Below are 43,804 nucleotides of genomic sequence, written 5' to 3'. Positions count from 1 at the left end.
CGGCTCACTTGAGCTCGGCCGAGGTCTTGCCGAGGACCCGGCGCGCCACGATGAGCTGCTGGATCTGCTGGGTGCCCTCGAAGATGTCGAGGATCTTCGAGTCGCGGCCCCACTTCTCGAGCAGCAGGCGCTGGGAGTAGCCGAGGGAACCGGCCAGCTCGACGGCCTTGAGCGTCACGTCGGTGCCGGTCCGGCCCGCCTTGGCCTTGGACATCGACGCCTCGAGCGAGTTCGGCTTCTTGTTGTCGGCCATCCACGCGGCCCGCAGCGCCAGCAGGTAGGCCGACTCGTAATCGGCCTCCATGCGCAGGAACTCGGCGGCCGCGGCGTGCTGGTTCATCGCCGGGGTGTCGTAGGAGATCTCCACGCCCGCGTCGGTCAGGATGGCGCGCAGCTCCTCGAGGGCGGCGCGGGTGACGCCGATCGCCATGGCGGCGACGAGGGGACGGGTGTTGTCGAAGGTCTGCATGACCCCCGCGAAACCCTTCTCCACGTTGACTTCCGGCGAGCCGAGGATGTTGTCGGCCGGGATGCGGCAGTCCTGCAGCAGCAGGACGGCGGTGTCGGAGGCCTTGATGCCGAGCTTGTGCTCGAGGCGGGCCACCGACAGGCCGGGGGCGTCACGGGGCACGACGAAGGACTTGATCGCCGCGCGGCCGAGGCTCTTGTCGACGGTCGCCCACACCACGATGTGGGTGGAGCGCTCGCCCGCGGTGACGAAGATCTTCTCGCCGTTGAGGACCCACTCGTCGCCGTCGAGGACGGCCGTGGTGGTGACGGCGGCGGAGTCGGAGCCGAACGACGGCTCGGTGATGGCCATCGAGGCCCACACCTTGCCGAAGCGGGCCAGCTGCTCGTCGGTCGCGACGGCGGCGATGGCGGCGTTGCCGAGGCCCTGGTAGGGGATGGTCAGCATCAGGCCGACGTCGCCCCACGAGGTCTCCAGCGCGTTGAGCAGCGCGGACATGTTGCCGCCGTTGGCGTTCGAGACGAACTCGACGTCGCCCGCCTCGTCGTTGCGGCCGCCCGCGGCGCCGCCGATCTTCTGGGTGCCGGAGTCGGCGAGGCCCTCGACCATGGCGGCCATGGTGTCGAGCTCGACCGGGTACTCGTGTTCGGCGAGGTCGTACTTGCGCGAGATGGGACGGAAGATCTGCGCGGCGACCTGGTGGGCCTGGTTGGCGCTGGCCCGCAGCTTCTTGGGGAGTTCGAGATTGATCATGAGAGGAGGTCTCCTGGGAGGAAGTGGGGCCGAAACCTAGATCAGCACAACGCCTTCGGCGACGCCGATGGCGCGGAGGTCGCGGTACCAGCGCTCGACCGGGTGTTCCTTGGTGAAGCCGTGGCCGCCGAGCAGCTGCACGCCGTCCAGGCCGATCTGCATGCCCTTGTCGGTGGCCAGCTTGCGCGCGAGCGCGGCCTCGCGGCCGAAGGACAGGCCCTGCTCCGCGCGCGAGGCGCCGCGCAGGGTGACCAGGCGCAGGCCGTCGAGCTCGATGGCGATGTTGGCGACCATGAACGCCACCGCCTGGCGGTGGGAGATGGGCTCGCCGAAGGCCTCGCGCTCGTTCACGTAGGGGATCACGTAGTCGAGCACGGCCTGGCCGGTGCCGATGGCCAGCGAGGACCAGCCGAGGCGGGCCAGCTGCACGGCGTCGGTGTACTCCTGCACGCGGGTGGCGGTGTCACCGTCGCCCAGCAGCGCGTCGGCGCCGACGGCGACGTTGTCCAGCAGCAGGCGACCGAGGCCGGCGGCGCGCAGGCCCATGCTGGGGTCGGCCTCGACCACGAGGCCCGCGGTGTCGGACTCGACGATGAACAGCGCGGGGCGCCCGTCCAGCTCGGCCGCGACGATGAACAGCTCGGCGTCGGCGGCGGCGGGGACCAGCGACTTCACGCCGTTGAGGCGGTACCCCGAGGGGGAGCGGGTGGCCTTGGTCTGCAGCGCGAACGGGTCGAACAGGGCGCGCGGCTCGGCGATGACCACCGAGGCCTGCGGCACGTTCTCGCCGGTGAAGGCGGGCAGGTAGGTCTTCTGCTGGGCGTCGGTGCCCCACTGGGACAGCGCGACGGCCACGCCGGAGGGCGCCAGGATCGGCAGCGCCAGGCCCATGTCGCCGTGGGCGAGGGCCTCGGCGACCAGCGCGTTGGTGACCGCGCCGCGCTCGGAGGCGGCGCCCTCGAGCTCCTCGGGGACGTTGATCAGGGTGATGCCGAGTTCGGCGGCGCGCTCGAGCAGGTCCTTGGGCGCGGCGGCGTCGTGGTCGGCGTCGTAGGCGGCCGGGCGCAGGATCTCGGCGGCGAATTCCTTGACGGTCTCGACGATCATCTGCTGCTCGTCGGACGGGGTCAGGTCGAAGTAGTCCTTGGTCTTGGACTCGTTGTCGGCCAGGCGCTTGGGCTTGTCGCCGCCGGTGACCTTGGCGAAGGTGCGGGTGGCGGCGCCGAGGGTGCGGAAGCCGGTCTTGGTGCCCTCGTAGGTGACGCGCTCGATCGGCTTGCGGATGTTGTACTTCTCGGCCAGCTCCGACCCGGTAATCGTGGTCAGTGCGCGCATCGCGGCGCCCATCCAGTCCCGTTTGGGCTGGCTGAAGCCGACGGCGGACGTTTCCGGACGACGCGTCGGTGCGCTGTCTCGAGTGCTCATCATCACCTGGTTTCCTCGGATGGTGGGGCAGGGTGTGCCCCAGCTATCTTACTCGGGAGTAAGTCTATCTTACTTCAGAGTAAGAAGTGTGTCGATCGGCAGCATGATCGGACATTCCGTGTCACGCTGAGCGGGTGCCCGTGGTCGCGCTCGTCTTCGCCGCGGTGCTGGTCGCGACCGCGTCGCGCTACGGCCCGCACCGCGACGAGCTGTACTTCCTCGCCGCGGGCCGCCGCCTCGACCTCGGCTACCCCGACCAACCTCCGCTGGTGCCGTTCCTCGCGCGAGCCGCGGCGGCGATCGACGCCGATTCGTTACTCCTGCTGCGGGCCGCGGCGATCCTGGCCGCGACGGCGGTCGTCGTGTGCGCCGGGCTGCTCGCGCGGGAGTTCGGCGGCGGGCGGGTGGCCGAGGCGCTGGCCGCCGCCGCGTGCGCGGGGGCGGCGCTGCTGCTCGCGGCCGGGCACCTGCTCGGCACGACCGTCTTCGACCTCGCGGCGTGGACGCTGATCTGCCTGCTGGTGGTGCGCCTGGTCCGGGGCGCGGACCCGCGCTGGTGGCTCGCGGTGGGCGTGGTGACCGGACTGGGATTGCAGAACAAGCTGCTGCTCGCGGTGCCGGTCGCGGTGCTGGTGGTGACGCTGCTGCTGTGCGGGCCGCGGCGGGTGCTGCGCACCCGGTGGTTCGGCGCGGGCGTCGGTGTGGCGGTACTGATCTGGACACCGTACCTGTGGTGGCAGGCGCGGCACGGGTTTCCGCAATGGGAGGTCGGCTCGGCGATCGCGGGCGGGTCCTCCGGCACCTCCGACGACCGCGCCGGATTCGTCGTCCTCCAAGCCGGTCTGGTGGGACCGCTGCTGCTGCCGGTGTGGCTGCTCGGGCTGTGGTGGCTGTGGCGGCGGCCGGAGTTCCGGGCGTTCGCGCTCGCGTATCCGCTGTTGTTCGCCTTGTTCCTCGTCGCGGGCGGCAAGGCGTACTACCTGGGTGGGATGTATCCGGTGCTGCTGGCCGCCGCGGCCGTGCCGATCGCGCGGTGGCTCGGGGAGAGCCGGACACGCTGGGCGGCAGCGGTTTCGGTACTGGTGGTCAACGCGGCGGGCGCCGCGGTGCTGTTCCTGCCGATCCTGCCTGCCGCCGCCCTGCGCGACTCCCCGGTGCTCGCGGTGAACTACGACACGGGCGAGACCATCGGCTGGCCCCGCCTCGTCGCGCAGGTGGCGGCGGCCCGCCCGCCCGGCGCGCCCGTGCTCACCGCCAACTACGGCGAGGCCGGGGCCATCGAACGGTACGGCGCCGAACACGGCCTGCCGGTGCCGTATTCGGGCCACAACGCCTACTGGTGGTGGGGGCCGCCGCCCGACAGCGCGACCACCGTGCTGACCGTCGGCATCGGCCGCGACCGGCTGACCGGGCTGTGCGGCGTCCTCGAACCGGCAGGCACGCTCGACAACGGGCTCGGCATCGACAACGACGAGCAGGGCGCGCCGCTGTTCGTCTGCCGCGATCCGGTCCGGCCGTGGTCACAGGTGTGGCCGCGGCTGCGCACCCTCGGCTGAATCAGAGCCGGTGCCGGGCGAGGAAATCCAGAAGCGCCTCGCGCCAGGCGTCGGGCCGTTCGGCCATGACCACGTGGCCCGCGTCGATCTCGGTGTACTCCGCGCCCGGGATCCCCGCGGCGAGCGCCCGGGAACCGGCAGGCGCGACGAGCAGGTCCGCGGTGGTGGCGACGACCAGCGTGGGCACCGCGATCCCCGCCAGATCGGCGCTGGTGTCGATCGTCGCGACCAGCGCGGCCTGCTGCCGCGTCCCGCCGGGGACCGCCGCCGCGGTCCGCGCGACCAGTTCCTCGACGGCGGCGGCGGGCAGCGCGTCGACGAACTCGGCGGCGAAGCCGGTCAGCAGGGTGAGCCGGGCGAAACTCTCCAGCGCCGCCCGATCCAGGAGATCCCGCCAGGCCCGCACGGCGAGCCTGGCCCGGTTGTCGGCGACGGCGAACCCGGCGGTGAGCACCAGGCCGGTGACCCGCTCCGGATGCCGGGCGGCTGCCCGGACGGCGACCGCGGTGCCCAGGGAGAACCCGACGATCGTGAACGTCGGTACGCCGACAGCGACCGCGGCCGCCACCAGCGCGTCGGCGAGCGCGTCGAGGTCGAGCGGGGTGTCGTCGCCGGGATAGTCGGGCGCGACGACGGTGTGGGCTGCCGCGAGGTCGGCCAGGACGACACCGAAGTTGGTCTCGATGGTGCCGCCCGCGCCGTGCGCGAGGACGATGCCGGGGCCGGAGCCGTGGACGGTGGTCCGCAGAGGAATCGTTGTCATGGCCCGGAGGTTAGGGATTCACATGGGTGTGAAGGTCAAGGCCGGCGTGCGGGCGGTCACATGCTGATCGGCGAACTCGCGCACCGCAGCGGTGTCAGCACGCGGCTGCTGCGCTACTACGAGGAACAGGGGCTGCTGCGCCCGGGCCGGGACGTCAACGGCTACCGCGCCTATCCGGAGACCGCCCCCGCGACGGTGGCGAAGATCCGCGAACTGCTCGCCGCGGGCCTGACCACCGACGACATCGCCGCGCTGCTGCCCTGCACCGAACCCGACGGTCCGGTGCAGGCCTGCGAGATGTCGGTGCGGATCATGGCCGAGCGGCGGGCCGAACTGGATCGCCGGATCGCCGACCTGGCGGACCGGCGGACCCGGCTCGCCGCCCAGCTGCGCGCGAGTCTCGGAGCGACCGCGCGCGCCTGATCCGCGCGGGCAGGTCACCCGTGACGCCCCGGGGAGTCACTCCCGCACGTAGTACCGCAGCGTCAGATAGGCGGTGACCCCGGCGAACACGACGCCGATCGGCGCGATGGTCAGGGCGACCACGGCGATGTCGTCGCCTGTGATCCGCGGGAACACATTGCTGTCGAACAGCGGGCCGAGCGCCCGGTCGATCACCAGCGGGCGGGCGATGATCAGGCCGAGGACCGCCAGCAGCGAGCCGACCGCCGCCGCGACCACGGCCTCGAGGAGGAACGGCAGCTGGGTGTACCAGCGGGTCGCGCCGACCAGGCGCATGATGCCGACCTCCGTGCGGCGGGTGAACGCCGCGATCTGCACCATGTTCAGGATCAGCAGCATGGCCGCGACCGCCATCACCACCGCCAGGCCGAAGGCGGCGTTGCGCAGGCCGTCGAACAGGCTGACCAGCCGGTCGACGAACTCCTTGTCGTTGGCCACGATCCGCACGCCCTGCCTCGTGGCGAAGGTGTCGTAGATGTGCTGGTACTGGTTCGCGTCGGCCATCTTCACCCGCAGCGAGGCGGGCAGCGGGCTGTCGTTGATGTACTGGGCCATCTCGGGCTGATCGGCGAAGAGCTTCTTCGCCTCCGCCAGCGCGTCGGCCCGGTTGAGGAACTGCACGCTCTCCACGCCCGGCGTCTTCTTCATGTCCGCCAGCAGCCCGGCGCACGGCTCGGCCGCGCAGTCCGGATCGGAGTCGGAGACCGCGTCGTCGAGGTAGAAGCGCACCTCGAGGCGGTCGATGAAGAAGTTCTCGGTCTTGTCGGCCATGCGCACCGACAGCAGGCCGCCGCCGAGCATCATCAGCGACACGGCGGTGGTCAGGATCATCGCGATGGTCATCGTGACATTGCGGCGCAGGCCGTCGACGACCTCGGTGAACAGGAAGCTGAGTCGCATTACCGGCCCACCCCGTACACGCCGGTGGCCTCGTCGCGCACGAGTCTGCCCTGGTCGAGTTCCACCACCCGCCGCCGCATCGCGTCGACGATGTGGTTGTCGTGGGTGGCCATCAGCACCGTGGTGCCGGTGCGGTTGATCCGCTCCAGCAGCGCCATGATGTCGGCGCTGGTGTCGGGGTCGAGGTTGCCGGTCGGCTCGTCGGCCAGCAGCACCAGCGGCCGGTTGACGAACGCCCGCGCGATCGCCACCCGCTGCTGCTCACCACCGGAGAGCTCGGTCGGTAGCCGATTGCCCTTGCCCTCCAGACCGACCATCTCCAGGACCTCGGGCACCGTGCGCTCGATGAACTGGCGGCGCTTGCCGATCACCTCGAGCGCGAACGCGACGTTCTGTTCCACGGTCTTCTGCTGCAACAGCCGGAAGTCCTGGAACACGCAACCGATGCGCTGGCGCAGCTTGGGCACCCGCCGTCCCGGCAGCCGGTCGACCCGGAAGTCCGAGACCCGGATCTCGCCCGCCGTCGGGGTCTCCTCCTTCAGCAACAGCCGCATGAAGGTCGACTTGCCCGACCCCGACGGGCCGATGATGAAGACGAATTCACCCTTGCCGACCTCGACGGAGACGTTGTCCAGCGCCGGTCTCGTCGACGTCTTGTACGACTTGGTGACGTTGCGCATGCTGATCACGGGGAGCCAGTGTAGTCACCCGGCACCCCGATCCCGTTCGGCGCGCACCCGCCGGTCAGGGCGTCGAATCCGGGTTGTTCCAGGTCGGGACGGCATTGAGGATCGCCGTCGGGACGTCGGGGGAGTCGGCGGGTTTGACGAAGACGTAGACCACGAAGGTGCCGACCCAGGCCGCCATCAGCACCGCGGTGGACTTGCGGAGCCGGGTCGCCGTGGTGCGTCGCGTCGTGGTGGACTTACGAAGTTTCACTGATACCTTCCCTGCGCAGGGCGGCCGCGACACGCACGCGCAGCTCCCGCCCCACCTCGAACTGCTTGCCCGGCAACGTGCGGGCAACCAGGCGGATGTTCATCTTGTCGAGGTCGAGGTCCTCGATGCCCATCACCGACGGCTCGTCGAGCAGCAGCGGCTCGAGCTTGGGGTCGCGGTAGGCCCGGGTGCAGACTTCGTGCAGGACCTCGTTGATCCGGTTGATGTCGGCGGTGGCCGCGACCGGCACGTCGATCGCGGCGCGCGCCCAGTCCTTGGACAGGTTGGTCACCTTGACGATCTGCCCGTTGGGCACCGTGATGACCTCGCCGTCGGAGTTGCGCAGCGTGGTGATGCGCAGCGTCACGTCCTCCACGGTGCCCTCGGCCAGCTCGGCGGAGCCGGTCACCGAGATCCGCACCACGTCACCGAAGCCGTACTGGCGTTCGGTGATGAGGAAGAAGCCGGCCAGGATGTCCTGGACGATGCGCTGGGCACCGAAACCGAGCGCTGCGCCGAGCACCGCGGCCGGGGCGACCAGGCCGGTCACCTGGAATCCGAAGCGCTGCAACACCTCCATGCCGACGAGCACGTAGACGATGGTCAGCACGACCCAGGTGATCACCTGGGCCAGCGCGTGCCGGTGCTTGGCCGCCTCCGTGCGGACCAGCGCGTCACTGGACTGGAAGCCGGAGTCGATCTTGCTGGTGACCCGGTCGCGCAGGTAGGCGGCGAACCGACCGAACAGCATCGCCCCCATGACGAGCAGAGCGATCTCGAGGCCACTGGAGCGCAGCCACGTGGTGATCTGTCCGCCGGACTGGAGCGCGAGAACGTCGGTCACACGGAAAATATTACAGTCGGGTCACGGTGGCCGGTCAAACGCGCACGTCGCTACGCATCCGCCTGTTCCCGCATGCGCCAACGGATTCCGGATTCGATGAAGCCGTCGATGTCACCGTCGAGCACCGCTGTGGGGTTGTTCACCTCGTAGGCGGTGCGCAGGTCCTTGACCATCTGGTACGGGTGCAGCACATAAGAGCGCATCTGGTTGCCCCAGGACGCGCCCTCGTTGGTCTTGAGCGCGTCCATCTGGGCGCGCTCCTCCTGACGCTTGCGCTCGAGCAGCTTGGCCTGCAGCACGCGCATGGCCGAGATCTTGTTCTGCAGCTGGGACTTCTCGTTCTGGCAGGTCACCACGATGCCGGTGGGGATGTGGGTCAGGCGCACCGCCGAGTCGGTGGTGTTGACCGACTGGCCGCCCGGGCCCGAGGAACGGTAGACGTCGACGCGGACGTCGCCCTCGGGGATGTCGATGTGGTCGGTGGTCTCGACCACGGGCAGCACCTCGACCTCGGCGAAGGAGGTCTGGCGGCGGCCCTGGTTGTCGAACGGGCTGATCCGCACCAGGCGGTGCGTGCCCATCTCCACCGAGAGGGTGCCGTAGGCGTAGGGGTGCTTGACGGCGAAGGTGGCGCTCTTGATGCCCGCCTCCTCGGCGTAGGAGGTGTCGTAGATCTCCACCGGGTACTTGTGCCGCTCGGCCCAGCGCACGTACATGCGCATCAGCATCTGCGCCCAGTCGGCGGCGTCGACGCCACCGGCGCCGGAGCGGATGTTGACCAGCGCCTCGCGCTTGTCGTATTCACCCGAGAGCAGGGTGCGCACCTCGACGGCCTCGATGTCGGCGCGCAGGGCGGCGCGCTCGTTGTCGGCGTCGGTCTTCGCCTCCTCGGCCGCCGCGCCCTCCTCGGCCTCGGCGAGCTCGTAGAGCACGGGCAGGTCTTCGAGGCGCTGGCGCAGCTCCTCCACGCGGCGCAGCTCGCTCTGGGCGTGCGACAGCTCGCTGGTCACCTGCTGGGCGTGTTCCTGGTTGTTCCACAGCTCCGGGTCGGCGGCCTGGTGCTCCAGCTCGTCGATGCGGCGGCGCAACTCCTCGATGTCGAGGACCGACTCGACCGTCTTCAGCGTGGTGTCGAGTTCGGCGAGGTCTGCGGAAACGTCAGGATGCACGATTCCTCAGGTTACCGGTCGCCGCCGACAAGGCGAAACACGCTCAGCTCGCGACGGCGCGCAGGCCGCCGGGGCGGCGCCCGACGAGGCGGTCCAGCGACCCCGCGCTGGCCTCGTCGGCGGGCAGCAGGACGGACAGCGACTGGTCGTCGTCGATGGACAGGTCGAGGGTCTCGTACGCCAGCCGCAGGTCACCGGCCTCGGGATGGGTGAGCCGGGTGATCCCGCCCGAGGGCGGCAGCCCCGGCAGGCGGGCGAGCCGCTCGGTGAAGGGCGGCCCCGCCGTGACGGTGAGCTCGTCGACCAGCGCCGCCACCGCCGGGTCGTCCCGGAACGGGCCCTGCTTGAGCGAGGCGACCAGCGTGTCCGCGGCGGCGTCCCAGTCGGGATAGACCTCGCGCGCGCCGGGATGGGTGAAGACGAACCGCGCGAGATTGGCGGGCTCCCCCTGGTCGAACAGGCCGCTCGGCTCGTAGAGCCGCCGGTAGCCCTCGGTGCAGGCCAGCACCTCGGTGAACCGGTTGGTCACCGCCGCGGGCGCCGGTTCGAGCTGGGCGAGCAGCGCGTGCACGGTCGCGCGGACGTGCCGGTTGGGTCCCTGCTCGGCCATCCCGCAGCTGTAGCCCGCGGTGCCCTTGGTCAGCCGGTGCAGGTGCACCCGCTCGCGCGGGCTCAGCCGCAGGGTGTCGGCCAGCGCGGACAGCACCGGCGCCGACGGATGCTTGTCCCGGCCCTGCTCCAGCCGGACCAGGTATTCGACGCTGACCCCGGCCAGCATCGCGACCTCGGACCGGCGCAGGCCCGGGGTGCGGCGCCGTGGTCCCGTGGGCAGACCGACCTCGGCGGGGGAGACCGACTCCCGCCGGGTGCGCAGGAACAGACCGAGTTCGTTGTCGCTCACCCCCTCGACGCTACTGCCCGGCCGGGCGCGGAGAGTGGCCCTGCCACTACCACTCTCCGCCTGGTCTCCCTCGCCGCCGCCGGGCGCGGCAGATTCGGAGCACCGGCCGATCGGGCCGGGTGCCACACGGACAGAGGAGAACAAGGTGTCCACACCGCTGAAGCTCGCGATCATCGTCGGCAGCGTGCGCGAGGGCCGGTTCGGGCCCGTCGTCGCGCGGTGGTTCGCGGAGCAGGTCGACGACCGCTTCACCGTCGACGTCGTCGACCTGGCCGACTACGACGTGCCCACCGCGCTGCCCGCGGTGCCGCCCGCCCTCGATCCGGATCCCGAACGGCCCGCCGGGATGGCCGGTCTGAGCGAGCGGCTGGCCGCAGCCGACGCGTTCGTGGTGGTCACCCCCGACTACAACCGCAGCGTCCCGGCCTCGCTGAAATCGGTCATCGACTGGCACTACACCCAGTGGGACGCCAAGGCGATCGGCTTCGTCGGCTACAGCGGCGCCACCGGCGGCGTGCTGGCCATCGAGCACCTGCGGCAGGTGTTCGGCGAACTCAACGCCCACACCGTGCGCAACTACGTCTCCTTCCCGCGCTACTACCTGCTCTTCGACGAGCAGGGCGGGCTGCGGGAACCGGAGACCTTCGCCGAGGCGGCGGCCGCGCTGCTCGACCAGTTGCACTGGTGGGCGACGGCGCTGGTCGCGGCGCGGGCGAAGGCGTTCGCGGCCTGACCCGCCCCCGCAAGGCACGCGAACCCGCGACCGCGAACGCCGCGCCCCGCGGGTATACAGTGCCCGGCGTGGCTGCCTACTCCGCTGATCTCGAACTCGCCCTGAGCCTGGCCGACGCGGCCGACGCGATCACCAGGGATCGTTTCGGCGCGCTCGACCTGAAGGTCGACGCGAAGCCGGACCTGACCCCGGTCTCGGACGCCGACCTGGCGGTGGAGCGGGAAGTGCGCAGGCTGCTCGAGCGGGAGCGACCGGGCGACGCGGTGCTCGGCGAGGAGTTCGGCGGCGACGCCGAGTTCGCCGGTCGGCAGTGGGTGATCGACCCGATCGACGGCACCAAGAACTTCGTGCGCGGGGTGCCGGTGTGGGCCTCGCTGATCGCGCTGCTGGTCGACGGGGTTCCGGTGGTCGGCGTGGTGAGCGCGCCCGCGCTGGGCAGGCGCTGGTGGGCGGCGGCGGGCTCCGGCGCCTGGGCGCAGGCCCACCCGGGTGCGCCGAAGCCCCTCGGTGTCTCCGCGGTGGGCGACCTCGCCTCGGCCAGCCTCGCCTTCTCCAGCCTGTCGGGCTGGCGGGACCGCGGGCTGCGCGAGGCGTTCATCGACCTCACCGACGCCGTGTGGCGGGTGCGCGGCTACGGCGACTTCTTCAGCTACTGCCTGGTGGCCGAGGGCGCGGTCGACATCGCGGCCGAGCCGGAGGTGTCGCTGTGGGACCTGGCCGCGCTCGACATCCTGGTCCGCGAGGCGGGCGGGACGTTCACCTCCCTGGACGGGCGGCCCGGCCCGCACGGCGGTGACGCGGTCGCCACCAACGGCGCGCTGCACGCGCCGGTCCTGTCCCGTCTCGGCTGAGCGCCGCCGCCGCGCACGCCGCCGACCTGCGCCGGGATGGTCGGCCGACCGGGCGGACGCGGCGCCGGGCCCGGTTGTCCACAGGTGGACAACACCGGCAGGCGCCCCGGTCGGCGGCTCGCTCCGCCCGCTGCCCGACCGGCGCCGCTCGTAGGATGGCCCGGTGACCAACGCAGGCCCCGCGTTCGACGACTACCCGGACTCCCCGGACTTTCCGGCCTATCCGGACTTTCCGGACGAGCCCTACCCCGACGAGGCGTATCCGGACGACGCCTACCCGGCCGAGGCGGACCACGCCGGCTACGAGGACGTGCACTTCGACGACCTCCCGCCGGCCCGCCCGGCCGCGCCCGCGCGCCCCGAGACGCCGCAGGAGGTGCTGCACCGGGTCTTCGGCTACGACAGCTTCCGCGGGGACCAGGCCGCCATCGTCGACCAGGTCGTCGGCGGCGGTGACGCGCTGGTCCTCATGCCGACCGGCGGCGGCAAGTCCCTGTGCTACCAGGTGCCCGCGCTGGTCCGCCCTGGCGTCGGCGTGGTCGTGTCGCCGCTGATCGCGCTCATGCAGGACCAGGTCGACGCGCTGAGCGCGCTGGGCGTGCGCGCCGGCTTCCTCAACTCCACGCAGTCGCCCGACGAGCGGCGCACGGTGGAGGCGCAGTTCGTGGCGGGCGACCTCGACCTGCTCTACCTCGCGCCCGAACGGCTGCGCCTCGACGCCACCCGTCAGCTGCTCGACCGGGGCACCGTCGCGCTGTTCGCCATCGACGAGGCGCACTGTGTGTCGCAGTGGGGCCACGACTTCCGGCCCGACTACCTCGGCCTGTCGCTGCTGCACGAACGCTGGCCCGGCGTCCCGCGCATCGCCCTCACCGCGACCGCCACCGAGAAGACCCGCGACGAGATCGTGCAGCGGCTCGACCTCGGGGAGGCGAAGCGATTCGTCTCCAGCTTCGACCGCCCCAACATCCAGTACCGGATCGAGCCGAAGAACCGGCCCGACCGCCAGCTGCTCGACTTCATCCGCGCCGAGCACGCGGGCGACACGGGCATCGTCTACTGCCTGTCCCGCAACTCGGTGGAGAAGACCGCCGCCTTCCTGAACGAGAACGGCGTGCGCGCGGTGCCCTATCACGCCGGCCTGGACAACCGCACCCGCGCCGAGAACCAGTCCCGGTTCCTGCGGGAGGACGGCCTGATCGTGGTGGCCACCATCGCCTTCGGCATGGGCATCGACAAGCCCGACGTGCGTTTCGTCGCCCACCTCGACCTGCCCAAGTCGGTGGAGGGCTACTACCAGGAGACCGGCCGCGCGGGCCGCGACGGTCAGCCCTCGACCGCGTGGATGGTCTACGGCCTTGCCGATGTGGTGCAGCAGCGCAAGATGATCGAGGCGGGCGAGGGCGACGCGGCCCACCGTCGTCAGCTGCAACTGCATCTGGACGCCATGCTCGCCCTGTGCGAGACGGTCACCTGCCGTCGGGCCCAGCTGCTCAACTACTTCGGCGAGCAGGCCCCGCCGTGCGGCAACTGCGACGTCTGCCTGAACCCGCCCGAGACGTGGGACGGCACGGTGCCCGCGCAGAAGCTGCTGTCGACCGTGCTGCGGCTCAAGCGCGAGCGCGGCCAGTCCTTCGGCGCCGGGCACCTGATCGACATCCTGCTCGGCAAGCAGAATCCCAAGATCGCCCAGCACCGCCACGACGAGCTCACCGTGTTCGGCATCGGCACCGACCTGCGCGACACCGAGTGGCGCGGCGTGATCCGCCAGCTGCTGGCGGGCGGCATGCTCGCCGTCCAGGGCGAGTACGGCGTGCTCGGGCTCACCGACGCGGGCAACGAGGTGCTGTTCGAGGGACGCACCGTCGCCCTGCGCCGCGAACCCGAACGCGCGGCGCGGCCCGCCCGTTCCGCCCGCTCGGCCAAGCCCGCCGCCGACCTGCCCGCCGCCGATCAGCCGCTGTTCGAGCGCTTGCGGGCCTGGCGCGCGGCCACCGCCAAGGAACAGGGCGTGCCCGCCTACGTGGTGTTCCACGACGCCACCCTGCGCGAGATCGCCGCCCGCAAGCCGGCCACCCTCGCCGAGCTGGGCACGGTGGCGGGCGTCGGGGAGAACAAGCTCGCCCGCTACGGCGACGGGGTGCTGGCCGCGCTGGCCGGGTGACCCGGGCCGGGCTGCCTTGTGCGCCAACACATCGCGACCGAATTGGTGCTGCGGCCGTGACCCCGGCGGGCTACCGTCGGGGTCATGGCCGACGGTGACGACTCCGTGGAGATCAGCGGGCAGGCGGAGGGCGGCGGCGCCGACGGCCCACCGCCCCTGCATCACCGGGTCGATCCCACGGTCGACTCGGCGTGGTTCGGCGTGCGCGACCCCGCGATCGGCCACGGCGTCCGCCTGTCCACGGTGATCCTGATCCTGCTGTTCGCCGCGGCCCTGACCGGCTACCTGCTGCTGAACCCCGGCTGAGCGCGGACCGCCGGGAATAATCCGCTGGCGGGCTCGCTTAGAGTGGGTCGTTATGAGGGAAAAGGGGCGCAAGGTCATCGCGACCAACCGCCGGGCGCGGCACAACTACACGATCCTCGACGTCTACGAGGCGGGGATCGCGCTGGTCGGTACCGAGGTCAAGAGCCTGCGCGAGGGCAAGGCCTCGCTGGTGGACGCCTTCGCGACCGTGGACAACGGCGAGGTGTGGCTGCGCGGCCTGCACATCCCCGAGTTCAGCCACGGCACCTGGACCAACCACTCGCCGCGCCGGGTACGCAAGCTGCTGCTGCACAAGCGCGAGATCGAGCGGCTGGTCGGCAAGTCCCGCGAGGGCAACCAGACGCTGGTCCCGCTGTCGATGTACTTCTCCGACGGCAAGGTCAAGGTCGAGCTGGCCCTGGCGCGCGGTAAGCAGGACTACGACAAGCGCCAGGATCTGGCGCGTCGCACCGCCGAGCGTGAGGTCACGCGCGAGCTGGGACGGCGGGTCAAAGGCATGCGGTGATCCCGGTTCTGCTCGCCCTCGTGGCGGCAGCGGGCTACGGGGTCAGCGACTTCTTCGGTGGTATCGCCGCGCGGCGGGTGACCGCGCTGCGCGTCGTCGTGGTGTCCTATCCGTTCTCCACCGCGCTGGTGGCGCTGGCGGTGCCGCTGGTCGGCGGCCGCCCGGACCCCGCGTCGATCCTGTGGGGCCTGGCGGCCGGTATCGGTGGCGGGCTTGCCGTGTGGTGGTTCTACGCCGCGTTGGCCGACGGCCCGATGTCGGTGGTGTCCCCGGTCACCGCGATCCTGGTGGCCGGGATCCCGGTGCTCGCCGGGCTGCTGCTCGGCGAGCGGCCGGGCCCGCTCGCGCTCGCCGGGATCGCGGTCGCGCTGGTGGCGGTGGTCCTGGTCAGCCGGGAGGCGCCCGACGAGACCACCGAGGAGATCATCGGCGGCCGCGAGCTGCGGTTCACCCGCCGGGTCGCGCTGCTGACCGTGGGGTCCGGGGCCGCGTTCGGGTTCGCCTTCCTGTTTCTGCACCGCACCGCGCCCGACTCCGGGCTGTGGCCGGTGCTGGCCCAGCGGTTCGCCTCGGCGGCGCTGGTGTGGGCGGTCGCCCTCGGCGCCCGGCAGTTCGGCGGCCTGCGCGGGGAGCCGTTGCGGCTGGCGCTGGCCGTCGGCGTGCTCGACACGGTGGCGAACGTGGCCATGCTCTACGCCTTCCACCACGGCATGCTGTCGGTGGTCAGCGTGATCGGGTCGCTCTACCCGGCCGCGACCGTGCTGCTGGCCATGGTGCTGCTGGGTGAGCGGGTCAGCCGCACCCAGCAGCTCGGCATGGCGCTGGCGCTGGTCGCCGTCGCCTCGATCGCGCTCGGCTGAGCGCGGCTCGGCGCCTGACGCGGATCAGATCGGCTTGCAGGGCTCGGTCAGCGTCGTCTTCCCCAGGGTCGGGCCGCGGTAGGTCGAGCGGACGACCCGCGCGCCCACCGGCGCCTGCTCGTCGGGGGTGTAGACCACCGACCAGTCGATCGACGGGTCCGGCGCCGACGCCCCGATGCGCTGGACCGGTGCGATGCCCTCGCTGTCGGGCAGCAGGTTCTCCATGGTGCGGCGAAGGCCGGTGCGGGTGAGTTCGCCGGTGGCCGCCGCCTTGGTCAGCAGCGCCCGCATCGGGTAGCTGATCGCCCAGCCGAGGTTGTAGCCGAGATTGTTCGGTTCGTGGCCGAGGGCTCGGCGGGCGCGCTGCGCGCCGATACTGTTGCCGTCCCAGCTGTCGATCGGGCTGGTGAAGTTGTACAGCGCGGTCAGCGCGGGCGCCGCGGGGGACTTCAGCAGGGCCGGGTTCCAGGTGATCAGCGATCCGAGGAACCGGCCGGTGTAGCCGGACTTCACCAGTTTGCCCACGATCTCGGCGGTTTCGGCCGGGCCGGTCGCGAGGGTGACGAGGTCGGGCTGGGCCGCCAGCACCTGGGCGACCGTGCTGTCCTGGTTGCCGACCTCGTTGTTGGGCCCGGTCTCGATGGTGTCGGCGATGGCCGCCTCGTTCGCCACGGCCCAGCGCATGGCGCCCGCGGCGAAGTCCTCGCCGAAGGTGCCTCGGTAGCCGACCACCGCGATGCGCTGCGGGTGGTAGTGGTCCTGGGTGAACCAGTCGAGCGCGTTGATGGCCTCGACGCAGTAGGAGTAGCCGCCGCTGAGCACCAGATTCCGGTCGGCGCTGCGGAATCCCCAGCCCGACCACTGCGTCGCCGCGGTGGCCACCATGTCGTCGGCGTCCATGTCGTTGAGCATCGCCAGCGTCTGCGCCGTCCCGAAGCTCATGGCCAGCGCCAGCACGTGCGGGGAGATCTCCTGGTACGCCGTGCGGTGGGTGCGCGGGTCGTAGGCGGTGTTGCGGGTGTAGGTGGCCAGGTCGATGTCGTAGCCGCCGATGCCGCCCGCCTTGTTGACCTCGTCCCAGAACGCGCGCTGTCCCTCGTTCATCGAGACGCCGAGCGCGGTGAACGGCCCGCCCTCGAGATCGGAGAGCACCCCCAGGTAGAGGCACCCCCGATCGGTGTGCGGGGACTGCGGACAGGGCGCGCTGGTGATGCCCGGCGCGGGCGCCGCGGTGTCCGCCGAACAGCTCGCGCCGGCCAGAACCAGGCAGGCCACAGCGGGTAACGCCGCCAGTCGCCGCAGGACGCGGCGATCGGATGATGCCATGAAAGTTTGCTCCTTGCCACGCCGCCCGGTGAGATGACGAGTCCGGTGCGGCCGAACGGGAAGCGTACCCGGCGTGTGACCTGGGTTGCCCTCCGTTCGCGGGTAAAGGGGAAGAAACCGGCCCCCTCGTGGTGTTAACATGAACAGCCCGCACGGTGCGGGTACGTACGGGGCTGAACGGTTTCGACTGCGTACGTTGATCCAGGGGAAGCGTGTCGGTGCAGGCAAGAGACCACCGTAAGCGTCGCTGCAACCAATTAAGCGCCGATTCTCATCAGCGCGAGTACGCCCTCGCTGCCTAAGTAGCAGGCGTCTCTGTCAGTCCGGGCTCGTCCCTCGGCCCGGGTACTGGCATCAGCTAGAGGGAATCACCGTCCGATCCGGTCGCGGGTTCGGGCGGGACATCCAACAGCGACTGGGATCGTCATCCGGGCTTGTTCGTGAGACCCGGAGGTCCGAGTAGAGGCACAGCGAACTGCACACGGAGAAGCCCTGGAGACACGGCGGAGGACCCGGGTTCGATTCCCGGCAGCTCCACTTCGAGACCCCCCACCTGACACGCAGGTGGGGGGCCTTTCTCGTTCCCGGCGACGCGCCCCGCGCCCGGCGTCACAGCGTCGGCGGCGGGCGGTTCGGGTCGAGCGCGGTGCCGAGGGCGGCGCCGACGGGCAGCGCGCTGTTCTGATTCGCGTCGGTGGCCGGCCCGGAGATCGCGTAGGCGACGATCGTGGTCCGGGTCCTCGTGTCGTAGTAGGCGACCCCGTCGTAGCCGCCGTAGGACGGGTTCATGTACAGCCAGTCGCCGAGGTGGACGACGCCGAACGCGAAGTACTTCTCGGGGGTGAACGGCCCGAGCCCGGCGGTGGAGGGGCCCATCATCTGCCGGTGCTGTTCGGGGGAGAGCAGTTCGCCGGTGCCCAGCGCCCCGACCCAGCGGCCCACGTCGGCGACGGTGGAGTTCATGTTGCCGCTGTGCAGGAACGCGGTGGGGTTCCAGAAGGTCGAGTTCTCGAAGACGCCGCGTTCGGTGGTGTAGGCGTGCAGGATCGGCGGCAGCAGCTGGGCGTCGAGCACCACGGCGGTGCGGTCCATGCCCAGCGGACGCAGGACGTGTTCGGCGATCAGTTCGCCCAGGCTGCGCCCGCTGGCCTGCTGCAGCACCTCGCCGAGGACGACGAGATCGCTGTGCGCGTAGGCGAAATCGGTGCCGGGCTCGAACAGCGGCGGACGCGCGGTGGCGCGGTCGAGGAGTTCGGCGGCGGTCCACGTGTGGAACGGGTCCGCGCCGAAGCGGCGCAGGAATTCGGGTTCGGTGACGTAGTCGGCGATGCCGGAGGTGCTGTCGGCCAGCATGCGCGGGGTGATGCGGTCGGCGCGCGGGAAGGTGGGCAGCCAGCGCGCGATCGGCGCGTCCAGGTCGAGGGTGCCCGCGGCGTCGAGTTTCCAGAGCACGGTCGAGAGCATCGGTTCCATCGGCTGCCCGACACGCAACCGCATGTCGGCCGCGGCGGGCAGGCCGATCGGCGATTCCCCGACCGCGCCGAGCGCGATCCGCTCGTCGCCGCGCCACACGCCGTACACGACCGAGGTGAGGCCGTCGGCGGTCAGCCGCTGCCGCACGACGTCGGCGAGCCGGTCCGCCTCCGCGGTGTCCGCGCGCGAGACCGACGGCGCGGCGGGCGGACCGTCCTGGTCGGTGCCGCAGGCGCCGAGCGTCAGCGCGAGGACGGCGGCCAAGGCGGCGGCGCGACGATGCCGGGGCGAGACGCTCATGACGGCGATCCCTTCGGGGAGGAGGACAGCCCGCGCAAGCCCCTGTGAATCTACGCCCCCGCGACCGCCCGGGACAGCGTCCGCGCTAGTCCGCGGCCCAGACGTACTCGTATTCGGGCACCTCGAAGCCCTGCGGGAACACCGCGACGCCCTCCCGGGTGCGCAGGCCGCCGAGCCGCTCGTAGAACGCGATCGCCCCGGTGTTGCCGGTCAGCACCTCGAGATACAGGTCGCGGCCCGGCGCGGTGGCCCGCGACCAGTCGAGGGCGTGGGCGAACAGGGCGCTGCCCAGACCCCGGCGCTTCCCGTCCGGCCGGACGTGCAGGTTGTCGAGCAGGATCCGGTCGCCGCTGGGTCGCAGGTAGACGAACCCGCCGAGCCCGTCCCCGCCCTCGGCCACGAACAGCGCCGCGCCCGCCGGGGGATCGCTCAGTCGCTCCCGCCACATCGCGCGATGGTCCTCGGCGACCGGCCCGGCCAGGAAGTCCGCGGGCAGCAGCCCGGCGTAGGCGAGTCGCCAGCTGGCGGTGTGCAGGGCGGCCACCGATTCCGCGTCGTCGCGGGTGCCGGGTCTGATCGTCATGGCCCCCACGGTAATTGCCGCGTCAGTCCTCCCGCCATTTGATCGAGCACCCCATGCTCGGCCGGTGCGGCTCCGGTACCGGGCGGCCCCGCAGGACCAGGTCGACGGCCGAGCGCAGGAGATCGCCGGTCACGGGAACGCCGTTGCGCGGGGTGGATTCGTCGAAGGCGCCGCGGTAGGCCAGACGCAGATCGGCGTCGTAGAGGAAGAAGTCCGGGGTGCAGACGGCGCCGAAGTCGCGGCCGGTCCGCTGGGTGGTGTCGAGCAGGTAGGGGAAGCGCCAGCCCGCGCGTTCGGCCTGGGCGCGCAGCCGGTCGGGCGCGTCGTCGGGGTAGCCCTCGGCGTCGTTGGTGCAGATCGCGACCGCGGGGATCGGGAGCTCGGAAAGCACGGAGCCGAGCGCGGATTCGAGGTGGCGGACGTAGGGGCAGTGGTTGCACGAGAAGAAGACCAGCAGGCCGGGGCCGTCGCGGAAGCCGGCGCGCGTGTGCACGACGCCGTCGAGGTCGGGGAGCGCGAAGTCGGGGGCGGCGGTGCCGAGGGGGACCATGAGGGATTCCAGGGCCATGGTGCGTCGCTTTCTGCCGGGGACCGGAATCCCATTCTGGGAGCGGGCCCGCCGTCGCGGGGCGCGATCGCGGCTTCCTCCGGCGCGTCCCGGCCCGCCGGGGGTGTCGGTGGGCGGGGCTACCCTGGCCCGATGGGGAGCTACCGGGAGCGCCCGGCACGGCTGGCGGGCGCGGTCGTGTGGACACGCACGGCGGCGGCGGGCGAGACCGCCCCGCCGGTGCTGCCCGACGGCTGCATGGACCTGATCTGGGTCGACGGCACCCTGCTGGTCGCCGGGCCCGACACCGCCGCGTTCCGCCCCTCGACCGGGGCCGGGGAGTTCGTCGGCCTCCGGTTCGCGCCCGGCACCGCGCCCGCGCTCCTCGGGGTCCCCGCGACGGAGCTGCGCGACCGCCGCGTCCGGCTCGACGACCTCTTCCCGGCCGCCGGTGTCCGCGCCGTGACCGGGCTGGTCGACGACGCGACCGACCGCGCCCGCGCCCTCGAGGGCATCGCGCTGCGCCGGGCCGCCGAGACGGGCCTCGGAGATCCGGCGCTCGGCGCGGTGGTCGCCGCGCTGCGGGCGGGCGGGTCGGTGGAGGCGATCGCGGGCCGGGCCGGGTTGTCGGCGCGCGCCCTGCACCGGCGGTCGCTGGCCGCCTTCGGTTACGGTCCGAAGATGTTGGCGCGTATTCTTCGCCTACAGCGGGCCCTGGCACTGGCCAGGGCGGGAGTCCCGGCGGCCGAGACCGCGACCCGGTGCGGGTACGCGGACCAGGCGCACCTCTCCCGCGACGTCCGTGACCTGGCCGGATGCACGCTGCGGTCGCTGGTGCGGCCGCTCCGCGGCGATGTGTCCGCAAAGTCTGGTTCGGTTTCGACCGGAGGGTTGGTTATGCTCGCATGATCAAGCTCCCTCGTTGTGCCCGGAAGTCCGAATCTCCGACGAGAGGATGTGATCTACCGTGATCGACGAATCCGTGTTCTCGAACCTGCGTATCGATGCCGAGCGTGACGAGGTGCGTCGCCTCGTGGTCGGTGCTGTCGTGGAGCGCGAAGGCCGGATCCTGATCCTGCGCCGTCGACGATCGGAGTTCCTCGGCGGGCAGTGGGAACTACCCAGCGGTGAGGTCGAGCGCGGCGAACGCCTCGACGAGGCGCTGATCCGCGAGGTGGCCGAGGAGACCGGCCTCGAGGTGACCGGGATCACCGACTATCTGGGCGAATTCGACTACCTGTCGGGCAGCGGCACCCGCACCCGGCAGTTCACCTTCGCGGTGTCGGTCGGCCCCGGCGCCCACCGCGTCTCGGCCGAGCACGACGCCGCGACCTGGGTGCCGCGCTCGGCGGAGCCGCCCGTGAGCGACGCGGTCCGCGAGATCCTCGCCGTGCACGAACGCAGGCGGAGCCTGGCGGACTGGTCGCACTACTCGCTCGGCAGCGGCGCGTAGAGGTCGACGCCGAACCCGTCGGGGTCGGCGATCACGGCGTAGCGCTGTCCCCAGAAGGCGTCCCAGGGGTCGAGCTCGCTGTGGTAGCCGGCGGCGACGAGTTCGGCGTGCAGGCGGTCGACCGCGGCGGGATCGGCGCAGCGGAAGGCGAGCCCGCCGCGGCCCTGGCCGGTCGGCGGCCGGAAGCCGGGGTGGAACGAGGCGATGGTGGCCTCGGTGTCCAGGGCGAAGCGCAGGCCGCCGGGCAGCGGCGCCTCCGCGTGCGGGCTGTCCTCGGCGCCCTCCGGGAAGGCGAGGCCCAGCCTGCGGTAGAAGGCGACCGAGGCGGCCATGTCGCTGACGATCACGGCGAAGACATCGAGCTGTGGGGTCATGTCCGGCAGCCTAGGGCGGCCTCCGCCGCGCGGTCTTGAACGAATCGGACGCTCAGCGCGCGGGCACCGGGATCAGCTCGGCGATCAGGTTGCCGACCAGGATCTGCAGGTGGTCGCGGATGCTGCGCACCACCTCGAGCGGTTGTCCGGCGGGATCGGCCAGCACCCAGTCGCGGTAGCTGATCCCGGGGAAGTAGGGGCAGATCTCGCCGCAGCCCATGGTGACCACGACATCGGCCAGCCCGACGGCGTCGTCGGTGAGTGCCTGGGGGCGCGCGCCCGCGATGTCGACGCCGATCTCGGCCATCACCGCGACGGCGGCCGGGTTCAGGGCATCGGCGGGCTCGCTGCCCGCGGTGCTCACCTGGATCCGGTCGCCCGCCATGGCGCGCAGGAACCCGGCGGCCATCTGCGAGCGTCCGGCGTTGTGCACGCACACGAAGAGGACACGGGGTGTGTGGGTCATGGGACGCCCCTCCGGAGCCGATAGAACCGAACGGTCTCGAAGTGCTTGTGGCACATCGATTTCTCGTTCGTCATCTTCGCATCACCTGCAGGCCCGCGGGTCACGAGTGGCCGATTCCCACCGGAGATCTTCCGGCGCGCGCCTCAGGCGACCGGGCCGAGCACCCGCTCGACGTAGTCGTTGGTGAAGACCCCGGTCGGGTCGAGGCGCGCCCGCACGGCGGCGAAGCGGTCGAAGTACGGGTAACGCTCGCGCAGCGTCGCCGCGGTCTGGAAGTGCCGCTTGCCCCAGTGCGGGCGGCCCTGGTAGCGATCGAACACCGCCTCGCAGGCGCGGAAGAACGGCTCCCACTCCATGCCCCGGTACTGGTGCACGGCGATGTAGCAGGTCTCGCGCCCGCCCGCGGGGGAGAGGAACGCGTCGTCGGGGGCGACCCAGCGCACCTCGATCGGCATCGGGCTGTCGAAAGTCTTGGCCAGCGCGACGATCTCGCGGATCGCGGTGCGGGCGTGCGCGCGCGGGACGGCGTATTCCATCTCGGTGAACTTCACCAGCCGCGGCGAGGCGAACACGCGGTAGGAGCGATCGGTGAGCCGGTTGTGGGACCCGGCCAGCGCCGCGATCCGGTGCACGAAGGGGATCGCGGGGCGGAAACGCTTGCCCACCCGGCACATTCCGTCGAAGGCGTAGTTCGACAGCGCGATGTCGTTGAGCCACGCGCTCGCGGCGCCGCGTGGCTGCTCGGGAGCGGTGGTGCGATTGTTGGCCTTGGTCATGGCCAGCGGGCTGTGGGCGAAGGCGAAGAACTCGAAATGGTCGTTGCCGTCGACGAATTCGTCGAGCCGGTCGAGGACCTCGTCGAGCCGGATCGGGCGTTCGACGGCCTCGAGCACGAACGAGGGCTCGAGCTGCAGTGTCACCGCGGTGACCACGCCGAGCGCGCCGATGCTGACCCGCGCGGCCCGCCACCCGTCGGGGTCGGTCCGCTCGTCGAGTTCGACCAGGGTGCCGTCGGCGCGCAGGATCTCCACCGAGTGCAGGGCGGCGGAGATGTTGCGCAGGCGCGCGCCGGTGCCGTGGGTGGCGGTGGCGGTGGCGCCGGCGATGGACTGGGTGTCGATGTCGCCCAGGTTGGGGAAGGCCAGGCCGTGCGCGTGCAGCAGCGGGTTGGCGTCGTGGAGCGTCAGACCGGCCTCCACGCGGACGCGGTTGGTCGCGCGGTCGACGTCGAGGACGCGATTCAGCGCGCGCAGGTCGATGAGGGTTCCGTCGGTGAGCACCGCGTCGGTGAACGAGTGGCCCGATCCGGCGACCCGGACGGTACGGCCCGCGGCGGCGGCGGCCGTGACGATCTCGGCCAGCTCGTCGGTGTGTCGCGGAGTGGCGACGACGGCGGGTGTGCAGCGCTGCTCGCCCGCCCAGTTCACCCAGGTGCTCTTGGTCATGTGTCCAAAATAGGCGACGGGTGTGATCTGCGCTACTGGTCGGTAGATTTTTTTCTAGCGGCGACGACCCAGGCAGGCGGCCGACTTGGCCTGTTCGACCTCGTGGTCCTCGAGCGGCGGCACGACGAGCTCCTGGCGCGGGGCGGCGTCGGTGCGGATGCCGTTGAGTGCGATGGCCATGTAGCGGTGCCAGACCCGATCGTTGACCGGGTTCGCGAACTCCGCGAAGGCGTTGACCATGTGGATCAGCGCGAAGAAGTCGGTGGTCGCGATGTCGGGCTGGATGACCCCGGCGTCGTGGGCGCGCCCGACGATGGCGGCCACCGACGGCCGGATCCGGTCGCGCAGCTCGGCGAAACGGACCGGGTCCTCCTCGAGCTCGAGCATGACCTCGCCGAAGCCGCGGTTGGCCGCCAGGTGCCTGCAGGCGTTCTCGAAGAACTCGACGAGGGCCTGCCACGGGTCCGGATGGGCCAGCGCCTCCTCGGCGGCCTCGGCGAAGTCGACCAGGTGCTGGTCGAAGACCTCGGTGATGAGTTCCTTCTTGTTGGCGAAGCGGCGGTAGACCGTGCCGACGCCGACGCCCGCGCGCTCGGCGACGTCGTCGAGGGTGATCTCCAGGCCGTGTTCGGCGAACAGTTCCCGGGCGGCCGCGACGATGCGCGCCTGATTGCGCGCGGCGTCGGCACGCAGGCGGCGGGGTGGTGCGGCGGTCGTCGTGGCGTGATTCACAGTCCGATTCTACCAATCTGCGGGATTAAGTGGAGGGGTTTCCTCCGTTACTGTGGTAGCTTCTGTTCCTAACCGGAGATATTACCTCCGATTCGTCCTGTCGACCGCAAGGGGAGAAATGACCACCACAATCGAGCGCGGGGCCGGCCGTCCCGCTGACACGGGTGAGGACCGTCGCGGTTCCCACGCGATGCGCTGGTGGGTGCTGGCCGTCCTCGGCATCGCCCAGCTGATGGTCGTGCTGGACGCGACCATCGTGAACATCGCCCTGCCCGCCGCCCAGCACGATCTGGGCTTCGGCGACGCCGACCGCCAGTGGGTGATCACCGGCTACGCCCTGGCCTTCGGCAGCCTGCTGCTGCTCGGCGGCCGCCTGTCCGACCTGTTCGGCCGCCGCAACACCTTCATCGTCGGCCTGGTCGGCTTCGCCCTCGCCTCGGCGGTCGGCGGCGCCGCGACCAGCTTCGAGATGCTCGTCGCCGCGCGCGTCGGCCAGGGCGTGTTCGGCGCGCTGCTGGCCCCGGCCGCGCTGTCGCTGCTCACCGTCACCTTCACCGAGCCCTCGGAGCGGGCCAAGGCGTTCGGCATCTTCGGTGCCGTCGCCGGTACCGGCGGCGCGATCGGCCTGCTGCTCGGCGGCGCGCTCACCGAGTGGGCCTCCTGGCGCTGGGCGATGTACGTCAACCTGATCTTCGCCGCGGTCGCCCTCGTCGGCGCCGTGCTGCTGCTGGCCAAGCACACCGTCACCCAGCGGCCCAAGCTGGACATCCCCGGCACCCTGACGGTCACCGCGGCCCTGTTCGGCATCGTCTACGGCTTCTCCTCCGCCGAGACCCGCGGCTGGGGCGACCCGATCACCCTGGCGTTCCTGATCGGCGGCGCCGTGCTGCTCGCCGCGTTCGTCGTCGTGGAGACGCGGGTGGCGCACCCGCTGCTGCCGCTGCGCATCGTCACCGACCGCACCCGCGGCGCGTCCTACATCACGGTGTTCGTCATGGGCGTCGGGATGTTCGCGATCTTCCTGTTCCTGACCTACTACATGCAGCTCACCCTGGGCTACTCGCCGATCATGACCGGCGTGGCGTTCCTGCCGATGGTGGCGGGCATGGTGGCCTCCTCCACCACCGCGCCCTCGCTGCTGCTGCCGCGCGTCGGCCCGAAGGCGGTCATCAGCGTCGGCTTCCTGATCGCCGCCGCGGGCATGGTCTGGCTGACCCGCATCGGCCTCGACACCGGCTACGCCACCCACATCCTGCCCGCGCTGATCCTGCTCGGCCTCGGCCTCGGCGCCGCGGTGTCGGTCGCCTTCCAGGGCGCCACCTCCGGGGTGCACCACGAGGACGCCGGCGTGGCCTCGGCCATGGTGAACACCACCCAGCAGGTCGGCGGCTCGATCGGCACGGCGCTGCTGAGCACCATCGCCGCCACCGCGATGACCGACTACGTCGGCTCGCACCAGCCGGGCCCGGCCACCCTGGCCCAGGCCGCGATCGAGAGCTACACCACCAGCTTCTGGTGGGCGGCAGGCGCGTTCGTGCTCGGCTCGGCGGTGATCGCGGTGATCATGCCGAACAAGGTGCCCGCGCCCGCCGAGGGGGAGCCCGTGCTCGCGCACTGACCCGCCCCGGCCACCGGCCCCGGACCGTCCCGACGGTCCGGGGCCGTGCCGTCGGCACGCGAACCACCGGCGTATCCGCCCGGTCCGCTCCGCCGGGCCGGGAAGTCGATAGCATGGGTTACCACATCCGGATCGGCAGGGAGGGGCGACGATCGTGCGAATCCCCGTTCCGGTCCCCGGATCCGCGCCGCCGCCCTCGGCCGCGCGCCCCCGTCCTCTGCACCGCGTGCGCTGCGTACGGCGCCGGGGAGCCGCCTCGTGACCCTGGTGCCCGTGTCCCTCCGCGACGGTCCGCGCGGGGCACCGGCCCGGTCCGTTTCCGGCCGGCCGGTGACCGTACGCCGCAATTCGATGCTGCCCCAGGGCAGCCGGACGGTTAACATTGGCGGCTCGGCGTTGCCCGGCGGCCGATCGGCGGGTGGGTGCAGATGATCCTGATGACCTCGCGCGCGCAGCCGACACGGAAGGGAGCCTCGACCATGGCCCACGATCGCGCCGGGCGCCCCGCGCGCCCGACCGACCTGGAGGACATCGCCCACCTGGTCACGGCCTACTTCAGCCGGGTGCCGGACCCGGCGCAGGCCGCCCAGCGGGTGGTCTTCGGCACCTCCGGCCACCGCGGCTCCAGCCTGGACAGCGCCTTCAACGAGGCGCACATCCTGGCCATCACCCAGGCGATCGTGGAATACCGCGCCACCCGCGACATCAGCGGGCCGGTCTACCTGGCCCGCGACACCCACGCCCTGTCCGAACCGGCGTGGACCACCGCGCTCGAGGTTCTCGCGGGCAACGGCGTCACCGCGATGATCGACGCCCGCGACCGCTACACCCCGACCCCGGCGCTGAGTCATGCCGTGCTGCGCCACAACCGGGGCGGGACCAAGCACCAGGCCGACGGCATCGTGGTCACCCCCTCGCACAACCCGCCCCGCGATGGCGGTTTCAAATACAACCCGCCGCACGGCGGCCCCGCCGACACCCGCGCCACCGACGCCATCGCCGAGCGCGCCAACGAACTGCTGCGCAACGGCCTGTCCGAGGTCAAGCGCCTGCCGTTGACCCAGGCGCTGGCGTCCTACACCGAGCGCTACGACTACCTCGACCACTACATCGCCGACCTGCCGAACGTGCTGAACCTGGACGCGATTCGCGGCGCGGGCATCCGCCTCGGCGCCGACCCCATGGGCGGCGCCAGCGTGGACTACTGGGAGGAGATCGGCCAGCGCTACGACCTCGAACTCGAGGTGGTCAACCCTTCGGTCGACCCGACCTGGCGCTTCATGACCCTCGACGGCGACGGCAAGATCCGCATGGACCCGTCCTCGCGGCACGCCATGGCGAGCCTGGTCGCCATCAAGGACGACTACGACATCTCCACCGGCAACGACGCCGACGCCGACCGGCACGGCATCGTCACCCCCGACGGTGGCCTGATGAACCCCAACCACTTCCTTGCCGTGTCCATCGAATACCTCATCGCCAACCGCATGTGGTGGGACGCGCTGACCAAGGTGGGCAAGACCGCGGTCAGTTCCTCGATGATCGACCGTGTGGTCGGCGTGCTCGGCCGCGACATCTACGAGGTGCCGGTCGGATTCAAGTGGTTCGTGCCCGGATTGTTCAGCGGCAGCCTGGCTTTCGGCGGGGAGGAGAGCGCGGGCGCGTCCTTCCTCCGGATGGACGGCACCGTGTGGACCACCGACAAGGACGGCATCCTGATGGCCCTGCTTGCCGCCGAGATCGCCGCCGTCACCGGCCAGACCCCGTCGGCGCGCTACGTCGAACTCGAACGCCGCTACGGCAGCCCCGCCTACGCGCGGGTCGACGCCGCCGCCACCGCCGAGCAGAAGGCCCGCCTCGCCGCGCTGACCCCCGAGGCCGTGACGGCCACCGAGATCGCGGGAGAGGAGATCACCGGCATCCTCACCACCGCGCGCGGCAACGGCGCCTCGCTCGGCGGACTGAAGGTCACCACCGAGAACGCCTGGTTCGCCGCGCGCCCGTCCGGCACCGAGGACAAGTACAAGATCTACGCCGAATCGTTCCACGGCCCCGACCACCTGACCCAGGTGCAGGCCGCCGCGGAGGAGCTGGTGAACGAGGCGCTGGCGCAGTGACCGCGGCTCGCGGGGAGCGCCTGCCCGCCGAGATCTGGGTCCTGGTCACCGGCGCGTTCGTCATCGCGCTCGGCTACGGCCTGGTGTCACCGATCCTGCCGCAGTACGCGCGCGACTTCGGCGTCGGCTACGCGGCGGCCTCGGCGATCGTCAGCGCCTTCGCGCTCATGCGGCTGCTGTTCGCGCCGGTCAGCGGGCGCATGGTGCAGAAGCTCGGCGAACGCTGGGTGTATCTGACCGGCCTCGCCGTGGTGGCGCTGTCCACGGGCGCGTGTGCGCTGGCCCAGACGTATTGGCAGCTCATGGTGCTGCGCTCCCTCGGCGGCATCGGTTCGACCATGTTCACCGTGTCGTCGATGGCGCTGGTGATCCGGATCTCCCCGCCCGCCGCGCGCGGACGGGTCTCCGGCCTGTACTCGACCAGCTTCCTGGTCGGCTCGCTCGGCGGTCCGCTGGTCGGCGCCGGCCTGGCCGGTCTCGGCCTGCGCGCGCCGTTCCTCATCTACGCCGTCGCGCTGCTGCTGGTGTGCGCGATCGTCTGGGCGGGCCTGCGCCACTCGCACCTGGCCGTCCCCGAGGACCCGGGTCACCTGCCCGTGCTGACCTTCCGGCAGGGCTGGGCGCGCCCCGCCTACCGCGCGGTCCTGCTGTCCAACTTCGCCAACGGCGCCGCCGTGTTCGGTGTGCGGATGGCCCTCGTCCCGCTGGTGGTGGTCGAGGCGCTCGGCCAGGAGGCGGGCATGGCCGGGGTCGCCCTCGCGGTGTTCGCCGCGGGCAACGCGGCGGTGCTGTTCTTCGCGGGCAGGCTCTCCGACCGGCTCGGCCGCAAACCGTTCCTGGTCGCCGGTTCGGCGATCTGCGCCGTCGGCACCGGGGTCATGGGGCTGGCCCCGTCGCTGTGGCTGCTGCTCGGCGCCTCCTTCGTCGCGGGGATCGGGTCGGGCATGTTCACTCCCGCCCAGCAGGCGGCCCTGGCCGACATCATCGGCGCCCGCGCCCGCGGCGGCCCGGTGCTGGCCGGCTTCCAGATGGCCGCCGACCTGGGCACCGTGCTCGGCCCCGTCGCGATCGGCTGGGTCGCCCAGACCGTCTCCTTCGCCGTCGCCCTCGGCCTGACCGGCGGCCTCGTCGGCGTCGCCACCCTGGTCTGGGTGCTGACGCCGGAGCCGTCGAGGATCGTCCACGACGGCGAGACGCACACCGGCGACCACCTCGACCCGCGCTGCACCTGCGACGGCGGCCCCGGCGTCGACCCGGTCACCCTCGAGGACGGTCAGCCCGTGGATCCGGTGGCTCCGGGCAAGTCCTGACGTGCCCCTGCGCGGCGCCGCCGGGCGCTCGAGGCAGAGTGGAGCGGTGAGCACCGGTAGTTCGAAACACACACCGCGCCCCGTCTCCAGCACGACGACCTACGCGCTGGCGGCGGTCGCCGTCGTCCTCATCGGCGTGATCGTGTTCGCCTTCGTCGCCTGGAGCCGCGACGTCCCGGCCACGCGCAACGACGGCTACGGCACCGTGAAGGACCCCGCCGTCACCGTCACGGTCGCCGACGGGGGCGTCGTCCGGCTCGGCAAGCCCGACGCCGCGAAGACCATCGACTTCTACGAGGACCCCCTGTGCCCCGGCTGCGGCGCCCAGGAGCGCATCCACGGCCAGGAGATCGCGCAGAAGATCGACGAGGGCAAGCTCGCGGTGCGCTACCACTTCGTCGCCTTCCTCGACGACCAGTCGCGGAGCAAGGACTACTCCACCCGCGCCGTCGCCGCGAACCTCTGTGTCGCCCAGGCCGGTTCGGCCGTCGCCTACGGCCGGTTCCACGAGGCGCTGTTCGTGTCGAACCAGCCCCGCGAGGGCGGCGACGACCACAGCGACGCCGAACTGGCCGACCTGGCGAAGCAGGCGGGCGCCTCCGACGCGGCCGTGCAGTGCGTCACCTCCGGCGCCCAGCGCGCCGCCGCGGCGACCGCCGTCGCCACCCAATTCGACGAATTGGGTAAACGCCTCGACGGCCGCGTCTCCACCCCGTCCGTTTTCGACGGAACCATCAAGATCGATGTCTCCGACGAGAACTGGGTCACCGAACTGGCACCCTGACCAACTGGTCCCGATCTGCCCCCTACCAGCCGATTTGTTTCTCTCGAGAGCCATGGTGTAACTTCATTCAGGCAGCCGGGAACGGCCGCCGAGAAATGAATACGGGGCTATGGCGCAGCTGGTAGCGCACCACACTGGCAGTGTGGGGGTCAGGGGTTCGAGTCCCCTTAGCTCCACTTTCGAATAGCGATCAGGTCCAGCCTTCGGGCTGGGCCTGATCTGTTTTCCGCCTCCCACATCCGTTGCCCGGAGCGACCGGAACGCGATGCCCGAGCCGCCCGGCCGGGGGACGGGGCGCTCCGGCACGATGGTGCCCATGGGTTCGCCGGTCGCCGATTCCTTCACTGTCGCCACCTTCAACGTCAACGGGATCCGTGCCGCCCGGCGCCGCGGATTCGACCACTGGCTGCGCGCGCGGGCGGCCGACGTCGTCGCGCTGCAGGAACTGCGGTGTCCCGCATCCGAAGTGGGCATCTTCCCCGGCTACTCGGCGGCCGTGGACGTCGGCTCGGTGGCCGGCCGCAACGGGGTCGCCGTCCTGACCCGCGTCCCCGCCGACGCGGTGCGCTCGTGGGTGACCCACCCGCCGACGGCACGCGGGCTCGGCGAGTTCGCCGCGCAGGGCCGCTACCTCGAGGTCGATCTGGCCGACCGCCCCCTGACGGTGGCCTGCGTCTACATCCCCAAGGGCGGACTGCCCGCGCACCTGCAGCGCCCCGGATCGATGCGGGAACCGCCCGACGGCGGCCTCCGGCACGCGCGCAAGCACCGGTTCCTCGCCGCGTTCGCGCGCGAGGTGCACCGGAACCGGCTCGCGGCGCTGCGCGCGGGCCGCGAGTTCCTGCTCGTCGGGGACCTGAACATCGCCCACACCCGGCACGACGTCACCCACTGGCGCGCCGCCCGGACGATGGACGGTTTCCTGCCCGAGGACCGCGAGTGGTTCGACACGGTCCTCGGCACGCGCCGCCTCGTCGACGTGGTGCGCCGGGTCAACGGCGAACGGCCGGGCCCGCTGACGTGGTGGAGCTGGGCGGGTCAGTCGTTTGCCAAGGACGTGGGCTGGCGGGTGGACCACCAGCTCGCCACGCCCGGCCTCGCCCGCCGCGCCACCGCCGCCGTCGCGGACAAGGAGCCCTCGGCCGACGAGCGGCTCTCCGATCACGCGCCCCTGGTGGTGACCTACGGGCCGCTCGGCTGACCCGGCCCCGGTCGCTGCCGTCCGGACCCCGACCCGCGCCTAGCCGAGCACCGCCGCCCAGGCTGTGGCGGTGGCGGGACGGTCCTCGAGCAGGCGGGCGATCTCGTCGCCGCCTGCGGGGTCGGGTCGCTGCCACTCGCCGGCGATCCCGAGGAGCCCGGCCAGCGCGTCGCAGGTCGCGGGGTGGGTGGCGAGCAGGTCGGCGGCCGGACCGCGTGCCGCCCGCGCCGCCGGCGGTGCCGCGACGGCGCCGGACCCGGGCGACCAGGGCGGCACGAAGGCGTCCACCGCGGGCAGTGTGCCAGGGAAGGTGCGGCCCGCTTCCCGGACGAGACCGGGGATCAGGTCGCCGGCCTGGTCCTTCAGCGTCGTGATGAGTTTCGGCAGCCACGGCAGCAGGACCGCGTCCGGCAGGCCGCCGAACGCCTTCGACAGCAGTTCCACCACGAAGGGTTTCAGCGCGGGCGCGGGGTCGATGGCCTGGACGAAACCGCTCACGTACTGCGGGACCGTCGGCAGCACCAGCGGATTGGCGAGCATCGTGTCGCAGCGTTCGCGCAGCTCGGCCATGGTGAGCAGGCCGAGCTGGAAGCGCGCGGCCCACAGCAGGGCCACCTTGGCGGGCGCCTCCGGATGCGATTGCAGCACCGCCAGTTCCAGCTGGGTGTGGTCGCACCCCAGCGACAGCGCCAGGTTCTCCATCCCGAACAGGAAGCCGAGCATGGCCGCGACCTGGGCCGGGCCGGTCTCCTCGGCGGCGAAGGCCGTCGGCAGCAGCGTGCAGTAGTGGGCGTAGCCCGCGGTGACGAAGCGTTCGCACCAGGCGGGCAGGGTGTCGCCGGAGGCGCGGAAGTGGTTGAGCAGGGCCCGGATCCGGCGCAGCACCTGCGGCGCGTCGTCCACGGTCCGCTCGGCGGCCAGCAGCTCGACCGCGCGCCGGCCGAGCTCGTCGGCCAGCCGAACCGACCGCAGGTACACCAGGGCGTCCTCGACCGCGCCGAGGGCGACGGCGGCGGTGGCGTCCGGAGCGGCGACCGCCGCGCGCAGGCGCTGTTCGAGCACCTGCTCCACCGACACGCCCTCGTAGCCAAGCTCGACCAGCGCGCGCTGGTGTTTGCCGAGCCCGATGTCCCAGCTCTCCTGGAGGGAGGTCTCGCCGAGACCGCGCGAGCCCATGATGGGCCGCAGCGCGTCGTGGGGCAGCAGCCTGCGCAGCAGCCACAGCAGATCCGAGCAGGGACGCAGCCGCGGGTCGGCCTTCAGGTCGAGCAGCGCGCGCTGCAGGGTCCGCTTGGACAGGTCGAGGCCGAGCGGTTCGAGCCGGTCGAGCACGTCCCGCGCCAGCGGCGGCAGGGCCGCGTACCCGACCTGGCCGATCCGGTCGCCGCCGAGCAGGATCTCGCACAGCCGCCGCACGTCGCGGCGGCCGGGCACCCGGTCCTTCTCGATACAGGTGACCGCGGCGTCCTGGAAGTCGTACGGCGTCGGTCGCGTCCGGTTGCGCAGCCCCGCCAGCAGGATCGAGGTCTCGAACACGGCGATGGCGTCGGCCGTGCTGGCGAGGTAGCCGTTGCGGCGGGCCAGGCGCACGATGTCGACCGACCATTCCAGCAGCTCGGCCTCGTCGAGGGGGTCGAGCGCGGGCGGCCGCGACAGGAAGCCCGAGAGGCGGTCCGCGACCGCGACTTCCGGCGCGGCGGGCGGCGGCAGCGGCTTCCTCGTCTTCTTCCTGCCGCCCTGCTGTCCCTCCAGCACGAAGGACTGGAGCTTGCCGCGGCGCAGCCCCTTCTCCCAGGTCGCCGCGGCGATGGACACCGCGCCGCCCGCGAGCCCGAACTGGGCTTCGATCGCGGAGTGGCTCGACGGGATCAGGCCGTAGTGCCAGGTGGTGGCCGAGCGCGCGGAGATCTCGAACGGTGCCGTCGCGTCGAGCCCGAACTGGGGGACCGGGCTGGCGGCGTGCGCCGCGCCGCACACGTACAGCGCGGCGGCCGGATCGATACCGCTCGCGGCCAGATGCTCCCGCATGCGGGTCCACATGTAGCGTTCGCGGTCCTCGTCCTCGACGGTGCTGCCGCGGCGCAGCCGCCGGAACAGGCTGCCGATCATCACCATGACCTGGCGGTAGGTGTCGTAGTCGGCGTCCGCGAGGGGCTGCTCGACGTACTGGTCCCACCACTCCGACCAGTGCCGCACCTTGCCGTGGTGCAACAGGTGCTCCTCCAGCTCGGCGAAACGCGGTCGCAGATCGCCGATCTCGAGCCCCACCGCCGAACCGTGCAGCCCGTCGTCCTCGGGTGGCTCGGCGCCGGGGGCCGTTTCCTCGTGTGCCGCCTCGTCTTTCGGCGCCCACTGGAAGACGTGATCGGTCGACCGGTCGACGAGCACCAGCTCGACGCCCGGGGTGTCCAGGGCGTAGGCGATCGCCTGGTACTCCGCCGAGGACTCGGTGATCGGCGCGACCACCGACAGCGGCGCCCACTCGGCGGGGAAGCCGTCGACGTCGGTGGCGAACGCCTGCAGGGCGACCGGCAACCGGCAGTTGCGGAGTTCGTCCAGCAGCGGCCGCAGGTCCTCGCACAGCTCCAGGTAGATGACCCGCGGCTGCTTCTCGCGCAGCCGCCGCACCATGGCCAGGCCCGACGCGGGGGAGTGGTGGCAGACCGGGAAGATCTCCAGGCGCTCCGTCAGCGCGCGGTCGACATCGTCGACGATGCCCGCCAGGATGTCGCCCGCCGCGCCGGGGGCGCCGGCGAAGGCGACGGCCGCCTCCGCCAGCTGGTCCCGCAGCGCGGCGAAGGTGGCCGGCGCGAGCCGGGTGTCGGCGACCGTCACGAGAGCCTCGCGATCGCCGCCCGGCCGCCCTCGAGGAACTCGCCCCAGGCGTCGCCGCCCGCGCCCTTGGCGCGCGGCTCGACGACGCCGTGCAGGTATTTGTTGAGAATCGCCAGGTCCTCGGGTGTGCGCCGGGCCAGCGAGCCGACCAGCGAGGTGGCCAGGGTCTCGGCGCGCAGCTCCGCCGCGCCGAAGAACTGGCTGTGCAGGATGGCGTCCTCGAGCACGCCGATCTGCTCGGCGGTCGACAGCGCCGACTCGAGCTTGTCGTCGTCGCTGCTCGCCGCGGCCGCCGCGGCGCGCAGGTCGGCGAAGCTGTCGAGCAGGATGTCGAGCAGGGTGGGCGGCAGCTCCAGCTCGATCGAGTGGCGGCGCAGCAGTTCGGCCGTGCGGAACCGCACGATCTCCGCCTCGCTCTTCTTGTTCGACACCACGGGGATGCGCACGAAGTTGAAGCGGCGCTTGAGCGCCGAGGACAGGTCGTTGACGCCCCGGTCGCGGCTGTTGGCCGTGGCGATGATGGAGAAGCCCGGCTGTGCGAACACCACGTTGTCGTCGTCGAGTTCGGGGATCGAGACGTACTTCTCCGACAGGATGGAGATCAGCGCGTCCTGCACGTCGCTGGGGGAGCGGGTGAGTTCCTCGAAGCGGCCGATGACGCCCTGCTCCATGGCGGTCATGATCGGCGACGGGATCATCGACTCGCGCGACTGGCCCTTCGCGATGACCATCGAGATGTTCCACGAGTATTTGATGTGGTCCTCGGTGGTGCCGGCCGTGCCCTGCACGACCAGCGTGGAGTTCCGGCTGATGGCCGCCGACAGCAGTTCGGCCAGCCAGCTCTTGCCGGTGCCCGGATCGCCGATGAGCAGCAGGCCCCGGTCCGAGGCCAGGGTGACGATGCTGCGCTCGACGAAGCTGCGATCACCGAACCACTTCTGCTCCACCGGGCGATCCAGTCCGTCGGCGCGCTCGGAGCCGAGGATGAACAGCCGCACCATCTTCGGGCTCAGCCGCCAGGCGAACGGCTTGGGGCCGTCGTCGATCGACTCGAGCCAGTCCAGTTCCTCGGCGTACTTGATCTCGGCGGGCGCGCGCAAAACGTCGTTCATGATGGGGACTCCTAGTCGAGAAAGTTCTTGAGCTCGTGCACGAGCTTCTGGATGCGTCCGGAGATCACCGGGGTGCCGAGGGCCTTGAACCGTTCGCGGAACCACGGATTGACGCTCTGGTGGCCGGAGCTGTTGACCGAGCCGACGGGGATGAGCTTCACGCCGGATCGGTGCACCGCCTCCATGGCCTCGAACAGCGGCTGGGAGCGGTCGAACTCGTAGAAGTCCGAGATCCACACCAGCACGGTGTTCCTCGGATCGGTGATCTTGGGCTGGGCCATGGCCATGGCGACCGGGCCGTCGTTGCCGCCACCGAGGTTGGTGCGCAGCAGCACCTCGAACGGATCGTGCACCCACGGGGTGAGATCGAGCGCGCGGGTGTCGTAGGCGATCAGATGCACGTCGACCTTGGGCAGGCCCGCGAAGATCGACGCCAGGATGGTGCAGTTGACCATCGAGTCGACCATCGAACCGGACTGGTCGACCACCACGATCATGCGGGCGGGCACGGTGCGCTTGGCGGTCTGCCGGTAGTAGAGCCGGTCGACGTAGAGGCGCTCGTCCCGCGGGTTCCAGTTGGGCAGGTTCTTCCAGATCGTGCGGTCCACGTCCAGGTTGCGCAGGATGCGCTTGGGCGGGACCGAGCGGTCGACGGTGCCCGCGCTGGTCTGCTGCACCTGGGTGCGCAGGACCTCGGCGACCTCGTCGATGTAGCGGCGGATCAGCCGCTTGGCGTTGGCCAGCGCCACCCCGGACAGATTGTGCTTGTCGCGCAGCAGCTGTTCGATGAGCGACATGCTGGGGGTGAGCTGGGCGGCCAGGTGCGGGTCGGCGAGCACCTCGCGCAGCCGCATGCGCGAGACCAGCTCGCCCTCCAGCCCGGTCAGCACGCCGTGCACGCTGCCCGCCTCCTCGCCGAGGCAGCGGCGCAGCCACCCCGCGTCGGACTGCCAGCCCGCCAGCTGCGAGGCGCTGACCGGACCCGATCCGGTGGCGAAGACGTTGAGCAGGAGCTTGGAGACCACCGCGGCGGTGCGCACGTCGTCGGCCCCGATCGGGGGCGGCGGCGCGGCGGTGCCCCCGGCCTCCGCGCGGTCCCCGGCGCCCGCGTCGGCCCGCGCGTTCTCGGCCGTGGTGAAGTCGAGGCGCTCGAACTCCGCGCGCATCTCCGGATATCGCTGCACCACGTTGTCGAGGGAGATGCCCGGATCGAGCACGGCCAGCGGCAGCCCGAGGTCGTCGGCGATGCTCGCGCTCGCCTGCTCCAGGGCGGGCTGCTGCTCGCCGGCGAAGACGCCTGCCAGCAGGCGCCAGTACAGGATCTGACGGCGGGTCTCGTGGTTCGGGGCCGCCGAATCGTCGCGTGAGGCCGTGGTCATGAGCGCAGCAACCGTCCCGCCCGTTCGCGCAGCACGGTCACCGCGTCCCCCGATCTGGCCTGTGCCTTGGCGACTTTCGGGTCGGTCGGGCCGAGCGCCCAGTCGCCGTTGTGGAAGGCGGTGAGCGCGCTCTTGACCTTGCGCCGCACGGCGAGCGGGCGCACCGACCAGCCCGCCGCGTCCCACCGCAGCAGGCCGATCAACGCGATGGACGCGGTCACGCCCGCCTCGGTGAGCGGGCCCGACGACGGCAGCGCGTCCAGCTCGACCCGGATCCGCTGATCGCCGACCTCGAGCACACCCTCGCGAACCCGATACTCCTCGAACAGAACGGGTTCGGCGATGTGGACGGGGTCGCGGTCCAGCGGCGGCACCGCGGGCGCGACCGCCTGCGGCAACTGGACGGCGGCGGTGGCGAACGGATCGGCGGGGTCTCCCGCGGCGGCCCGGTCGTCGTCCCAGAGCAGGTCACCGCTCGCCGCCAGGGGCATGTCGGTGAGGTCGAGCGCGCGGTGCTCGGCCAGCGCGGTCAGCAGCCGCGGGTAGCAGGCCAGCAGCTGCCAGACGGCCGGGCCGACGATGGTGTCGACCTTGGCCGCGGCCACCGACACCCGCACCCGGCGGGTCGGCGCTCCCGCCACCTCGAGCACCGCGTGGACCTGCGCCTGGACGGCGGTGCCGTGCTCGTGCAGGTCGACACCCACCGGCAGCAGCCGGCCCGAGACCGGCTCCGCGACGGCGGCGGTTTCCGTGTCCCGCCACGACAGCAGCAGGGCGCGGGCCCACAGGTCGGCCCACCGCCGAACCGGTATCCGGTCCAGCGTGGCCACCGGCGCCGAGGCGTTCAGCTCGGCGGTGAAGCCGTCCAGCAGCATCGCCGACCGCCGCTGGGCCGGGTCGGCCAGCAGCGCCGCGACCGTCTGATCCGCGGCCGCCACCAGGTCGTGGTCCACCCCGCGCCAGCCCGCGATCGCCACCTCGCCGAGCCAGGCCCGCGCTCCCGCGGCGAGCGGGCCGGTGGCCGCGCGCGCCGCTGTGCCCGTCCACGCGGACCGCTCGCGGCCCAGCGCCGCGTCGGCCTGGGCGGTCAGGGCGTCGTGCACCGCGCCGAGCAGCGCGGCGCGGGCGGCGGCCAGGACCGACAGTTCGCCGGGGTCGATCGCGCCCGTGCCCACCTTCGCCACCGCGGCGGCGACCGCGTCGGCCAGCGGCGACGCCGCGACGGCGTTCGCGAGCGCGGTGAGCGCCGCGCTCTGCGGCTCCGACACCCGGGCGAAACCGTCGACCAGCGCGGTGTCGAAATCGCGCACCACCGCGAGGGCCGCCGCGACACCCGCGGGCGTCTCGGCCAGCGCGGCCAGTTGTGCCGTCTGCATCAGCGACCCACCCCCGCCGGGAACCAGTGCAGCTCGGGAACCGGCGCCGCGCCGCCCGGCAGCTCCAGGTAGGTCAGGTGGCGCAGGAACCGGCTGAACACCGCCGCGGCGGGCGCCGGCTCGCGCGTGCCGTGGAGGCAGCCGGCCAGCCGCGCGCCCTCGGGCACCTCGACACGCAGGAACCGGGCCACCCGGTCCAGCCCGTACTGCAGGACGGCCTCGTCGATGAGCGCGTCCAGATGTTTGCAGGCCCACCCCTGGTTCAGCCCGCCGCACGGCCGGTTGTTGTTGGTGCTGCAGCTCAGTCCGTGGGTCCCCGCCGTCACCGACGCGACGTAGACGCGGGCGATGTCGGAGCCGCTGGACACCACCCCCTGCAGGCGTCCGTCGGCCAGCTCGACGAACGGCACCTTGTTCAGTTTGCGCGGCGCGACGGCGGGCAGAACCCGCACCACGGCAGCGCTTTCCCAAGCCGGTTCCTCCGGCGTGGCACTCGGATTCGAGGCCATCGTTCTCCCTCCCGGTCGATCACGATGCGCACAAGGTATGTGACCCCACCGACAAGTGGCCGCACGGCCCCGGATCCGCTGGTGGCGAATGCTTTCCGGCGATGCCGCGGGTTCGCCGGCCCGCCGCCGTCCGGTGGTCGGCGGTTTCCGGCCAGCGGCGAACCGTACTCGCCAGTACCCTGTGCCCGTGAGACCGATGGACACGGCGCCCGCGGCGCCTGCCCGGCCGGGCGTCGCCCTGGCATCCGTTGTCGCCGTCGTATTCGTGACCTTCCTGGACACGACCGTGGTCAGCGTCGCCCTCGGCGACATCCGGCGGGAGCTGGGCACCGACGTGACCCTGCTCCAGTGGGTCGTCAACGCCTACACGGTGGTGTTCGCCGGGTTGATGCTGGCGGGGGGTTCGCTCGGGGATCGCTGGGGGCGCAAGAAGGTCATGATCGCCGGCCTGGTGATCTTCTGCGCCGGATCGGTGGTGTCGGCGCTGGCGAGCACCGTCGCGCTGCTCATCGCCGGCCGGGCGATCATGGGGCTGGGGGCGGCGGCCTCGGAGCCGGGCACGCTGTCGGTCCTGCGCCACGTGTTCCCCGGGGAACGGGCGCGGGCCAAGGCGGTCGGCGTGTGGGCCGCGGTGTCGGGGCTGGCGCTGGCCGCCGGGCCCGTGGTCGGCGGCGTGCTGGTCAACGAATACGGCTGGCGGTCCATCTTCTGGCTGAACCTGGTCATCGGCGGCGCCGCGCTGCTGGCGGCGCTGTGGTCGGTGCCCGAGAGCGCCGACCCCCAGCACGCGCCGGTCGACTGGGCCGGGGCGGTGCTCAGCGCGACGGCCTTCGGCGCGATCATCTACGCCGCCATGCTCGGGCAGGACCGCGGCTACTTCTCCCCGCCGGTGCTCGGGCTGTTCGTGCTGGGGATCGCGGCCTTCGCCGCGTTCGTCGTCGTCGAGCGGCGCGCCCGCGCGCCCATGCTCGAATTCCGTTACCTGCGTGGCCGGTACGTGCGCGGGGCGCTGGTCGTCGCGTTCGCCGTGTACTTCGGCATCTTCTCCATCTTCTTCTTCACCGCCGTGTATCTGCAGGTGATGCAGTCGTATTCGGGCTCGCGCACCGCGACGGTGTTCGCGCCCATGGCCGTGACGATCGTGTTCGGTTCGCTGATCGCCGGGTACTGGGTGTCGCGCCGGGGCGCGCGGATCCCGATGATCGTGGGCTGCGTGGTCGGCGCGGCCGGGATCCTGCTGACCCGCCAGGCCCTCGACGGCACGCTCCACGACGGGTGGCTCTCGGCGGCGATGGCCGTCGCCGGCCTCGGTTTCGGCGTCGCGGTGGTGCCGCTGACCTCGGCCGTCATGTCGGGGGTGCCCGCCGAGCATTCGGGCATGGCCGCCGCCGTGACCAACACCATGCGCCAGATCGGCTCGGCCTTCGGGGTCGCGGTCCTCGGCGCCGTGGTGAGCGGGTTCCTGACCGCGGACCTGAAGGCGCGCATGACCGAACTCGGCCTGCCGACCTCGCTGCAGCCCGACGCGATCGAGGCCGTCGAACGCGGCAAGATCCCCGACGGTGTCGACCCGATGCCCTACCTGAAGTACCTGTCGAAGGTGCAGGAGGTGATCAACACCGGCAAGGTGGCCTTCCACCACGGGCTCGACGTCGCGCTGCTCGCCTCCGCCGTGCTGATCCTGGCCGCCGCCGCGTTCGTCGCCGTCGACGCGGGCCGCCGCGAGACACTCCGGAAACAGCCCGCCGACCAGCGGTGACGGCCTCCGCTACGCTGCCACGGTGGACGTGGAGATCTATACCGACGGTGCCTGCTCGCCGAACCCCGGCCCCGGTGGCTGGGGCGCCGTCCTGCGCTACGGCGACCAGGAGAAGGAGCTCTACGGGTCCGATCGCGGCCCGACCACCAACAACCGGATGGAGCTCACCGCGCCGCTGCGCGCCCTCGAGGCGCTCACCCGGCGATCGACGGTGATCATCCACACCGACAGCACCTATGTGCGCGACGGCATCACCAAGTGGGTGCACGGCTGGCAGCGCAACGGGTGGCTCACCAAGAACCGGGAACCGGTCAAGAACGTCGAACTGTGGCGGGCGCTGGTCGCGGCCTGCGCCGAGCACGAGGTCGAATGGCGCTGGGTCAAGGGGCATGCCGGCGATCCCGGCAACGAGCGCGCCGACCGGCTCGCCGTCCGCGGCTCGGTCGAGGCGGGCGGGTCCGCCGTCCAGCCCGGCAGCCCGGCGCCGCGCCGCGAACGGCCGAAGGCGGCGAAGAAGGCGCCCGCCGCCGAGGCCGCCGGCGCCTGCCGGGCCCGCACGAAAACCGGCGGGACCTGCCGGATCGACGCGGGCGCCTCCGGGCTGTGCCACGTCCACGACCCGGCGTTGCAGTGCGGGGCGCCCACCGCCAAGGGCGCGCCCTGCGCCGTCGCCACCGGCGGCGGACGCTGCGGCAGGCATCGGGGTGTGGCCGCGTCCGCACGGCCCGGCCCCGGCTGACCGCGGCCCGCGCCGATTGCCCGACCGCCCGATCCGTGTCAGCCTGGAGGACAGCCCCCGGTGCACGGGCGGCGGGCAGGAGGGTCGGCATGAAGCGCATCGACGCGGCGGCCCGGCCGCTCGAGGTCACCGTCGAAGCCACGCCCGGCACCCGTTCGGTGGGCGTGGCCTGGTCCCCCGAGGTCGACCGCACGCGGGTCGAATACGCGCGGCTGTTCCTCGTGCCGCTCGGCACCGACCTGCCCCGCACCTATCTCGAGCTGGTCGACCACCGGCCCGACGCCTCGGTGCGCCTGCCCGAGACCCTGGCGGCGGGACGCTATGCCATCGAGGTCGACGCCTACGGAAGCTCCAGCTGGGGCGACGGGAGACTCGAGGGCCGGGGCCGCAGCGCCCCGTTCCTGCTCGGTCCCGCCGACTGAAACCTGGCGAAGACGATTGCGCCCCATCGCGTTATGCTGCACTGCGTTCTCCGCCATCGAGGTGCGCGGCGGAGCGAGTCGGTAGGAGTGTCCCGGAGGGGCACAGGGGAGGAGCAGTAATCGTTATGCGTGGCGTTGCTGTGCGCGGAACCGGGAGACGCCGGGTCGTGCGCACCATGGTGGGGGTGGCGGCGGCTCTGCTACCGCTGACGGCGGCGGTACCCGCCGGCGCGGCCCAGGACCCGGCGGCTTTCGACGTCCTGGTCGACTCGAGCATGGGACAGATCAAGACCCGGGTGCTGCGGGCGGCCGACGGCAACACCGACCGGGTGGTCTACCTGCTCGACGGTGAACGCGCCGAGACCGACCTCAACGGCTGGGAGAAGCACACCGACATCCCGGCCAAGCTGAGCAAGTTCAACATCAACGTGGTCATGCCGGTCGGCGGACAGTCGAGCTTCTACGCCGACTGGGAGCGGCCGAGCGACTTCTTCGGCTACAACGCCGACGGCAACGGGCTGCCCAGCGCCGACTCGGGCTCGGCGGTCGGCGGTTTCGACGACAAGTCGGGCAAGACCGTGGCCTACCGGTGGGAGACCTTCCTCACCGACAACCTGCCCAAGGCGCTGAAGACCCGCTACGGGTTCAGCGACAGCCGCAACGGCGTCGTCGGTCTGTCCAGCGGCGGCAGCGCGGCGGCCCTGCTCGCGGCCTACCACCCGCAGCAGTTCTCCTATGTCGGGTCGCTCTCGGGCTACCTGCACATGTCGCTGCCGGGCATGCGGGAGGCGCTCGGCGCCGCGATGGTCGCCGCGGGCGGCTACAACATCGACGCCATGGCCCCCGCGGGCAGCGAGAAGTGGGCCCGCATGGACCCTTACAACTTCGCCGACAAGCTGATCGCCAACAACACCCGCCTCTACATCTCCGCGGGCAGCGCGCGTCCGGCCGAACGCGACCTCACCTCGATCGACGCGATCACCCAGGGCATGCCCCTCGAGGCCATCGCGCTGATCAACACCAAGTCGTTCCAGGAGAAGATCGACGGCCTCGGCTACACCAACGTCAGCTACGACTACCCGGATCCGGGCATCCATCACTGGGGCACCTGGGAACAGGTCACGCTGCGCCTGATGCCCGACCTGGCCCGCAACATCGGCAAGCCGCTGCCGCCGGGTGCCGCGCCGCCCGCCGGTGCCGCGCCGCCGGAGGGCGGGGCCCCGCCCGAGGGCGGTGCGCCGCCGCCGGAAGGCGCGCCTGCCGCCAAGTAGGAACGTCGAAGGGCGTGTTCCCCCGGATACGGGGAACACGCCCTTTCCGTTGTCCCTGGCCGGGCCTGCTGTCGCCGCCTCGGCCCGGGTGCCCGGTCAGCCCGCGCGGATGGGTCCGTCCTCGGTCCAGCCCCAGCGGGTTTCGTCGTGGACCGAGAGGGTCGCGGGTGCGGCGGTGACGTAGCGCGACAGCATCTGCAGTTCGCCCCAGTCCCGGGTCCAGTCACCGTCGAGGTAGGCGGGGACCGTGCGGGCGCGGGTCAGCAGGCGGGTCCAGCCGACCGGGCCGCCGCCGGTGCCGTCCTGCCACGTCTCGGAGACCTGCGCGTTCAGCTTGTCGGGCAGGATCCGCCACAGCGGGGTCTCGGCGACGCCGTCACGGTAGGTGAAGGACCGCTGGCACGGAAAGGCCAGCCCCACATGGAAATCCGCCAGGACCGGGTCGTCGCCGACCACGGTGGACACCGTCGCCAGCTTCGGCAGTCGCGGCGGCGTCACCGCGACCCACTGCCGCCCGGACGGGTCCTCGACATCGGCGATCACGCGGACCGCGGTGGTGCCCGCCGGGATCTCGTCCAGCGGCAGCGGCAGATTCCGCCACCCCGGCGCCCCGCCCGCCTGCTCGGGTACCCGCTCGCCCAGCGTCGTCACCGCACCGTCCGCGTTCCGCGCCCCGAACTCGAGCCGCACCCGCGCGCCCGGCACCGCGTTCCCGTCCCGGTCCGTGCCCGCGATCCGTCCCGCCGCGGTCAGGATCAGCACGCGATAGGCCGGGTTCCGCTGCGCGGCGGCCAGATCCAGCGCGTACCACCCCGTCGTGAGATGGGCCGTGGGCGACGGGTAGCTGCCCAGCAGCGGGGTGCGCACCGCGTGCAGGCCGAACGGGAGCGCCACGGTGCTGCCGTTGACACCGGGCCCGGACGGAGGACCGTCGGGTCCACCACCGCCCGGTGCGCCGGGACCGCTCGCGCCTCCCCTGCCGGCAAGCGTACCCGTGCCGGGGGCGCTCGTGCCGGTGCCGTCGGGTCCGGGTGTTCCGCCCGGCCCGGAAG

At 71.9% G+C, this 43,804-nt stretch carries 41 protein-coding genes, 1 tRNA gene, 1 other RNA gene and 1 pseudogene; 21 read left to right on the top strand and 23 right to left on the bottom strand.

Going from position 1 to position 43,804, the window contains the following annotated elements:
- Positions 1-4: 4 nt before the first annotated feature.
- Both ON36_RS20475 and ON36_RS20470 read right to left on the bottom strand, forming a co-directional pair.
- On the bottom strand, positions 5-1,222 hold the full coding sequence (locus ON36_RS20475; RefSeq protein WP_043656023.1) for an acyl-CoA dehydrogenase family protein: 1,218 nt from the start codon (positions 1,220-1,222) through the stop codon (positions 5-7).
- Between the two features lie 36 nt (positions 1,223-1,258).
- Positions 1,259-2,653 (bottom strand): acyl-CoA dehydrogenase family protein, encoded by a 1,395-nt coding sequence (locus ON36_RS20470; protein WP_083885269.1) that lies wholly within the window; start codon positions 2,651-2,653, stop codon positions 1,259-1,261.
- Between the two features lie 128 nt (positions 2,654-2,781).
- Between ON36_RS20470 and ON36_RS20465 the strand changes: the two genes are divergently transcribed.
- Positions 2,782-4,203 carry a glycosyltransferase family 39 protein gene (locus tag ON36_RS20465; RefSeq protein ID WP_052314178.1) on the top strand — a complete coding sequence of 474 codons (1,422 nt, stop codon included), beginning with the start codon at positions 2,782-2,784 and terminating at the stop codon, positions 4,201-4,203.
- 1 nt (position 4,204) lies between these two features.
- On the opposite strand, the gene ON36_RS20460 is transcribed toward ON36_RS20465, so the two are convergent.
- Positions 4,205-4,966 (bottom strand): alpha/beta fold hydrolase, encoded by a 762-nt coding sequence (locus ON36_RS20460; protein ID WP_043656012.1) that lies wholly within the window; start codon positions 4,964-4,966, stop codon positions 4,205-4,207.
- Positions 4,967-5,026: 60 nt separating this feature from the next.
- Here ON36_RS20460 and ON36_RS20455 point away from each other — a divergent pair, with 60 nt between their 5' ends.
- The gene (locus ON36_RS20455; RefSeq protein WP_043656009.1) at positions 5,027-5,389 is read left to right on the top strand and encodes a MerR family transcriptional regulator; all 363 of its coding nucleotides are present in this window, start codon (positions 5,027-5,029) and stop codon (positions 5,387-5,389) included.
- Positions 5,390-5,425: 36 nt separating this feature from the next.
- Here ON36_RS20455 and ftsX read toward each other — a convergent pair whose 3' ends face one another.
- From ftsX to ON36_RS20430, 6 genes are all read right to left on the bottom strand, one after another.
- Positions 5,426-6,328, bottom strand: coding sequence for a permease-like cell division protein FtsX (gene ftsX / locus ON36_RS20450; RefSeq protein ID WP_043656006.1), 903 nt, complete (start codon positions 6,326-6,328; stop codon positions 5,426-5,428).
- Positions 6,328-7,008, bottom strand: coding sequence for a cell division ATP-binding protein FtsE (ftsE, locus tag ON36_RS20445; protein WP_373281816.1), 681 nt, complete (start codon positions 7,006-7,008; stop codon positions 6,328-6,330). Before ftsE ends, ftsX begins: the two co-directional genes overlap by 1 nt.
- Before the next feature lie 64 nt (positions 7,009-7,072).
- On the bottom strand, positions 7,073-7,267 hold the full coding sequence (locus ON36_RS34940) for an Rv3103c transmembrane domain-containing protein (protein WP_157224959.1): 195 nt from the start codon (positions 7,265-7,267) through the stop codon (positions 7,073-7,075).
- On the bottom strand, positions 7,254-8,111 hold the full coding sequence (locus ON36_RS20440; protein WP_052314177.1) for a mechanosensitive ion channel family protein: 858 nt from the start codon (positions 8,109-8,111) through the stop codon (positions 7,254-7,256). Before ON36_RS20440 ends, ON36_RS34940 begins: the two co-directional genes overlap by 14 nt.
- Before the next feature lie 50 nt (positions 8,112-8,161).
- Positions 8,162-9,280: a peptide chain release factor 2 gene (gene prfB, locus ON36_RS20435; protein WP_043656002.1), complete on the bottom strand. Its 1,119-nt coding sequence runs from the start codon at positions 9,278-9,280 to the stop codon at positions 8,162-8,164.
- Positions 9,281-9,323: 43 nt separating this feature from the next.
- Complete coding sequence (locus ON36_RS20430; protein ID WP_043655999.1) at positions 9,324-10,181, bottom strand: helix-turn-helix domain-containing protein; 858 nt, start codon at positions 10,179-10,181, stop codon at positions 9,324-9,326.
- A 145-nt stretch (positions 10,182-10,326) separates the two neighbouring features.
- On the opposite strand from ON36_RS20430, the gene ON36_RS20425 reads away from it, so the two are divergent.
- The 6 genes from ON36_RS20425 (at position 10,327) to ON36_RS20400 (ending at position 15,621) form a co-directional block, all read left to right on the top strand.
- A complete protein-coding gene (locus ON36_RS20425; protein WP_043655996.1) occupies positions 10,327-10,914 on the top strand; it encodes an NADPH-dependent FMN reductase in 588 nt (195 codons plus the stop codon).
- 68 nt (positions 10,915-10,982) lie between these two features.
- Complete coding sequence (gene hisN, locus ON36_RS20420; RefSeq protein ID WP_043656046.1) at positions 10,983-11,765, top strand: histidinol-phosphatase; 783 nt, start codon at positions 10,983-10,985, stop codon at positions 11,763-11,765.
- 379 nt (positions 11,766-12,144) lie between these two features.
- Complete coding sequence (gene recQ, locus ON36_RS20415) at positions 12,145-13,929, top strand: DNA helicase RecQ (RefSeq protein WP_373281815.1); 1,785 nt, start codon at positions 12,145-12,147, stop codon at positions 13,927-13,929.
- Positions 13,930-14,013: 84 nt separating this feature from the next.
- Positions 14,014-14,235: a WLR motif membrane protein gene (locus ON36_RS20410; protein WP_043655990.1), complete on the top strand. Its 222-nt coding sequence runs from the start codon at positions 14,014-14,016 to the stop codon at positions 14,233-14,235.
- Positions 14,236-14,287: 52 nt separating this feature from the next.
- Positions 14,288-14,761: an SsrA-binding protein SmpB gene (gene smpB / locus ON36_RS20405; RefSeq protein WP_043655987.1), complete on the top strand. Its 474-nt coding sequence runs from the start codon at positions 14,288-14,290 to the stop codon at positions 14,759-14,761.
- On the top strand, positions 14,758-15,621 hold the full coding sequence (locus tag ON36_RS20400; protein ID WP_174377593.1) for an EamA family transporter: 864 nt from the start codon (positions 14,758-14,760) through the stop codon (positions 15,619-15,621). The genes smpB and ON36_RS20400 overlap by 4 nt, the downstream gene beginning before the upstream one ends.
- A gap of 24 nt (positions 15,622-15,645) precedes the next feature.
- Here the strand turns inward: ON36_RS20400 and ON36_RS20395 are convergent, their stop codons facing one another.
- A complete protein-coding gene (locus tag ON36_RS20395; RefSeq protein ID WP_083885268.1) occupies positions 15,646-16,947 on the bottom strand; it encodes an ABC transporter substrate-binding protein in 1,302 nt (433 codons plus the stop codon).
- Between the two features lie 169 nt (positions 16,948-17,116).
- Here ON36_RS20395 and ssrA point away from each other — a divergent pair.
- Positions 17,117-17,487, top strand: a transfer-messenger RNA (tmRNA) gene (gene ssrA, locus ON36_RS33690).
- 69 nt (positions 17,488-17,556) lie between these two features.
- On the opposite strand, the gene ON36_RS20390 is transcribed toward ssrA, so the two are convergent.
- From ON36_RS20390 to ON36_RS20380, 3 genes are all read right to left on the bottom strand, one after another.
- Entirely contained in the window at positions 17,557-18,720 is a 1,164-nt protein-coding gene (locus ON36_RS20390; protein ID WP_052314175.1) for a serine hydrolase domain-containing protein, read from the bottom strand.
- An 85-nt stretch (positions 18,721-18,805) separates the two neighbouring features.
- Positions 18,806-19,303 (bottom strand): GNAT family N-acetyltransferase, encoded by a 498-nt coding sequence (locus tag ON36_RS20385; protein WP_043655981.1) that lies wholly within the window; start codon positions 19,301-19,303, stop codon positions 18,806-18,808.
- A gap of 22 nt (positions 19,304-19,325) precedes the next feature.
- Positions 19,326-19,871, bottom strand: coding sequence for a thioredoxin family protein (locus ON36_RS20380; RefSeq protein WP_043655979.1), 546 nt, complete (start codon positions 19,869-19,871; stop codon positions 19,326-19,328).
- A gap of 132 nt (positions 19,872-20,003) precedes the next feature.
- On the opposite strand from ON36_RS20380, the gene ON36_RS20375 reads away from it, so the two are divergent.
- Together ON36_RS20375 and ON36_RS20370 are read left to right on the top strand one after the other, a co-directional pair.
- Positions 20,004-20,759 carry a helix-turn-helix transcriptional regulator gene (locus tag ON36_RS20375; RefSeq protein WP_052314174.1) on the top strand — a complete coding sequence of 252 codons (756 nt, stop codon included), beginning with the start codon at positions 20,004-20,006 and terminating at the stop codon, positions 20,757-20,759.
- Between the two features lie 58 nt (positions 20,760-20,817).
- On the top strand, positions 20,818-21,303 hold the full coding sequence (locus ON36_RS20370) for an NUDIX hydrolase (RefSeq protein WP_052314173.1): 486 nt from the start codon (positions 20,818-20,820) through the stop codon (positions 21,301-21,303).
- Here the strand turns inward: ON36_RS20370 and ON36_RS20365 are convergent.
- The 4 genes from ON36_RS20365 to ON36_RS20350 all read right to left on the bottom strand — a co-directional run bounded on the left by ON36_RS20365 (position 21,279) and on the right by ON36_RS20350 (position 24,320).
- Entirely contained in the window at positions 21,279-21,677 is a 399-nt protein-coding gene (locus tag ON36_RS20365; protein ID WP_043655977.1) for a VOC family protein, read from the bottom strand. The two genes, ON36_RS20370 and ON36_RS20365, sit on opposite strands and share 25 nt — an antisense overlap.
- 52 nt (positions 21,678-21,729) lie before the next feature.
- On the bottom strand, positions 21,730-22,143 hold the full coding sequence (locus ON36_RS20360; RefSeq protein WP_043655974.1) for an arsenate reductase ArsC: 414 nt from the start codon (positions 22,141-22,143) through the stop codon (positions 21,730-21,732).
- A gap of 143 nt (positions 22,144-22,286) precedes the next feature.
- Positions 22,287-23,588, bottom strand: coding sequence for a D-arabinono-1,4-lactone oxidase (locus ON36_RS20355; protein ID WP_043655972.1), 1,302 nt, complete (start codon positions 23,586-23,588; stop codon positions 22,287-22,289).
- Between the two features lie 54 nt (positions 23,589-23,642).
- Positions 23,643-24,320, bottom strand: a complete 678-nt coding sequence (locus ON36_RS20350) for a TetR/AcrR family transcriptional regulator (RefSeq protein WP_043655969.1) — start codon at positions 24,318-24,320, stop codon at positions 23,643-23,645.
- A gap of 118 nt (positions 24,321-24,438) precedes the next feature.
- Between ON36_RS20350 and ON36_RS20345 the strand changes: the two genes are divergently transcribed.
- The 6 genes from ON36_RS20345 (at position 24,439) to ON36_RS20320 (ending at position 31,350) form a co-directional block, all read left to right on the top strand.
- Positions 24,439-25,938, top strand: a complete 1,500-nt coding sequence (locus tag ON36_RS20345; RefSeq protein ID WP_043655967.1) for an MFS transporter — start codon at positions 24,439-24,441, stop codon at positions 25,936-25,938.
- 479 nt (positions 25,939-26,417) lie between these two features.
- A complete protein-coding gene (pgm, locus tag ON36_RS20340) occupies positions 26,418-28,055 on the top strand; it encodes a phosphoglucomutase (alpha-D-glucose-1,6-bisphosphate-dependent) (protein WP_043656034.1) in 1,638 nt (545 codons plus the stop codon).
- Positions 28,052-29,365, top strand: coding sequence for an MFS transporter (locus ON36_RS20335; RefSeq protein WP_043655965.1), 1,314 nt, complete (start codon positions 28,052-28,054; stop codon positions 29,363-29,365). The genes pgm and ON36_RS20335 overlap by 4 nt, the downstream gene beginning before the upstream one ends.
- Before the next feature lie 46 nt (positions 29,366-29,411).
- Complete coding sequence (locus ON36_RS20330) at positions 29,412-30,149, top strand: DsbA family protein (protein WP_043655963.1); 738 nt, start codon at positions 29,412-29,414, stop codon at positions 30,147-30,149.
- A 103-nt stretch (positions 30,150-30,252) separates the two neighbouring features.
- A tRNA-Ala gene (locus tag ON36_RS20325) sits at positions 30,253-30,325 on the top strand.
- A gap of 140 nt (positions 30,326-30,465) precedes the next feature.
- Entirely contained in the window at positions 30,466-31,350 is an 885-nt protein-coding gene (locus ON36_RS20320; protein ID WP_083885267.1) for an exodeoxyribonuclease III, read from the top strand.
- 39 nt (positions 31,351-31,389) lie between these two features.
- On the opposite strand, the gene ON36_RS20315 is transcribed toward ON36_RS20320, so the two are convergent.
- From ON36_RS20315 to ON36_RS20295, 5 genes are read right to left on the bottom strand one after another with little or no spacing between them, the layout of a single operon-like run.
- Positions 31,390-34,185, bottom strand: coding sequence for a DUF5682 family protein (locus ON36_RS20315; RefSeq protein ID WP_043655957.1), 2,796 nt, complete (start codon positions 34,183-34,185; stop codon positions 31,390-31,392).
- Positions 34,182-35,297: an ATP-binding protein gene (locus ON36_RS20310; RefSeq protein ID WP_043655954.1), complete on the bottom strand. Its 1,116-nt coding sequence runs from the start codon at positions 35,295-35,297 to the stop codon at positions 34,182-34,184. The genes ON36_RS20315 and ON36_RS20310 overlap by 4 nt, the downstream gene beginning before the upstream one ends.
- Before the next feature lie 11 nt (positions 35,298-35,308).
- Positions 35,309-36,676, bottom strand: a complete 1,368-nt coding sequence (locus ON36_RS20305; protein ID WP_043655951.1) for a vWA domain-containing protein — start codon at positions 36,674-36,676, stop codon at positions 35,309-35,311.
- Positions 36,673-38,052 carry a hypothetical protein gene (locus ON36_RS20300; RefSeq protein ID WP_043655949.1) on the bottom strand — a complete coding sequence of 460 codons (1,380 nt, stop codon included), beginning with the start codon at positions 38,050-38,052 and terminating at the stop codon, positions 36,673-36,675. Before ON36_RS20300 ends, ON36_RS20305 begins: the two co-directional genes overlap by 4 nt.
- A complete protein-coding gene (locus ON36_RS20295; RefSeq protein WP_043655946.1) occupies positions 38,052-38,507 on the bottom strand; it encodes a hypothetical protein in 456 nt (151 codons plus the stop codon). The genes ON36_RS20300 and ON36_RS20295 overlap by 1 nt, the downstream gene beginning before the upstream one ends.
- Before the next feature lie 250 nt (positions 38,508-38,757).
- Between ON36_RS20295 and ON36_RS20290 the strand changes: the two genes are divergently transcribed.
- The 4 genes and pseudogenes from ON36_RS20290 to ON36_RS20275 all read left to right on the top strand — a co-directional run bounded on the left by ON36_RS20290 (position 38,758) and on the right by ON36_RS20275 (position 42,752).
- On the top strand, positions 38,758-40,320 hold the full coding sequence (locus tag ON36_RS20290) for an MFS transporter (RefSeq protein WP_169334718.1): 1,563 nt from the start codon (positions 38,758-38,760) through the stop codon (positions 40,318-40,320).
- A 22-nt stretch (positions 40,321-40,342) separates the two neighbouring features.
- Positions 40,343-40,777 (top strand): annotated as a pseudogene (rnhA, locus tag ON36_RS36310) (ribonuclease HI); the annotation flags it as partial.
- A gap of 371 nt (positions 40,778-41,148) precedes the next feature.
- A complete protein-coding gene (locus ON36_RS20280; protein WP_043655944.1) occupies positions 41,149-41,481 on the top strand; it encodes a hypothetical protein in 333 nt (110 codons plus the stop codon).
- Positions 41,482-41,657: 176 nt separating this feature from the next.
- Entirely contained in the window at positions 41,658-42,752 is a 1,095-nt protein-coding gene (locus tag ON36_RS20275) for an alpha/beta hydrolase (protein ID WP_043656025.1), read from the top strand.
- Positions 42,753-42,848: 96 nt separating this feature from the next.
- On the opposite strand, the gene ON36_RS20270 is transcribed toward ON36_RS20275, so the two are convergent.
- Positions 42,849-43,804 (bottom strand): arabinosyltransferase C-terminal domain-containing protein (locus ON36_RS20270; RefSeq protein WP_174377592.1); only part of this gene is annotated, 956 nt, incomplete at its 5' end.

The sequence above is a fragment of the Nocardia thailandica NBRC 100428 genome, assembly GCF_000308795.1.
Lineage (GTDB): Bacteria > Actinomycetota > Actinomycetes > Mycobacteriales > Mycobacteriaceae > Nocardia > Nocardia thailandica.
This window is presented reverse-complemented; position numbering and strand designations above follow the sequence as displayed.

What these genes read in the sequence shown, in the direction of transcription:
- ON36_RS20475 (WP_043656023.1), bottom strand. Translation starts at nt 1,222, where the DNA reads ATGATCAATCTCGAACTCCCCAAGAAGCTGCGGGCCAGCGCCAACCAG.
- ON36_RS20460 (WP_043656012.1), bottom strand. Translation starts at nt 4,966, where the DNA reads ATGACAACGATTCCTCTGCGGACCACCGTCCACGGCTCCGGCCCCGGC.
- ON36_RS20455 (WP_043656009.1), top strand. Translation starts at nt 5,027, where the DNA reads ATGCTGATCGGCGAACTCGCGCACCGCAGCGGTGTCAGCACGCGGCTG.
- ftsX (WP_043656006.1), bottom strand. Translation starts at nt 6,328, where the DNA reads ATGCGACTCAGCTTCCTGTTCACCGAGGTCGTCGACGGCCTGCGCCGC.
- ftsE (WP_373281816.1), bottom strand. Translation starts at nt 7,008, where the DNA reads ATGCGCAACGTCACCAAGTCGTACAAGACGTCGACGAGACCGGCGCTG.
- ON36_RS20410 (WP_043655990.1), top strand. Translation starts at nt 14,014, where the DNA reads ATGGCCGACGGTGACGACTCCGTGGAGATCAGCGGGCAGGCGGAGGGC.
- smpB (WP_043655987.1), top strand. Translation starts at nt 14,288, where the DNA reads ATGAGGGAAAAGGGGCGCAAGGTCATCGCGACCAACCGCCGGGCGCGG.
- ON36_RS20395 (WP_083885268.1), bottom strand. Translation starts at nt 16,947, where the DNA reads ATGGCATCATCCGATCGCCGCGTCCTGCGGCGACTGGCGGCGTTACCC.
- ON36_RS20390 (WP_052314175.1), bottom strand. Translation starts at nt 18,720, where the DNA reads ATGAGCGTCTCGCCCCGGCATCGTCGCGCCGCCGCCTTGGCCGCCGTC.
- ON36_RS20385 (WP_043655981.1), bottom strand. Translation starts at nt 19,303, where the DNA reads ATGACGATCAGACCCGGCACCCGCGACGACGCGGAATCGGTGGCCGCC.
- ON36_RS20380 (WP_043655979.1), bottom strand. Translation starts at nt 19,871, where the DNA reads ATGGCCCTGGAATCCCTCATGGTCCCCCTCGGCACCGCCGCCCCCGAC.
- ON36_RS20375 (WP_052314174.1), top strand. Translation starts at nt 20,004, where the DNA reads ATGGGGAGCTACCGGGAGCGCCCGGCACGGCTGGCGGGCGCGGTCGTG.
- ON36_RS20365 (WP_043655977.1), bottom strand. Translation starts at nt 21,677, where the DNA reads ATGACCCCACAGCTCGATGTCTTCGCCGTGATCGTCAGCGACATGGCC.
- ON36_RS20360 (WP_043655974.1), bottom strand. Translation starts at nt 22,143, where the DNA reads ATGACCCACACACCCCGTGTCCTCTTCGTGTGCGTGCACAACGCCGGA.
- ON36_RS20355 (WP_043655972.1), bottom strand. Translation starts at nt 23,588, where the DNA reads ATGACCAAGAGCACCTGGGTGAACTGGGCGGGCGAGCAGCGCTGCACA.
- ON36_RS20345 (WP_043655967.1), top strand. Translation starts at nt 24,439, where the DNA reads ATGACCACCACAATCGAGCGCGGGGCCGGCCGTCCCGCTGACACGGGT.
- pgm (WP_043656034.1), top strand. Translation starts at nt 26,418, where the DNA reads ATGGCCCACGATCGCGCCGGGCGCCCCGCGCGCCCGACCGACCTGGAG.
- ON36_RS20320 (WP_083885267.1), top strand. Translation starts at nt 30,466, where the DNA reads ATGGGTTCGCCGGTCGCCGATTCCTTCACTGTCGCCACCTTCAACGTC.
- ON36_RS20310 (WP_043655954.1), bottom strand. Translation starts at nt 35,297, where the DNA reads ATGAACGACGTTTTGCGCGCGCCCGCCGAGATCAAGTACGCCGAGGAA.
- ON36_RS20305 (WP_043655951.1), bottom strand. Translation starts at nt 36,676, where the DNA reads ATGACCACGGCCTCACGCGACGATTCGGCGGCCCCGAACCACGAGACC.
- ON36_RS20300 (WP_043655949.1), bottom strand. Translation starts at nt 38,052, where the DNA reads ATGCAGACGGCACAACTGGCCGCGCTGGCCGAGACGCCCGCGGGTGTC.
- ON36_RS20290 (WP_169334718.1), top strand. Translation starts at nt 38,758, where the DNA reads ATGGACACGGCGCCCGCGGCGCCTGCCCGGCCGGGCGTCGCCCTGGCA.
- ON36_RS20280 (WP_043655944.1), top strand. Translation starts at nt 41,149, where the DNA reads ATGAAGCGCATCGACGCGGCGGCCCGGCCGCTCGAGGTCACCGTCGAA.
- ON36_RS20275 (WP_043656025.1), top strand. Translation starts at nt 41,658, where the DNA reads ATGGTGGGGGTGGCGGCGGCTCTGCTACCGCTGACGGCGGCGGTACCC.